The sequence below is a fragment of the Paraglaciecola polaris LMG 21857 genome (assembly GCF_000315055.1).
GTDB lineage: Bacteria > Pseudomonadota > Gammaproteobacteria > Enterobacterales > Alteromonadaceae > Paraglaciecola > Paraglaciecola polaris.
In genome coordinates this window covers 1-46303 of the sequence record NZ_BAER01000005.1, presented here as the reverse complement: position 1 = coordinate 46303, position 46303 = coordinate 1, and the positions used below count along the sequence as shown (strand labels likewise).

Annotated in this window: 34 protein-coding genes; 17 read left to right on the top strand and 17 right to left on the bottom strand. The window is 44.4% G+C overall.

Annotated features, from left to right (window positions below; all coding sequences use genetic code 11):
* From GPLA_RS00345 to GPLA_RS00325, 5 genes are all read left to right on the top strand, one after another.
* A partial coding sequence (locus GPLA_RS00345) for a TonB-dependent receptor domain-containing protein (protein WP_153810509.1) occupies nucleotides 1–622 on the top strand: 622 nt, incomplete at its 5' end.
* A gap of 34 nt (nucleotides 623–656) precedes the next feature.
* On the top strand, nucleotides 657–2042 hold the full coding sequence (locus GPLA_RS00340; protein WP_007102800.1) for a hypothetical protein: 1386 nt from the start codon (nucleotides 657–659) through the stop codon (nucleotides 2040–2042).
* 306 nt (nucleotides 2043–2348) lie between these two features.
* Nucleotides 2349–4028, top strand: coding sequence for an ABC transporter transmembrane domain-containing protein (locus GPLA_RS00335; RefSeq protein ID WP_007102799.1), 1680 nt, complete (start codon nucleotides 2349–2351; stop codon nucleotides 4026–4028).
* Nucleotides 4021–5049, top strand: a complete 1029-nt coding sequence (locus GPLA_RS00330) for an efflux RND transporter periplasmic adaptor subunit (RefSeq protein WP_007102798.1) — start codon at nucleotides 4021–4023, stop codon at nucleotides 5047–5049. The genes GPLA_RS00335 and GPLA_RS00330 overlap by 8 nt, the downstream gene beginning before the upstream one ends.
* Nucleotides 5049–6482, top strand: coding sequence for a TolC family protein (locus GPLA_RS00325; protein ID WP_007102797.1), 1434 nt, complete (start codon nucleotides 5049–5051; stop codon nucleotides 6480–6482). The genes GPLA_RS00330 and GPLA_RS00325 overlap by 1 nt, the downstream gene beginning before the upstream one ends.
* 92 nt (nucleotides 6483–6574) lie before the next feature.
* On the opposite strand, the gene selD is transcribed toward GPLA_RS00325, so the two are convergent.
* Nucleotides 6575–8719: a selenide, water dikinase SelD gene (gene selD, locus GPLA_RS00320; RefSeq protein WP_007102796.1), complete on the bottom strand. Its 2145-nt coding sequence runs from the start codon at nucleotides 8717–8719 to the stop codon at nucleotides 6575–6577.
* A 222-nt stretch (nucleotides 8720–8941) separates the two neighbouring features.
* A complete protein-coding gene (gene mnmH, locus GPLA_RS00315; protein ID WP_007102795.1) occupies nucleotides 8942–10033 on the bottom strand; it encodes a tRNA 2-selenouridine(34) synthase MnmH in 1092 nt (363 codons plus the stop codon).
* 246 nt (nucleotides 10034–10279) lie between these two features.
* Here mnmH and GPLA_RS00310 point away from each other — a divergent pair, with 246 nt between their 5' ends.
* The 5 genes from GPLA_RS00310 (at nucleotide 10280) to GPLA_RS00290 (ending at nucleotide 16553) form a co-directional block, all read left to right on the top strand.
* On the top strand, nucleotides 10280–10759 hold the full coding sequence (locus GPLA_RS00310; protein WP_007102794.1) for an FKBP-type peptidyl-prolyl cis-trans isomerase: 480 nt from the start codon (nucleotides 10280–10282) through the stop codon (nucleotides 10757–10759).
* A gap of 352 nt (nucleotides 10760–11111) precedes the next feature.
* Entirely contained in the window at nucleotides 11112–11324 is a 213-nt protein-coding gene (locus GPLA_RS00305; protein WP_007102793.1) for a hypothetical protein, read from the top strand.
* A complete protein-coding gene (locus tag GPLA_RS00300; protein WP_007102792.1) occupies nucleotides 11317–13095 on the top strand; it encodes an ABC transporter ATP-binding protein in 1779 nt (592 codons plus the stop codon). The genes GPLA_RS00305 and GPLA_RS00300 overlap by 8 nt, the downstream gene beginning before the upstream one ends.
* Nucleotides 13092–14885: an ABC transporter ATP-binding protein gene (locus tag GPLA_RS00295; RefSeq protein WP_007102791.1), complete on the top strand. Its 1794-nt coding sequence runs from the start codon at nucleotides 13092–13094 to the stop codon at nucleotides 14883–14885. Before GPLA_RS00300 ends, GPLA_RS00295 begins: the two co-directional genes overlap by 4 nt.
* Before the next feature lie 222 nt (nucleotides 14886–15107).
* The gene (locus tag GPLA_RS00290) at nucleotides 15108–16553 is read left to right on the top strand and encodes a bifunctional 2-methylcitrate dehydratase/aconitate hydratase (RefSeq protein ID WP_007102790.1); all 1446 of its coding nucleotides are present in this window, start codon (nucleotides 15108–15110) and stop codon (nucleotides 16551–16553) included.
* 86 nt (nucleotides 16554–16639) lie between these two features.
* Here GPLA_RS00290 and GPLA_RS00285 read toward each other — a convergent pair whose 3' ends face one another.
* Complete coding sequence (locus GPLA_RS00285) at nucleotides 16640–17377, bottom strand: hypothetical protein (protein ID WP_007102789.1); 738 nt, start codon at nucleotides 17375–17377, stop codon at nucleotides 16640–16642.
* 688 nt (nucleotides 17378–18065) lie between these two features.
* Between GPLA_RS00285 and GPLA_RS00280 the strand changes: the two genes are divergently transcribed.
* Together GPLA_RS00280 and GPLA_RS00275 are read left to right on the top strand one after the other, a co-directional pair.
* Nucleotides 18066–19448: an alkyl/aryl-sulfatase gene (locus GPLA_RS00280; RefSeq protein WP_007102788.1), complete on the top strand. Its 1383-nt coding sequence runs from the start codon at nucleotides 18066–18068 to the stop codon at nucleotides 19446–19448.
* A 140-nt stretch (nucleotides 19449–19588) separates the two neighbouring features.
* The gene (locus tag GPLA_RS00275) at nucleotides 19589–19918 is read left to right on the top strand and encodes a helix-turn-helix domain-containing protein (RefSeq protein WP_007102787.1); all 330 of its coding nucleotides are present in this window, start codon (nucleotides 19589–19591) and stop codon (nucleotides 19916–19918) included.
* A 95-nt stretch (nucleotides 19919–20013) separates the two neighbouring features.
* Here the strand turns inward: GPLA_RS00275 and GPLA_RS00270 are convergent, their stop codons facing one another.
* The 4 genes from GPLA_RS00270 to GPLA_RS00255 form a co-directional block, all read right to left on the bottom strand.
* Nucleotides 20014–20460, bottom strand: coding sequence for a DUF2798 domain-containing protein (locus GPLA_RS00270; RefSeq protein ID WP_007102786.1), 447 nt, complete (start codon nucleotides 20458–20460; stop codon nucleotides 20014–20016).
* Nucleotides 20461–20557: 97 nt separating this feature from the next.
* Complete coding sequence (gdhA, locus tag GPLA_RS00265) at nucleotides 20558–21910, bottom strand: NADP-specific glutamate dehydrogenase (protein ID WP_007102785.1); 1353 nt, start codon at nucleotides 21908–21910, stop codon at nucleotides 20558–20560.
* Nucleotides 21911–21949: 39 nt separating this feature from the next.
* Nucleotides 21950–22336: a nucleoside diphosphate kinase regulator gene (gene rnk, locus GPLA_RS00260; protein WP_007102784.1), complete on the bottom strand. Its 387-nt coding sequence runs from the start codon at nucleotides 22334–22336 to the stop codon at nucleotides 21950–21952.
* Between the two features lie 254 nt (nucleotides 22337–22590).
* Nucleotides 22591–22986: a GreA/GreB family elongation factor gene (locus tag GPLA_RS00255; RefSeq protein WP_226993015.1), complete on the bottom strand. Its 396-nt coding sequence runs from the start codon at nucleotides 22984–22986 to the stop codon at nucleotides 22591–22593.
* Between the two features lie 139 nt (nucleotides 22987–23125).
* Here GPLA_RS00255 and GPLA_RS00250 point away from each other — a divergent pair, with 139 nt between their 5' ends.
* Nucleotides 23126–23311, top strand: coding sequence for a hypothetical protein (locus GPLA_RS00250; protein ID WP_153810508.1), 186 nt, complete (start codon nucleotides 23126–23128; stop codon nucleotides 23309–23311).
* 152 nt (nucleotides 23312–23463) lie between these two features.
* Here GPLA_RS00250 and GPLA_RS00245 read toward each other — a convergent pair whose 3' ends face one another.
* From GPLA_RS00245 to manD, 4 genes are all read right to left on the bottom strand, one after another.
* Nucleotides 23464–24342, bottom strand: a complete 879-nt coding sequence (locus GPLA_RS00245) for a hypothetical protein (RefSeq protein ID WP_007102779.1) — start codon at nucleotides 24340–24342, stop codon at nucleotides 23464–23466.
* Nucleotides 24343–24446: 104 nt separating this feature from the next.
* A complete protein-coding gene (locus tag GPLA_RS00240; RefSeq protein ID WP_007102778.1) occupies nucleotides 24447–26216 on the bottom strand; it encodes a sodium:solute symporter family transporter in 1770 nt (589 codons plus the stop codon).
* Between the two features lie 11 nt (nucleotides 26217–26227).
* Entirely contained in the window at nucleotides 26228–27367 is a 1140-nt protein-coding gene (locus GPLA_RS00235) for a Gfo/Idh/MocA family protein (protein ID WP_040513557.1), read from the bottom strand.
* Between the two features lie 51 nt (nucleotides 27368–27418).
* Nucleotides 27419–28636 carry a D-mannonate dehydratase ManD gene (manD, locus tag GPLA_RS00230; protein WP_007102776.1) on the bottom strand — a complete coding sequence of 406 codons (1218 nt, stop codon included), beginning with the start codon at nucleotides 28634–28636 and terminating at the stop codon, nucleotides 27419–27421.
* A 122-nt stretch (nucleotides 28637–28758) separates the two neighbouring features.
* Here manD and GPLA_RS00225 point away from each other — a divergent pair, with 122 nt between their 5' ends.
* Nucleotides 28759–29772 carry a LacI family DNA-binding transcriptional regulator gene (locus GPLA_RS00225; RefSeq protein ID WP_007102775.1) on the top strand — a complete coding sequence of 338 codons (1014 nt, stop codon included), beginning with the start codon at nucleotides 28759–28761 and terminating at the stop codon, nucleotides 29770–29772.
* Between the two features lie 341 nt (nucleotides 29773–30113).
* Nucleotides 30114–31097 (top strand): hypothetical protein, encoded by a 984-nt coding sequence (locus GPLA_RS00220; protein WP_007102773.1) that lies wholly within the window; start codon nucleotides 30114–30116, stop codon nucleotides 31095–31097.
* Between the two features lie 348 nt (nucleotides 31098–31445).
* Here the strand turns inward: GPLA_RS00220 and glyA are convergent, their stop codons facing one another.
* Entirely contained in the window at nucleotides 31446–32699 is a 1254-nt protein-coding gene (gene glyA, locus GPLA_RS00215; protein WP_007102772.1) for a serine hydroxymethyltransferase, read from the bottom strand.
* Between the two features lie 124 nt (nucleotides 32700–32823).
* Here glyA and GPLA_RS00210 point away from each other — a divergent pair, with 124 nt between their 5' ends.
* Entirely contained in the window at nucleotides 32824–33678 is an 855-nt protein-coding gene (locus tag GPLA_RS00210) for a LysR family transcriptional regulator (protein ID WP_007102771.1), read from the top strand.
* A gap of 104 nt (nucleotides 33679–33782) precedes the next feature.
* Here GPLA_RS00210 and GPLA_RS00205 read toward each other — a convergent pair whose 3' ends face one another.
* The 5 genes from GPLA_RS00205 to GPLA_RS00185 all read right to left on the bottom strand — a co-directional run bounded on the left by GPLA_RS00205 (nucleotide 33783) and on the right by GPLA_RS00185 (nucleotide 45112).
* The gene (locus GPLA_RS00205) at nucleotides 33783–36257 is read right to left on the bottom strand and encodes a zinc-dependent metalloprotease (RefSeq protein ID WP_007102770.1); all 2475 of its coding nucleotides are present in this window, start codon (nucleotides 36255–36257) and stop codon (nucleotides 33783–33785) included.
* 6 nt (nucleotides 36258–36263) lie between these two features.
* Nucleotides 36264–37862, bottom strand: a complete 1599-nt coding sequence (locus GPLA_RS00200; RefSeq protein WP_007102769.1) for an amidohydrolase — start codon at nucleotides 37860–37862, stop codon at nucleotides 36264–36266.
* A gap of 74 nt (nucleotides 37863–37936) precedes the next feature.
* Nucleotides 37937–39535: an amidohydrolase gene (locus GPLA_RS00195; RefSeq protein WP_007102768.1), complete on the bottom strand. Its 1599-nt coding sequence runs from the start codon at nucleotides 39533–39535 to the stop codon at nucleotides 37937–37939.
* Nucleotides 39536–39570: 35 nt separating this feature from the next.
* Nucleotides 39571–42396 (bottom strand): TonB-dependent receptor plug domain-containing protein, encoded by a 2826-nt coding sequence (locus GPLA_RS00190; RefSeq protein ID WP_007102767.1) that lies wholly within the window; start codon nucleotides 42394–42396, stop codon nucleotides 39571–39573.
* A gap of 742 nt (nucleotides 42397–43138) precedes the next feature.
* Entirely contained in the window at nucleotides 43139–45112 is a 1974-nt protein-coding gene (locus GPLA_RS00185; RefSeq protein ID WP_007102766.1) for a BCCT family transporter, read from the bottom strand.
* Nucleotides 45113–45373: 261 nt separating this feature from the next.
* Here GPLA_RS00185 and GPLA_RS00180 point away from each other — a divergent pair, with 261 nt between their 5' ends.
* Nucleotides 45374–46177 (top strand): hypothetical protein, encoded by an 804-nt coding sequence (locus tag GPLA_RS00180; protein WP_007102765.1) that lies wholly within the window; start codon nucleotides 45374–45376, stop codon nucleotides 46175–46177.
* The last annotated feature ends 126 nt before the right edge of the window (nucleotides 46178–46303 follow it).

Sequence of the window (46303 nt, the reverse complement as noted above, 5' to 3'; positions counted from 1 at the left end):
TTTAACCTTGCGTAAAACCCAAGGCGACATTGGTTTTGTACTCAATGCATTCTACAACCAAGTCGATAATTACTACTACCAAACATCCACCGGATTATTCGCCGAAAGTAGTCACGACCATGAGCACGAACATGAAGAAAGCAGCGTAGAGGAAGATGAGCACACAGATGAGTTACCCGTTTATCTTTTTCAAACTGACGACGTCATATTACACGGCTTCGAAGCGCAAATTGCATGGCAAGCCAGCGACACGTTCAAAGCAACCTTATTCTCTGACTATGTTCGCGCACGCTTAAAAGACGGCGGCGATTTACCGCGCACTCCACCACTGCGTTTCGGCTCGCAGTTTAGCTATGAAGCCGCCCGCTTAAGCGCCCATCTCGATATCACTCGCTACCAAGAACAAGATCGTGTTTCTTCAGACGAAACAACGACCGGTGGCTACACCCTGGTTGATGCAAGTGTGTCTTATGACCTACCGGTAACTAATCAGGATATTGCTGTTTTCTTAAAAGGCAGCAATCTGACTGACACAGAAGCCAGAGTACACACCTCATTTCTAAAAGACATTGCACCACGCCCGGGACGCAGCATTTCAGTTGGCGTCAGAGGCAGTTTTTAGTTCAAAAATTCATCTAAATAAAAAGGAATATACAATGACTAACACACATAAATTTAACCTTCTCGCGGCGACTATTGGCGCAATATTGTTAACGGGTTGCGGTGACGCCGAAACCACTCTCATCGAAAAAGATCCTATCGAAGTGACAGAGGATGAACACGACCATGATGATGACAGTACTGACGATGAATATACGATTGATTCAATGGGCCGACTGGCTGTGTTATCCGCTGAAAGTAACGTGGCCACAATATTTGATTTAGACGATGGTGACCAACTAGACACCTTCATCTTAATTCACACATCTAACACCTTAACATCATCAGCAGATTATCGTTTTGCAGTTATCGCAAGCCGAGCACAAGACTATGTGGGCTTTATTGATGGCGGGATGTGGCGCGAAGATCACACTGCACATTTACATGATTACGAGCAAAGCCCTGCCATGAGTGACTTTGAAGTCACAGGCAGCAGCCCTACTCATATTTTAAGTCATGATGGTCAAATGGCCGTCTTCTTTGATGGCAATGCAGATGCAGGCACGCCAGCCTCAGTGAATGTCGTCACCGACACGCAAATCAGCAGCCAAGCCGACCCACTACCCACTTTAAATTACACCATTAATATGCACGGTGTAGCTGAGCCTCGTGGTGAATATTTACTCGCCACCGTTCGCCGGGATGACACTGAAAATACTTCTGTAGCAAAAGTTTTGCCCGACCAAGTCGGTGTATATCACTTACATGACGATGTTTACGAGCAAGAGCAAGTACTAGACGTGCTATGCCCTGACTTGCACGGGGCTGCACAAAACGAAGATTACGTGGTATTCGGCTGTACAGACGGTGTACTTGTGGCCCATGAGCATGACGACGAATACGAAGCAGCAAAAATAGCCAACATCGACGTATTAGACGGTTCACGTATTGGCACGCTATACGGCCACAAAGAAAGCGATTCATTGATCGGTATTGCGTCTGGTCACGGTGGTGGTGAAGCAATTCTAATCGACGTCAACCCAGCACTGGGCACAATGGAAGCATTGCCGTGGCAACCTGTAAGCGGAGCCAACCCGGTATCTTATGCGTTTTCCCACGAAGGCGACGCCTTTTTAGTCCTCGACAATCAAGGTTTTTTGAATGTGCTAGAAGCCCATGAAGAAGACGGCGGGTTGCACTGGGAACTGCACGATCGTTTGGATATCACCGAAGAGGATGTATCCACCATGCCAGAAGGCATGTCGTTTAGCATGACAGTGGCGCAAAATGGTCATGACGTTTACATATCTGACCCGATTGCACAGCATATCCTACAAATTGACCTTGAAACGTTAACCATTACTGGTGACATCGAACTCGACTTCGCCCCACAAAGCGTCACTTGGCTGGGCATTGCTGAATCTGATCATGATCACGAATAAAAGCTGAGTAGGAAGTAAACTACAAAAGCAAAAAATGAAGATCGCCTCTATGGCGATCTTTTTAAATAACAAATGAACGGAAAATCCACTTTTTACGTAAAAATTTCGTCACTAGCTAAATGATTTAGTTACGCAATGGCGATTCAAGCATTTAAATATCTGAAAGAAATCAGTAAGCTATCTGAGTTGAAGTTGGTGTGAACCAACTTCAACTCAGAGTTTTCCTGTGATAGCTCAGTTTTTATAAAGTTAACTACATTGAAATTGACCGTGTATTGACGCTAACTTAATCGAGACGAGCCCAAAATGTCCTCCAAAAATATTGACCTAGTTAACTTGCGCCAAACGTTGTTTGCTTTGTTAAAGCCTGAACGTTCGTTTTTCGCCGTAGTCATCGCTTATAGCGTTGTCATTGGGCTGCTTACCTTAGCAGTACCTATTGCCGTACAAACACTGATTAATACTATCGCAAACATCGCCTCAACCCGTGCAGTGGCGACTCTCGCCATTGTTTTGTTTAGTACCTTGCTGCTTTCTGGCTGCTTTGCGGCGCTGCGCATGCGGGTTATGGAATATTACGAACGGCGTATTTATGCGCGCCTCGTCGCTGATCTAAGCCTGCGCACTATACTGGCCCCACATAGTTACTTTGAGGGCAACCAAAACACGTCAATTACCCACCGTTACTTCGACATCATGACATTACAAAAGAATGTCCCTAGCTTGATGGTTGACGGTATTGCCTTAATATTACAGATGATTGTAGGTTTTACCCTCGTCTCGTTTTATCACCCATTTTTACTGGCATTTAACCTGTGCGTGATATTGATCATGTATATCATTTGGCGACTTTGGTCGACCCAAGCAAAGATTACAGCAGTGCGCCTGTCTGAGTCGAAGTACTCTACGGCGAAATGGTTGAGTAACTTAGCATCGGCTAACGATTTCTTAAAATCGTCTTCTCAATTCGATTACGCAGGCAAGAAAACCGAACGCTACGTTTCAGAATACAATGACATCCACGCCAAACATTTTTCATTCACCTTTAAACAAGTTGTTATGTTTCTGGTGCTTTACGCACTGGCAAGCTCTGCTTTGCTTGGTTTAGGTGGTTGGCTGGTCATCGACGGGCAGTTATCTATTGGCCAACTTGTTGCGGCTGAATTGATTATGGCCGCGGTATTTTTAGGGCTTTCTAACTTCAGCCATTACCTAAAATTGTATTACGAGTTGTATGGCACAGCAGATAAAATCGGTGGCGTTATTAGCATGCCCCAAGAAGCATATGAGCAAACATCTAAACCTGCTCCTGTCGGCGGTTCACTGAATTTCAATAATGTCATTATTAAGCGCAAGGATGAGTCGTGCCTTATCAACAAAAACATCGCTCAGGGCAATAAATACTTTGTCACGACTCAGTCTAATTGGACCCAGCGCACCATAGTCAATTTACTCAAGCGTTACGAAACGCCCGCATCTGGCTGGATTAACCTTGATAACAACGACCTGTCTGATTACGACACCTACGATCTGCGCCAAGCCGTGTTTGTACTAGACCGCTCATTAATCATCGAATGCACCATCGAAGAGTACATTAAAATGTGCGCGCCGGATGTTTCTACCAATGAAATAAACGACACCCTTGAAAAAGTCGGTCTGACGGTGGTAATTAACGCACTTCCGCATAAGCTGAAAACCTCTATATCCGCGGTCGGAACGCCGTTACAGCCCCTTGAATTTATTTTGCTTAAGTTAGTCGTAGTGATGCTGTCCAAACCCAAAGTATTGGTCATTAATCAGCATTTTGATGCTATCCCGACCTCCAGACGTGAAAGAATATTAAGAGTCATTGAAGCCACCGACCTGACTGTATTGTATTTTTCAAATGCGCCGTCTAACGATTTTTTAGATGGCACTATTGCGCTACAAAGCAAAAAAGAGCAGCCACTCAGTTCCGCTCCACTTCAGGAGAACAGTCATGAGTAACGCGCATAACGACTTCATGGGGGAAATGAAAACCTTACAACGTTTAAAAGTGCCCAAAACTCACAAAACGATTATCTGGCTTGTGGTGACCTTAGTCGTTGCAGCCGTGCTGCTTTTAACATTTACGCCTTGGGTACAAACCGCCTATGGTACTGGCTCGGTTAACTCCCCCGACCCTTTGTACCGTATTCAGCCTATCTCGGCTTTACTCAATGGCCAGATTGAAACTTGGCACGTCAGAGAAGGCGATAATGTCGTTAAAGGCCAGCCTATCGTCACTTTGGTTGACGTAGATTCCGACAGGTTAGAAAAACTGCGCTCGCAACAAGTCGCAGCCAATCAACGTTATGTATCAAACAAACTTTCAGTGCAAAACGCACTGAGTAATCTTTCACGCCAGCGAAAGCTACTTCAGGAAGGGCTCGTATCGCAAAAGGAAGTTGAAGCAGTCGAAATAGCACTTGAAAAGCTAAAAGCCGAAGCATCAAAAACCGAAGAAGATCTAGATACTCTAAAAATGACACTGGCCCGTCAAGAAACCCGTACTAAATATGCACCAATGGATGGCACAGTCGTTAGGCTTCAATCTGGTGGAAGCGCAACTTACGTCACCGCCGGAAGTGTATTAGGCTGGTTTGTACCCGCCAATGTTGAGCGCCAAATCAGTATTAAAATTAACGGTCTTGATGCAGCACTGGCCACCAAAGGCAAAAAAGTCAGAATACAGTTCGAAGGCTGGCCAACGTTCCAATTCAGTGGTTGGCCTGGCATGTCAGTGGGCACATTTGAGGGTGTGGTGTCTTTCGTGGAGCCCGTCGCGGATCAATTCGGCTTATTCACCGTTTGGGTCGCACCAGTCAACACCACTGTCCCTTGGCCCGATCATGAAAGTGCGCGCTTGGGGAGCCGCGTAAGAGCCTGGATACTGCTCGAAGAAGTGAGGTTGGGTTACGAATTGTGGCGACAATTGAACAACTTCCCGCCGGTGCGCGTGCAAGAGACCCAAGAGGGCTCTGCCTGATGTACAAATCTCTGGCTTTTTTTGCAGCACTATTGAGCGTTTCAAATCCATCTAAAGCATTCAACTTGCACGAATATTTGACGCTTGTAGCCAATAACCACCCTGAAATATTGGCCATCGACGCGACTACTGGTCAATACGGTGCAGATATCCAATACGCCGATGGAGCCTATGATGCCAAGCTGGATCACAACAGCTTCTCCCGGGTCACGGGGTATTACGATGGATTACAGGCTTCTCAAAAATTCTCGAAACCTCTTGAAGCCTATAACGCCGAGATATTCTCTGAGTACCGTATTTCCCATGGCGACTTTCCCGTTTATGAGCAAGAATACGCCACGTTATCCGGTGGCGAAGCATCTGTAGGCGTAAAACTATCGCTGTTACAAGGGCGAGACACAGACAAAAAGCGCACCGCTATGGCCAGTGCACGTCTCAAATATAAAATGTGGAATGAAGAAGCAAAACTTGCCCAAAGTGAGTTTTACTACGCGGCAATTTTAGCCTATCTCGACTGGATAGAGTCTGTTAGCTATTTCAACAAAATACAGCAACTGGTTGAAGTCGGTATCAATAGGCAGGAAGGCATGAAAAGGCGCGTAGCAGAGGGGGATATTGCTGAAATTGAGCTGCTCGAATTTGAAACTCGTTTACTCGAGCGCCAATCAACCTTTCTCTCAGCAGAGCGAAACGTGCAGGCTAACATACAGAAACTGCGTTACTACATGCATAGCAATGCCTCAGTTGATGATATCCAGAACGCCCCATCACACAATACAACAGACAGTACAACAGGCATGGTATGGCCAAATGCTTTCAAGAGTGTCATCCACGGAGGCGTATCAACAAGCCATCCAGCTTTAGCGGCTAAAGCCTATGAAATGCAGGAGTTAAAACAAAAAATGCGCCTAGCTAAAGTTGCGCTTTTACCCAAGCTAGATGTAGAAGCTAAACTCGCAAGGGACATAGGGTCAGGCCCCACGTCACTGCAAGACACTGAAGCTAAAATAGGGTTATATTTTTCAGTGCCTTTTGAACGCTCGCAAGCAAAAGCCAAAAAGAGCAGAACACAGTTCGAGATTAATGCTCTAGAGCAGAAAACCAATGCCTTACAAGGGTCTATTGATGCCAAATTAAAAGAGCGCCTCATTAATCTCACCTACGCCAAGCGATTGCATGACATGCAGAAAAAACAGGTAGTGCTATCTCGTAAGCTTTTTGAGCAAGAACAGCGGCAGTTCGAATTCGGTTCAAGCGACTTTTTTATGCTTAATACTCGGGAAGTAGACGCGTTCCAGGCCGAGCTAAAAGCGATGACCGCGCGTATCAATGTATTTCGAGAAGAGCTTGCTATCATGAAATTAAACGCCAAGCTCAATCATCAGTTTATTCAAAATACACTACTTTCTAAATTTACTTTTAGCGAAAAATGACACCCTACTCATAATATTACAAATAGTCACACAACATAGTAGGCAGGCCAAGTAAGAAGGAAAGTTACCTTACCTGTTTTTGCGCCTTTTAGTTAATGAATAGCGACTTCCTTTTCGCTGGCAAGCATACGGGCTGTCACCTCGCCAATCTTGACAACGCCGTCTATTTTCAACAGCTGTGTTGCCACCTCGGGTGATACCGATACCAGCAAGCCGCCGTTAGTTTGTGGGTCAAAGAGCAAATCAATAACTTGGCTGTATGCTTCTTTGCTTATATTACAGCGGCTTTTTAGTGGCAATAACTGAGGTAACAAACTTGAACCAATACCCGCATGCGACAGCTCTAGCGCACCAGCTAAAATAGGCACTTTGCGGCTATCGATGTTTATTTGTAAATCTGAGCCTTCAACCATTTCCAAGCAGTGGCCCACTAACCCAAAACCACTAACGTCGGTTGCACCGTCAACATGCAAAGCGCGCAGTGCCTTAAAAAAGGCACGGTTAGACGTCAATAGATGTGTCCAAAGTTGGTCAACTATTTCCGCATCTGCTTTGCCTTGCATGTCGGCTGCGAGAATAACACCTGAGCCCAGGGGCCGATTAAGTAACAAGCAATCACCGGGTTTAAGATTGTTCTTGGACCAAACGTTACTCTGCTCTCCATTTACCACTATGCCTATATGGGTTTCATTGCCTTGCGTGCTGTGGCCACCCACCAGCGTCGTTTCATGATGAATCAGAGACTCTGTTATACCGCTCATCAGCTGCTGAAAATCTCGTTTGCTCAAACGGGGATGAGCAAAGCAGATATTGGCCCAGACTTGGGCGCTAGTCGGCTGAATGCCCATGGCGTACAAATCATTAATCCCATGATGAGTCGTCACAATACCAAGACGGTAAAGATCGTCGGTAAATGCACGAAAGCCATCAATGCTCTGATATACACTATGTTCTTTGCGGTAAATAGCAACCGCTGCATCTTCAGTTTTAGCCAAATTAATGGCCAAGTTTGCTTGTTTATAAATGGGTAATGCTTGTAGCGAATCTTGCAACAATTGGGGACCCAGTTTGCTGCCACAGCCAGCGCAATGCATGGGTTCATTCATGTGGCTGTCCATTGTCGGTAAATGTTTTTGAAACAAATTCATAAAGGTTAAATCGATGTGGTTTTTCCAGCGCCATACCCATCCACCAGAAAAACTAATGCCCATTTTTTGCCCGGCCGCCGTGCGATTGCCAAGGGAAATGAGTGATAAAAAAGTTGTTTGCAATTTCGTGGGCGTGAAGTTGCTGAGACCAAAAGCCGCCCGTAAATTCTTGGTTAAAAAAGGGGCTGAGCGCACTGCATAAACGCCCGCTTTAGGGCGCGGCGAGAACGTCATGCTCGCCACATCGCCGGCAGCAAAAACATCAGTATGGGAGGTGCTTTGCAGATAGGCGTTTACTGCAATGAATCCCTGTTCATCCGTTGCCAGCCCGGCTTCTTTAGGCCATGTAGGTGCCGTCGCTGGGGTGCACCAAATCGACTTATCAATGGCAAGCGTTTGATTATCGTCCGCAACTAATTGATGTTGCTCTACTTTAACTACACGAAAATTATTCACCAAGGTCACGTTGAAGTACTTCAGCGCTTTACGGACACGATTTTGTACTCCCCTTTGATAACCTGCCAGCAAAGCTGAGCCTGACTGAACTAAAGACAATTGAATCGGTTTTTGTTGCTTTGCAAAACGATGCGCAATCGCCAACGCAATTTCAACACCCGCGGCACCAGCTCCCACAATCGCCCAGTGGGGCGTCTTACCTTGGTAGTCATGGGCCAGTAGATGCGCCCATGTGGCCGTCAGCTGACTTACCGGTTTCACCCCAACCGCAAATTCTTTGGCGCCGGGCAGAGTCAGGTTAGGCGTCGAACCAACATTAACTGAAACCTTGTCGTATTCAATATCAGGATGGTTATGTACTTGAATACGCTTACGTTCAACATCAAGGCCCGTAACACGGCCATGAATAAAACGGATATGCCCAGCTTGAGCGAGCTTATTCAGATCAATATGGGTTTGTGCTTGAGAATAATGCCCACTAATAAAACCCGGTAGCATGCCTGAGTATGGCGTAAGACGAGTGTCTGAAATGAGCGTGAGTCGTACGTTAGGAATGGGTTTCATGGCCAACATTCTGAGCACCAATGCATGGGTATGACCGCCGCCAATAAATACCAAATCTCGTTCGTTCAAGAAGCTTGCCTTATTAAAGTATGAAAACCGATTTTGTAACCGACCAAAAAATGCCAATAGGAATGAGCCTAATTTTCTATATAAAATGTTGTCAATCAAGGCATTAGACCGAACAAACCCACGTCCCTATTCAATAAAAATATGAGTACCCAAAGTGGTGACTCAACTGCCCGTAAAAGCGGCAAAGAAAGAGAATGACGACACAGGGCACACTTCATTGCTTTAAGCTGGTGTGCACTGCGTTAACCAATCAAGGATCTCTTGATGGCTACCTTCAAATACTTTGTGCTCGGCTTTTGCGGTCAATTGATACGCGTACATCGGGTCGTAATAATCACTCAGCAGCACGGCAATGATATCGTCAAACTTACTCCAACTGCCCTGATTTATCAGTTGTGTTACCGCGTGATCAAGTAACGTGGTGAGCTTTTTATAACGATCCCCCCCTAGGCGAGTTTTTATACGCGTCAAAGCGCCCCGGATAAAATCATCAAGGAACGCAATGGCCGCTTCGTCACCTTGACTAAGCCGTGATTGATAAGCATCTACGAAATAATCGTTACGAATTCGCTCGATACGCTCCTGTAACGGAGCTTTCAATAATACGAACTGTGCCTGCTTGCTCAGCGCTAAATACTCAGGCAACAACGCGATGCGGCCAATCATACGTGATTCATCTTCAAATAAGATCGGGGCATTGCCAAGGCTGGTGTGTTTTAGCCAGTTTATCGACCATGCATTTTCAAAATCAATTTGGCTTGGCTGTTTACTGCCAGTACTACCAAATGCGCTGCCACGATGATTGGCTAAGCCTTCAAAATCGATTGACTGGGGCCAATCATGAATAACGTCCGTTTTGCCTGTACCCGTGGCACCTGAAAGCAGCAGTATGTTTCCTTGAGCGATTCGTGCATGCAGTTGCGCCAGCAAAAACCGCCGCATCGCCTTGTAGCCCCCTTCGACAAACGACATATCTATGCCCGCTTCCGCTAGCCACCTTTGGGTCACTCGGGACCGAAGGCCACCACGAAAGCAATACAAAAGCCCATTGGGGTTTTGTGTATGAAATGACTGCCACGCGTGAATGCGCTGCTCTTTCACGGCGCCCTTTACCAAGCTGTGACCTAACGCCAAAGCCGCCTCATGGCCTTGTTTCTTGTAACAGGTGCCCACGGCTGCACGCTCACTATCGTTCATCAGCGGGTGATTTACAGCATACGGAAAAGCACCTTTGTTAAATTCAATCGGCGCTCTGACATCCATCATCGGAATGTCGTTTAAAAATAAGCTTCTATAGTCAGCATTGGATTGCAAGCTTAGGCCTTCATCGTGTGATCCGAAGGCCTAGCTTATCAGGATTGTACCCAGGTGCATGCTCCTAACTAGCGATCGCCAGCTAAAACCCATAGTCGGCAAGTTTTATTACGCACCCTTGATTTGAGTAAAAAGGCCTCCAAGTCTTATGCTAGAACATTAAGAATGTGATGGTGCTTGTGTAACCTGAGTTTTACTCCCCCACCTCACAACATGATTAAACGATGACAGATAGAAGGACAAAAAATGATTGCAGATCAAAAAGTGGTATCACTAAACTACACAGTGAAAGACGCTGAAGGCGAGCTTATAGACAGCTCAGAAAATGCTGCACCATTGGTGTATTTACACGGCCAAAAAAATATTATTCCCGGTTTGGAAAACGCCCTTGTGGGCAAAGCCCCTGGCGATGAATTTAAAGTCACCGTAGGACCGGAAGATGGTTACGGTGAATACAACGAAGAAATATTACAAGTTGTGCCTCGTGAAGCCTTTAAAGGTGTTGAGAGCATCGAAAAAGGTATGGTTTTTAGCGCGGAAGGCCAAAATGGCCCCGTTCAATTGCGAGTTGCAGGCATTGAAGGTGATGACATCACAGTCGATCCCAATCACCCACTGGCAGGAAAAACGCTTACTTTTTCAGGCTCGGTGATTGAGGTTAGAGAAGCCACTGAAGAAGAACTTGCCCATGGTCATGTTCATGGCGAAGGTGGGCATCAACACTAAAAAGCGCGCCATATACCAGTGAAGGGGCACAAGTGAACATCATTCTGATGCACTTTGCCCCTTTTTCATTCGCCATTCGCCATTCACCATTCACCCCAAAGTTAAGTAGAAACGCTTGCATCCATAGGGGAAGTGAGCTTGTTGTTGCGGCTTATCCTTTCGTTACTCCCCCACTTTAAATACGCTAAAACTAGCAACAATATAGCTAAGCCGAATCCCCAAAATGCGACATGGGACCCATTGTTGTTGTCCGTTATGAGATCGTTGTTACAAATAGTCGCTAGTAAAATTCACTTGAAAAGCGCACACTTATCAAGCTATTTACCTACTCCCCCTCTCAACGCGAGTCAAAATGCCCCATAAGCCCAAAAAAGAATGCTGTGATCACGGCGGTAAACGCAGTGGTTGTGGTCGTAAACCCGGCGTCAAAACCCAGCCCATTCGACTACCTGCATGGCTACTCGAACAACTGAGTGAAATAGGAGACCCAAGACAGCTAATTATTGACGCTTGTCTTGTTCAGCATCCATCTATTTGTAATAAAGGCTTTCAGCGCGATGACTAAATCGAAATTTATCATGCACTATTTACTGTTAAACAAATTTTCTTATTTGTTGGCGATTGTGTGTATTTTTATCGTGAATTACTTGCAAGTGGAAATTCCGCGCTACATCCAACTGGCGGTTGATTTACTGAATCAGTCAACGCTTGAGTCCAAAGCGGGATTGGTTGAAAACGTAGAGTGGGTAATTGCGTTATCCGTGGTCATGGTGGTTGTCCGTATACTTTCCCGCATGTACGCATTAAACCCCGGGCGAATTACGGAAGCGGCATTAAAGAATGATGTTTTTCATCGTTTGAACCGGCTGCCTTCAACTTTTCACGATAAATTTGCTTCCGGTAAACTGATATCCATTATTAATAACGACCTCAATGGTATTCGTCTGTTTTATGGAATTGGATTTTTACAGCTGTTTAATATTTTGTTTGCCCTGTCGCTTACACCGATTTGGATGTGGAAAATATCACCGGAATTAACTCTGTACTCAGTGATCCCCATTGCCATTGCCGCTATTATTTTCCGCATTGGTTTTAGAAAATTACGTGCCTTGCATGCTGAGCGTTTAAACCGTTTGCAAGATTTGTCCGAGCAATTGATGAACTACTTATCAGGCATCGATTTAATTAAAAATCAACAAATGGGTGACTGGGTCACAAATGAAGTGAATAAGGTCAATCGCCGACTCTACGATTGCACCATGCAAATAGCCAAAATTCAAACCATCTACATGCCGATTCTAGATTATGCCAACCATTTCATGAAGGTACTGATTTTGGGATTGGGTGGTTATTACCTTTTACAGGCCAAGCTGACAATTGGCGAAATTACCGCCTTTTTGTCTTACTCGGTTCTTTTGGCACTTCCATTGATGCACTTAGGACGAATTGTCACTGTGTATCAAATGGGCATGATAAGCATTGACAGTGTGCAGAATATTCTCAATAACGCCGTGCCAAGCACAGATATGTTGAGAATGGACGACAATGAAAAATCCGCTTTGCGCCGCTCAACGCTCTCGGTACAAAATCTCAGTTACGGCTATCCAAACGCCAAAGACAAGCAATCGCAGATGGTGCTCAAAGATCTCAGTTTCTCCATTGAACCAGGGGAAAAAGTTGGCGTTTTAGGCAGCATAGGTGCGGGTAAAAGTACCTTGGTGAATTGTTTGAATCATCATTTGTCTCTCGACCCTGGGCAGATTTTTTGGGGGGACAAAGATATTACTCAAGTATCGCGTCAGGATTGGCGCAGCTATGTTCGCACTATAACCCAAGACCCTTTTTTGTTTTCCGCTACAATTTCTGAAAATGTTAAGTTTGGCGCCAAACGAAAAAACCAAGACGTCGATGAACTCGACGTAGCCCAAGTCCTTGAACTTAGTCAGCTACAAGAAGATGTACAGCGTTTTGGCGCTCGGGATCAAACGCTGGTAGGTGAAAAAGGTATCATGTTATCCGGAGGTCAAAAACAACGACTGAGTATTGCCCGGGCGCTGTTGACACCCAGTGACCTCATTATTATGGACAACGTATTATCAGCGGTGGATTACGAAACCGAGCGAACCATTCTAAAAGGTGTATTCAATCGCATTCAGGAGCAAAGTTTATTGGTGGTATCTCACCGAGTCAGCGCGCTGGAATACATGGATAAAATTCTGGTATTAGAACAAGGGGAAATCATCGCCCGTGGCACCCACGCCGAACTGCTTGAATCGTCAAGCTATTACCGTCAAACCTGGGAATTACAGCAACATGAGTCAGAGGCCAGCGCATGATTAAATCTTTGGATCTCGCCTACCTCAAGCATTTTTATCACTTCGCTTCGCGTTACAAAAAGACCGCTGTGATTGGGTTGTTGATGATGCCCATATCAGTAGCCGCCAACTTGTTGTTTCCTTGGCTGGTTATTCAAGTGATTGACAAACACCTCACGCCGGGGAAATACACTGGCTTGATGACCCTGATTGCCGTCATGCTCGTGGTCTTAATTGTCAATTATATTGCCGATGCCGTTTACACTTATTGCTTGCGTAAGACCGGACAGAAAGCCGTTTTCGATATACGTATGGCCCTGTTTGCACGTATTTTGAAACTGCCCCGAACCTATTTTGACAAAACTCCCACTGGGGTCACCCTATCGCGCCTAACCAGTGACCTTGAAGCCATAGGTGAATCCTTCGTACTGGGCGTATTGAGTTTGCTCAAAGACTCTATTAACACCTTGGCAGTATTGATCTTTATGTTTTTCATTAACTGGCAATTAGCCTTGTTAGTCTTACTGGTGTTTCCTCCGGTGTTAATGCTGACCCAGTATGTGCGTAATCGCCTGCGTGAAATGTTTGCCATTACCCGCTCGTCTTTAGCTAAAGGCACCGGCTTTTTACAAGAATGTTTGCTCGGGGTGAAAACCGTGCAACTGTATGGTGCCGAAGAAGAAGTAGAAGCCAAGTATCACGGTTACACAGAAGATTTTCTGCGGGCACAATTAAAAACCAATAAATACGATGCCACTCTGTTTTCGGTCATCTCGGGCATCACAACCATCACCATTGGACTAATTATTTGGTATGGATCAGGTAAAGTTTTAGCGGGCGCAGTGAGCCTTGGGGTACTTATCGCCTTCATTAACACCTTGGAAAAAGTGTTTGTGCCACTACGCGATTTCACCTCACAGATCGCCGCCATTCAGCGTTCTTTTGCTGCCTTTGAGCACATAGAAGAGCTTTTTGTGCAAGAACTCGAAGAAGAAGGTAAAACGCTTTTACCCGCTGAATCCCTGAAAGACAAACTTGCTAACTTCGACTCGCTCGAATTCAAAAATGTACGTTTTCGTTACAACAACACAGGTCCCTATATTTTGCATGATGTGTCGTTTACGCTAAACAAGGGCGAGCAATTAGCGTTAGTTGGCACAACAGGCTCCGGCAAGTCGACAATCATACGCATCATGAATAAAGCCTACATGGATTACGAAGGCAGCATTTTGCTCAACGGCATTGAGCTGTCGAGTATTCCTAAAGCGTCAATGCTTCATTTATTCTCCCTGATGCAGCAGGACGTGTTTCTGTTTGAGGAAAACATCCATTTTAATATTTCCCTTGGCGCCGCACAAATCAGCGACGAAGCCGTGGTCGACGCCGCACAATATGTCTATGCCCATGACTTCATTTTAGGTTTACCGGGTCAGTATCAGTTCGAGCTGAAAAAGAGTGGCAGTAATATGTCAGCAGGCCAAGCTCAGCTTATCTCGTTTGCTCGGGCCGTGGCCCAAGGTGGCCAAGTTATGATGTTGGACGAGGCCACTAGCTCAGTGGATTCCATTACCGAAAATCTGATCCAAAAAGCCATTGCTCGCCTGTTTGCAGAAAAGACCGTTATCGCCATTGCGCACCGCCTGAGCACCATTCGTCATTCCGATCAAATATTGGTGCTAAACCAAGGTAAGATTGTGGAACAAGGCAGGCACGAAGACTTACTCGCCATGAACGGTGTGTATTCCAGCTTGCTTACAGATGATGACAATATTGAAGATGACGAGGGCGCATTATTGCCCGAACCTGCTTGATTTTTGACGAGTCTTTGCGAGGGCTTGTCCTCCTCGCTTTTGGTCGTGTTTGTTCAGGCAGAGATGGATAGCCCTAGGCGATAGCCATTATGCTCTGCTTCGCGCTGCAGAATACCACGACATCTAGGTTAAATATTGACACGTATAGGCACTTCACTTCATTGATGTTAGGTTAATGAAGAAGCTAATCCTTAAGTCATCAAGAATTATTTGGAGTCACGCATGAATGCCAATGTTGAATCAAATATAAAGCCCGACTACGACCGCCCTATCAAAGATATTGCCCTTTACGTAACAGATTACGTGATTGAAAATGACCACCTGTATGACACCGCCCGCTACTGCTTAATGGATACACTGGGGTGCGGTTTTTTGGCACTGAAATACCCGGAATGCGCTAAACATTTAGGGCCCATAGTGCCCGGAACCATAGTGCCTAATGGGGCTCGCGTTCCCGGCACGCAATTTGTGATGGATCCCATAAAAGCTGCGTTTGATATAGGTTGTATCATTCGATGGTTAGATTTTAATGATACTTGGTTAGCCGCCGAATGGGGCCATCCCTCTGACAATATGGGAGGCATTTTAGCGGTAGCGGATTATGTTTCCCGTCAACGAATAGCAAACGGTTATAATCCATTAAGCATGAAAGACGTGCTGACCGCTATGATCAAAGCCCATGAAATCCAAGGAGTACTGGCCCTAGACAACAGTTTCAACCGAGTAGGCTTGGATCACGTCATTTTAGTTAAAATTGCTTCGACCGCGGTAGTGACCCAAATGTTAGGCGGAACATATGAAGATATTATGGATGCGCTTTCCCAAGCTTTAGTCGATGGGCAAAGTTTGCGAACTTATCGGCATACGCCTAACGCGGGTTCGCGAAAGTCATGGGCAGCCGGCGATGCCACTAGTCGTGCGGTGCGATTAGCGATGATCACTATGTCTGGTGAAATGGGTTATCCAAGTGTATTAAGCGCAAAAACCTGGGGGTTTTATGAGGTATTGTTCACCAGCAAAGCATTTACGTTGCAACGGCCCTATGGCGAATATGTCATGGATAACGTGTTGTTTAAAATTTCCTTTCCGGCAGAGTTTCATGCTCAGACCGCAGTAGAGTGTGCCGTTAAACTGCATACACAAGCGATTAATCGCTTAGTCGACATTGAACGCATTGAATTAACAACACACGAATCCGCCATTCGTATTATCAGCAAACAAGGTGTGTTGCATAATCCCGCTGATCGCGATCACTGTTTGCAATATATGGTGGCCATAGGATTGCTGTTTGGCGAGTTAAATGCCGATCACTATGAAGATGACGTCGCTTCTGATAAACGTATTGATACCCTAAGAGAAAAAATGCGCGTTACTGAAGACAAACGATATTCGCAGGAATATCTCGATCCTAACAAGCGTAGCATTGCCAATGCAGTTCAAATCTTTTTTAACGACGGTAGCAGTACTGAAAAGGTCGAAGTGGAATATCCACTCGGGCATAAATTTCGTAGAGATGAAGGGATCCCATCACTGCAAGCCAAATTTGCGCGCAATGTTAAAACTCGTTTTCCTAATAAACATGCAATGACAATCGTAAGCCTCTGTAATAACAAAGCAAAATTAGAGAAGTTAGCGGTTAATGAGTTTATGGATTTATTGGTTATTTGATAACGCTGGTTATACCCGTGCGACATTCACCTTAGGGAGCAAGTGCTGGGTATCAGCCCCAGCACATACGATTATTAGGCCATAACCTATGATGCCAGCGCCTTACTGTGAATGTGTTGTTTATCACGAACCCTGAAGGCAAATACAATGAACAAGCTGGCAACTAAACTGCCCAACACATTAGGCTCCGCGACCTCTATCGCCATCGGCAGGGGCCCAGCTCCAAAACCAGAGTCTTGCGCATTAGCAATACCATAGGAACCACCAGTCCCCACGGGCGCTTGGGTTGTTTGCCAGAAAAAGGTGATTTTTTCGTTTGAGCCCCAGTTGCTAGAATCTGTTACCCAGCGCAATATACCCGTATCAGATATCTCTACATCAAAATTAACCTGTGCAGTAGCCGCCTCAGTGAAACTGTAGCCTGCAACACCGTTGAATCCACTGGCAGAAAAGCCCAAGCTAAAATCACTTATGTTGTCAAAGGGAATAACCTCATCAGGATTTGGAAAAGGCCCATCATTTAACAAATCGATACCAGGGATAACTTCATGAACATAGGTGTAAATCGTACCGAGAGCGTTATCTCCAGGCGAGCATACCGCAGCGCCAGGGGGGCAACTGACACTGCTGGCGAGATCACCTATCGCCTGGCCGGCAGAGTTGACTAACGATGTTTCGACTTCAGGACCCACAGGACCCGCTATTTTAGCCCCTAATGACAAGCCGTCGAAATCGCTTGAAACAATCGGTAGGGCATAAGTGTTGAAAGATAGTAGCAAAAGCACAATAGTGAGACGCATTCGTTGAATCGTTATGTCATTCATATTTTTACCTTCCGGAGGCTGAATAAGATAGGCAGAGACTATTTAGCTTAGCCAGTAATCAAGGATAATAAATCACACTTCCCCCTAACTAACCATAAGACATTTTTCACTGCCAGACGGGTGTTACCAAGCATTCACCATAATCCCCGCCGAGTATAAAAACAACCATAGCCTGTAATTGAAAGGTATAATTTGAACAGGGAACTACCAATAAAAGGCTTATTAAGCGTAACCCTTATTACGCCTGCAGAATTTGATAATGCCGCTTTGGGCATTTTTCAAATCGAATTTACGCAATAACCGACGCTCAATAAAATTGCTTACTTTAATCAGCCCAAGTTTCAGAGGTTTTTCTGTCCTGTAGAGTAAGGATGAATTGCAAAATGAGGGCATAGAGATCGCCGTTAGTAAACATGGCACCTTATAAAAATACACTTCCAACGCGCTAATATTCATTCATGATGGTCGCGACAATTGTTATTCATCCACAGTATATACTTTCCCATTTTGATTGGCCTTTCAAAGTAAGTAGAGTTAACGGAAGATAGTTATAAGTCTATGGCTTCTGGGCTTACGTCTGCATGCTTAGAACCCATATTTTGAGGCTTTTTTACTGTACTTAATACACAAATAACGGTGATGACAACTTGCCGTTTTTTTCTACAGTTTGATAGAGAGGGGTATTCACATGTCTACTTATACAAAAAATTCACTTTCCCAGATAAGTAAAGCGCTGGCCATTTCACTGTCATTGAGTTTAAGCCTGCCTGTGCTTGCCGAAACGCCAAGCCCTGCCAGTAAACAATTAGCAGCGCGAAGTGCTGAATTTAATCAGGAACTGATCAAAGTAAACGAGCAGGTTTATACCGCGGTAGGCTACGGCGTTTCGCCTATCAGCATGATCATCGGCGATGATGGAATTGTGATTATTGATACCGGTATTAGCCCTGAAGAAAGCAAAAAAGTACGGCAATTGTTCGCAACGATTACCCCTAAACCGGTGAAAGCCATTATATTTACCCATGGTCATGGCGATCACACTACGGGCGCCATTGCTTTTAAAGATAATGATGACGTACAAGTATGGGCACGTGAAGGATTTGGACACGAAGGAAATTTTGCCAACGACGCAGGGTTAACGATTCAACGTAAGCGCGGTGCAGCACAAGGGGGATTCTTATTATCACCCGACGAGCGCATCAACAACGGTATAGCCAAAGCATACTGGCCGTCAAAAGGTGGCGACGCCTTTGGTGCTGACACAAAAGTAAAGATAACCAATACGTTTAATACCCAGATCCACGTATTGAAGGTAGCCGGTCTGGAATTGTCACTTGTTGCTGCACCTGGAGAAACCGATGATGAGATGTTCATTTGGTATCCACAAACACAAACCTTGTTTGCTGGCGACAATTTTTACAAATCTTGGCCTAATCTTTACCCAATCCGTGGTGCTGCGTATCGAGATGTGCGTTTATGGGCGAAGTCGGTCCACAACATGGTGAAATATAAGCCGACTTATTTGGTCGGTGGGCATACTCGTCCTATTAGCGGTCAAGCCGAAGTCATCGATGTACTGACCAATTATCGGGATGCTATTCAATTTTTATTCGATAAAACTATTGAAGGCATGAATAAAGGCATGACCCCGAATCAACTTGTGGAATATGTAAAGTTACCCGAAAAATTCCAAAAATTAGATTACTTGCAGCCCTATTACGGCCACCCAGAATGGGCCATTCGCTCTATCTTTAATGGCTATTTAGGCTGGTATGACGGCAACCCATCCAATCTATTTCCGTTGAGTGATAAAGAAGAAGCACAAAAAATCGCGGCTTTAGCCGGTGGCGCAGACGAACTCATGAAACAAGCGCAAAGCGCTTTGAACGACAACCCCCAATGGACAGCGCAGTTATGTGACTACTTATTGGCAATGGATGATTCGAATAAAGCCGCCATGTTACTCAAAGCAAAATCGATGCGCTTACTGGCAAAGGATTTACTCAATGGCACCGGTAGAAATTACTATTTTACCGTTGCCAAATTATTGGAAAAGAAAGCAGGACTATAAGCTTAATAGGTTGACGCATATTTAACGGTTGATAAGTGTTATCAACCGTTACTATCAGGTGCGCAAAAGTAAATGCACTTCTGGTACATCTTGGAAGAGCCACTAGCGCTTTGGCGAGCGCGGATAGAAATCATAAACATATGAAGAAGAACGAAACATTTGAGCAGTTTCGTCAACTCATCGAACATCATTATATCGAACATTGGTCAGTGAGCGACTACGCTAGTCAAATCGGCATGACGGAAAGTAAGCTTTATGCACTTTGTAAGAAAATGACAGACCAGACGCCGTCCAAAATTATCCAACAACGGTTACTAATTGAAGCAAAACGTAACTTGGTTTACACCATCAAGCCGATCAATGTCATCGCGTACGAACTTGGCTTTCAGGATCCAGCCTATTTTTCACGTTTTTTCAATCAGCAAACAGGTATTTCAGCGCGGGATTTTCGCCGCCGTCATCAAGTCTAATGATCATTTACACTCAGGAATACAAATGACTTCGAACACAATAGGTATAAACATTCATTAGGGAGAATAAAAATTCGCTAACAACAATGTTGTTATCAGCTGGCCAGAAACGCATCTAATTTAGGTTTGACCAATAATGTCATCAAAGGCGAGAGGACCAAAGCAACGGGCAATACCATTAAATAGCTGGCTAAAAACGCGTTACCGAAGCGCTGCATATCCCCAATCCCTATATTACTGTAAGTGGTGCTTAGCGCCATAATGGCTTCCATTATGATTGCCATTCCCAGACCAAATATCAGATTTTTGTTTAATGTAGAAAAGCCAGTAAAAAATGCAGCCACTAACTTATTCATGACCCACATCACCCCTACGCCAAGGGGGAAAAGTACACACACAGCCTGCACAAACGACCAAGCCCATTGGCGAACGAACGTATCGCTTAAGCCAATGTTCGAATAGGTCAAAATCCCAGTAAATAAGCCACCCAATAGGGTGACCATAGTAATGACGAGCAAGACTTTTTTTACTGTGTTGTGCATAACGTTCACCAAACAAATTAATTTGAATATGTAAACGCTAAGACTATCAATTTAGTTGATAATGTCAACCAAATTGATATAGCCTATCCCAGAACGGTTACACCACGCCTTGCTCGATCATTGCATCGGCTACCCGGCGAAAGCCCGCGATATTAGCGCCTAAGACTAGATTACCATCTTGGCCAAACTCTTTAGCGGTATCACTAGCACTGATGAAGATGTTTTTCATGATCTGCTTAAGGCGCAGATCGACTTGCTCAAACGTCCAGGTTTGCATACTCGCATTTTGCGCCATTTCCAGTTGGCTGGTCGCCACGCCACCAGCATTGGCCGCCTTGCCCGGACCATAGGCAATACCTGCGGCCAAAAATGCATCAACGGCTTCATGGGTAGTGGGCATGTTTGCTCCTTCGCTGACCAATTGACACCCGTTAGCTAACAACGCCTGAGCATCACCCAGCGTCAGTTCGTTTTGAGTTGCACAAGGGAAAGCCGCATCTGCTACATAACGCCATACTGCATGGCCGTCTTTGGGATAATCTGCAACTGGGGTATGTATCGCATCAGGATAGATATCAAGATATTCATCTAAGCCACAGCGCTGCTCTTCTTTAAGACGTTTGATCAAACGAAGGTCAATGCCACCTTCATGATAAAGCGTACCTGCTGAGTCGCTGCAACTAATGGGTGTGGCGCCCAATTGATAGAGTTTTTCCATAGCGTATATCGCTACATTGCCCGCACCTGATACCAGACAACGTTTGCCTTGCAAGTTATCGCCTCTTTCATCAAGCATATATTCAGCAAAATAGACCGTGCCATAGCCAGTTGCTTCTTTACGTACTAACGAGCCGCCCCACAGTAAACTCTTACCCGTTAAAACCCCTTCGTAACGACCGGTTAGACGCTTGTATTGGCCAAACATATAACCAATTTCCCGGGCTCCGACACCGATATCGCCAGCGGGAACATCACAGTTTGGCCCTATATGTCGATACAACTCGCTCATAAATGATTGACAAAAACGCATTATTTCGCTGTCAGAGCGACCTTTAGGATTGAAGTTGGCCCCGCCCTTCCCACCGCCAATCGGTAGCCCGGTTAACGCATTTTTAAAGATTTGCTCAAAACCAAGAAATTTCACGATCCCCGCGTTTACTGAAGGGTGAAACCTCAAGCCGCCTTTGTACGGACCAAGAGCTGAGTTAAACTCAACCCGATAACCTTTATTGACTTGGATATTTCCATTATCGTCGACCCAAGGAACACGAAACATAATCTGCCGCTCGGGCTCAACAATACGCTGAATGATCGCTTGTTGTTGGTAGCGACTGTTCGTTTCTAATAGCGGCTCGAGTGAACTCAGTACTTCTTCAACGGCTTGATAAAACTCGGTCTGCGCCGGACTACTGCACTTTAAATCCGCTATTGTCTTTTGAATATATGTCATCAATTACTACCCTATTTTTTATCGCTTACGTCAGTGTGATTAGCGTTTATTACTGCTCACATCGATGATTTCTACAGACTGCTGACCGCGCTGAGTCTGCCATTTAATGCTCTGCCCCGTGCTCAAGCCAATTAACGCCGACCCAATGGGAGCAAACACCGAAATACTGTCTTCGAATTTGATGGTGTCGGCTGGCAAACATAAGGTTTTAGTAAACGTTCGCTGGGTATCCAATATTTTAAATGTTACCTGGCTACCAATCGCGACGACGTTTTCAGGTAAGTCCTTACAGGCAACAATTGTCGCTCGGTCTAGCTCATTCTCAATTGCGCGTATAACGTCATTAGGTAATTTGGAACGCTCAAGTTGAAACTCTAATTCGGCTAGATCAGCGGTTGAAATAATGATGTCTGGTTGTGTTTCCATAATCTCTTCCTCGCGTTTGTGTATAAAAAAAAGGGGCTCTATTGAGCCCCTCACATTAACTGGCTACTTTTGCTTATCTTTGCGCTTACGACGCTTTTCTTTTAACGTACTTTGCGGCTTTTTTTTGTCTTTATCTGTACTCATGAGCTTATTTTCCTCTAAAAAAATTCAATACGTTTACCTGCATTAATACCTTTTCAAAGATTGATTACTCCAAGGTCTGACCCTCCATTTATCACGTGAGTGTTATAAAACTATTGCGACAAATTCGTTGCGCTGTAATTAACTTTGAGCAGCTTAAATTTAAGCTCTCCCTGAGCAGTATTAACCCTAGCCACGTCCCCTCTACGCAGCCCAATTAAGGTCGAACCTATTATTGAAGTGAACGACACGATGCCCTGCTCAGGGCAAGCTTTTTGATCTTTTACGATATGTAATATCAAGCGCTCTTTGGTCGCCACGTTACGCAGCACCACAGTGCTACCAATGCGCACGCGATTCTGTAAACGTGATGACTGACGGTCTGAAAATTCCAATTGATTAAGTAACAAACACAATGCAATCGGATCCAACAGAATGCGGTGACCAGCGTCTTGAAGCATAGAGTTGGGTGGGCAAATTAAGGTTTTGCAAATCCTGAAAATACGCATAAGCACGGCTATATCTCCAACCGGACTGATTACTAAAATAAATGAAAAAGCAGGGGATATTCGCCGAGCGTAAGGACTACGCTCGGCTTAATTTGGTAAGGTGAGTAAGTTACTCTTTATGTCGTTGATGGTGCTATTTATGAACATGATTCCCTCAAAGTATGGTATCGATAATAGCGCGCAAAAAAATAAATACAAGATGAAAAGCAAAGTGTATTTTTATCCCCGAAAAACACGCGTTTTGCAGATAGACAACAAAACCTGCCCGCTCAATGACTGCCATGATTCAGGTAAAATTCGTGGCAATCCCCATCGACGCGAGTGAAACGTCCCTTAATGGAGAAACGAGGCAAATATCGATAATTAACATCGACTGCATTAACAATACATTCAAGGCCAATGGCCACACTAAGAATAAATTCCTACGTAAGCATAACGACTTAAGCTTGCTACTTTTTACCAGATGGGTCATGTTAATTAACGGATAATGTCTTTGACCACTTGCTCAACGACGTTGTACTGGGTGGATTCAGCGAAGCCAATGGAAAATGTTTGTACTGTGTTTAGGTATTTGTCTTTATTGCTACGACCAAAACCTAAAACGGTCATGTAGGGTCTGCTAGCGTAATCATCTGGGTGGTTGTCATCTTCATGATGTAATAAATAAAACATTCGCGGGGCTTTTTCATCACCAAAGGCATACCATTCCGGGCTAGGTAAATCGCCACTAAACCCTTCATTGATAGGATGGCGCTTGGTATCGGCTGAATTAAACCAAAAGTCACTTTCATCCATTTCGCCTCCGGGTACACCTTCATATTGCACCCAGTAATGGAAGCCCTCACTGACTTGCGACATAGTGAAGTCACATCGCTCAGGGTAGAAGTCCCATTGTCCCTGCCACTGACCATTGCCAGAGGTGAATATGATTTGCACATGCTGAGGCGTTTCAACTGTGATTTGGGACACAGACTGGTCTGTACCGGCGTTCATAGCGTGGAAATAGCTGCCGTCTTGTTTATGTATCGCATTGGGGAAACCACGGTACTCGCCCTTCCAACCTGAGCCTTTGCTATCGTTAAATCCTATCCAATCAATCCCGTCCGCATCCAGCATACTGGATAACCCACCCCCTTCTTTTTCAAGATAAAAAGTAGCGTTTGAAATACTGATCACGTAGGCGAAAGCGCCGCCAGCTGACACATCAATTCCATGACTTAACGACACTTGCTTAACCTCAGGTAGCGAATTGCAACCTGTGCTTAACAGGGCACAGCAAAATATCATAAGAGAAGCGGATATGTTCGAGCGGGAAATATATGGGACTATCTTTGAAGCGATGTTTTTTAAAAACATATGGTTTATTCACCTATTTTACGCACAAAAAAAGATGAGCCAGTATGCCACTGGTCCATCTTTCAAATTGACTTGATAACTAACAATTACGCTTACCTAAAAGACTAGGCATTGCTTGTTTGACACTTAGATTTGGGTTTAGCGCTGTTTTTCAGTAAAAAGCCCATGGCTAATATAGCCAGTGCGCATAATCCAAATACCAATCGTCCCCACATTGGGTTGGGTATCAACATCATGACAAATACCCCAGACCCCATAAATATCACCATAGAGCCTAACTTATCCCGCTGCTGCCGGTCGTACTCATCTTGTTCGAAGTCGGCAATAACAGGCGTTTCAAAATCAGTAAAGAAACGGTCGGTTTCCTGCTTATGTTCATCCCGCTCTTCTTGATAGAAAAAGGTAGTCGAACAGAAGAATCCTGCGGTAATGATTAGGTGCGCACCTATGGTGATCATTAAGTTCATGTCTATTGATTCACGGCGCGTCAGAACTTGCTCTAGACCAATCCAATTGGCGAACACCTCGGGCGTTAAAATATTTGCCGTACACCAAGAGACAAACATGCCAATAATCACAGTAACCCAAGGGGCCCATTGAGGCGTCTTTCTAATAAACAAACCAAAAATCAGCGGCACGAGTAACGGTACTTGAACCATAACCGATACACTCATCATCAATTCAAATAAGCTTAACTCCTTCAACGACTTAAAGAACAAGGCCACCACAATAACCAAGATGCCGCTAATAAAACTCACATAGCGGCTTACTGTTAACAAGTGTTCGTCAGTGACTTTTTTGTTCTTTTTAAGCAGTAGTGGTTGGTAAATGCTTCTGACAAAAATACCGGCATTTTTATTCAGCGCGGAGTCCATTGATGACATGGTCGCTGCGAACAGTCCCGCCAAAAGTAAGCCTACCGTACCAATGGGCATGGCATTTCGCGTGAAGACCAAGTACACAGCATCCGCCGCTTTGTTGCCTAATTCTGGATAAGCAGCGGCCGCGTCAGGATATAAAATGGCTGACGCCCACGGCGGAATAAACCACACTATACTGCCCACGCCCATCAGCACCATGGCCAGCAATGCTGCTTTACGCGCGTTGTCTGAATCTTTTGCGTTCAGAAAGCGAAATGCATCATGCATATTCATAATGGTGATCATTTGCTTAGCTAAAAAGAAGACAAACGTGCCCACTAAAATGAGCCCATAGTTCATGTCAGGACCCATAATGAAATCAGTTGGGAAGTTATTCACCAACTCAACGGGTCCGCCCACCATCACCAAAGCAACAATGGCACAGGCAATTGAAATAACCGCCACAACCAAGGTTTGCACAAAGTCTGACGCCACCACGCCCCATGCCCCAGATAGCACAGAAACGAAGACCACGGTTAGCCCAGTCACAATAATTGTTAAGGTAATGTCGGCTTCAAAAACAGCACTGGCAAACACACCCAGTGCGTTTAACCAAACGCCAGCGTTAATAAAACTAAAAACGATCAAGGCCCATGAGAAGAACTGTTCATTTTGGTGACCAAAACGCCGCTTGATACCTTCGGTTGGTGTATCCACTCGCATCTGTCTAAAACGAGCAGAGAAGTAGGCCCAGCCGCAGAAATAGGCGAAGGTATTGGCAAAAAAGACCAAACTAATGGCAAAACCGTCAGTAAATGCCTTACCCGCAGCGCCAGTGAATGTCCAAGCCGAGAACTGCGCCATAAACGCCGTTGATCCGACCATCCACCACAACATGCGACCACCGCCTCTGAAGTAGTCGCTGGTCGAGTTTTTTGCCATATCTTTGAAGGCGAAACCTATGCCCACAATGAGGATAAAATAACCAATTATGACCAGATATTCATAAAACATGGGCGTACCTTTTATTGCAGATGACTAACGTCAACCCAATTATCATTTTTACGAATAAGATCAATTAGTTGTTGATACTGGCTACCTTCTTTGAAGGTTTGATATGGGGCAACATTTTCGCCCTTAATATCATTTACTAATTCTCTAATGAGGTAGCGCCAATTACGCTCGGTATCCCCTTCTCCTGCAGGATTATTTTTTACGATGTCGTCCGGCACGGGCAGTCTTGTCCAATTGTTATTCGCATCGTAAAAATACAGTGGACCGCTCCCGTAATGCCCTTTTATGTATATCGCGCCTTTGCTGCCGTAGATCACTATGTGGTCTTCGTTGAAACGTGGATGTAAGCCGCCATGTTTAAACAACACTGACACCGGCTTTTGTGCTAATTTGCTTTCAAGCTGCGCCAGCACAGTGTACGACCATTCAACATTTGATTCGCCCCACTTCAGTGACGGATCGTTCAGATTATCAGGAATAAAATCACGGCGTTTTTTGAAGTTATGCACGCCTTCGACAATTGGAGCACGTCCCAGATCATCACGAACTTCACCCATGACTGACAATATTTTCTCACCAATAATAGACGTCACAATCGACAACTTATGCGTGAAGTTATTATTCAAACGCCCACCGCCATCTTCTTTACGGTGCGACCAACCAAAGGGAATATCCCGCTCTAAGTTAAAATGCGATATACACTCAACTTCTAAGGGCTCGCCAATAGCGCCTGCGGCAACCATACGCTTGGCGTGGATCACATCCGGCATATATCTAAAGCTAGCTGCAAACGCCGTTTTCACGTTTTTCTCAAGGGCTAAGTCGTACAGTTTTTTGGCAGACTCACCGGTTGCGGTCAGCGGTTTGTCACTAAACACATGGCAACCAAATTCTATGGCCTGAACAATCGCTTCTTCATGGGCGCCGCCAGGTGTGGCAATTGACACCACATCGGGTTTGCATTCAATCAATGCTTGCTGCCAATCGGTACCTGCAAATGGGATGGCCAAATCTTTGGCGACTTGTTCCACAACGCTTTTTGTTCGACCCACAATACCCACGATTTCTGCACCTACAGATCGGAATGCCTCTGCGTGCCCTTGACCGGCAAAACCGGTGCCTTGTATCAATACTTTTATACTTTTACTCATGTTATTTATCTCTACTTTTCAAAGACTAAATTCATAATTAAAAATGCTGAATTACCAATTCCATACCGTCCCGTCTTCCAATCTACTGACCGGCAAGTACGAACGTTTATAGGGATATTCTTTTGCTGCGCTTTCATCAAACTCTATGCCCAAACCTGGGGCATCACTCAAATAAGCAATGCCATCTTTAACCTCAATTCCATGTTTGAATATTCGGCTAGAGGGCTCATTCCCAAAGCCAACAAATTCTTGTATACCAAAGTTAGGTGCCCAGATATTCAAATGCATGTGCGCAGCAAAGCAAACGGGAGAAAGATCTGGCGCACCATGGGGAGCGGTTTTAACGTTGTACACACTGGCAAAGTCAGCGATACGGCGCAGCGCTGTGATGCCGCCGGCGTGCGTCGCTGCCACACGTATGTAATCGATAAGCTGATTTTGGATGAGATCTTTACAATCCCAAATGGTGTTGTACGTCTCGCCAATAGCTAATGGCGTAGTTGTGTGCTGACGGATTGTCTTGTAACTATCTTGGTTTTCAGCGATTGAGGCGTCTTCTAAAAAGAGGAGATTATAAGGCTCTAATAACTTGCCTAAGCGAGCAGACTCAATGGGTGTTAATCGACTGTGCACATCGTGAAGCAGGTGCACATTATCACCAAAGCGCTCTCTTGCTTGGTGAAAGAGCTTAACAATCATATTGAAATATTTTTGCGTGGACCACTCTTCTTCTGGTGGTAGCGGCCGACTGCCCTGCAATTCAAAATAGTCCGCTTTATCGCCTAACACACCGTATGTCACATTTAATCCGGGCACAGCGCATTGCAGGCGAATCGCTTTAAAACCATTGTTTATATGCTCATCGGCTTTATCTAGGGTGTCATCTATGGTTTCACCGCTGGCGTGGGCGTAAAGTGTTACACCTTTTCGGCTTTTGCCACCAAGCAATTGATAAACAGGCATTCCTGCTGCTTTGCCTTTGATATCCCACAGCGCCATATCAATGGCAGCAATGGCAGCCATATTAACCGCGCCTTTGCGCCAATAAACCCCTTTATACAGATACTGCCAGATATCTTCTATTTCGTGGGCGTTGCGTCCAATAAGGCACGGAGCAACATGCTCCTCCAAATAAGCGACAACCGCCATTTCACGGCCATTGAGTGTTGCATCGCCAAAACCGTAGATACCGGCATCCGTCACCACCTTAACGGTGACAAAATTTCTGCCCGGACTACAAACGAACACTTTAATATCGGTAATTTTCAACTGACGCCCTCTTTTATTGATATAGCCGCACGGACTTTACTAAACCGGTTTAGTTGAACAAATTAGCATAATCTTGCAGTATGTCAACATCACGCTATTTACTTCATTAGCAGAACAAAACCATGATTAAAGTAAAATTAATTGATGTTGCAAAGCTTGCGTCAGTATCAAAAAGTACGGTATCTCAATATCTTAACGGCCGATTTGACTACATGTCGAAAGAAACTCAGGTGCGTATTAGAGCCGCGATAAAAGAATTAGATTATGTGCCAAATCCTATCGCGAGAAATTTAAAGGCTGATAAGACTAAGACCATAGGGGTAATAGTCAGAGACATTACAGGTTTCGATACCAGTCATACTATTCGTGGAGTAGATGATTATTGCAAAACTAGCGACTATAACGCATTGATTTACAACACAGATTTTGACCCTGAGATCGAAGCGAAATCCTTAGAAGCCCTATATCAGCTGCGCGTAGACGGCATCATTATCGCCTCCTCAGGAAAGAACAATAAACTGATATCCGAATATATAAATAAGGGCATGCCCATTGTACATTTTCAGTTAGAGCATGATGGCAGTGAAAAAAATCTCATTCTGTCAGACTATCGGCAAGCCGCTTTTGACGCCACCGAGTACCTTATTCAACTAGGACATAAAAAAATATGTTTTGTCACCCAAGACTTTAAAAATGTGAAGTCCAGAAATGAGCGGTATTTGGGTTATGCAGCAGCCCTGGAACAGCATGCTATTCCCTTAGATCCCCAGTTAATTCAGTATTGGCAGCGGGAAACAGGTTTTGAACACTCCCCGAAAAACATCATTGAATCGAGCGCAGCGCCCACAGCATTCTTCAGCCAACACTTGGCTATCACTACCGAACTGTTGACCCATTTAAATCAAGAAAATATCACCATTCCAGATGATATTTCATTGATCGGTTTCGACGATATCCCTATGGCCGAGTTCTTCAAAGTGCCTATCACAGTGGTTAAGCAAGAACCCTATATCATTGGCAAAGAAGCTACCAAGCTACTGCTGGAAAACATAAATGATAAAAACCGCCACTCTCAAAAAATTATGATTTCATGCTCCATCACGCAAAGACAGTCATGCGCGCCACCCAAAGGTTAAATATTGAAATATTCATGCTATTTTTCAATAAAATCACAAAACAAACTAAACCGGTTTACCCGCGCTAAATAGGTGCCGGATAACAATTAAATTTAGACTGCTTGCAGTACTTAATCGCTATCAGTGATATGACAAAGTGAAAAACGAATAAGGTATGAAACAAAGCCAACTTAGTTAGAACAAAATCCGCTTTGCACCGACGAAATAACGCCTACTACTCCGCAAATAATACATACATATTTGCACCCCCTCTTATCATGACACCCATATTAAAAATGGTTAGTTTTCATCCCTTAAACTAAGCTAATTAAGTGTTTCATTATTAATTTGATGGGTGCGTTATGCCTCAGTCTCGTAAAAGCCAAATTAGTTTAATCGATACCGCTTACTATCATTGTGTTTCACGCTGCGTTCGTCGATCCTTTCTTTGCGGCGTTGATAAGTATTCAGGACAGAGTTACGACCACCGCCGGGGATGGGTAGAAAACCGCTTGGTATTTTTATCTACGGTCTTCGCAATTGATATTTGTGCTTATGCCGTGATGAGCAACCACACCCATGTCGTTTTATGTATTGATGAACCATTAGCTGAGCAGTGGTCCATTGATGAGGTATTGACTCGTTATCATAGATTGCACAAAGGCACCTTGCTGACTCAAAAATACACCAAGGGAGACAAACTCAGCCAAGGTGAGTTGATAAGCTTTGACGAAACAGTTGAGCTGTACCGGAAGCGTCTGTATGACATCAGTTGGTTTATGCGCGATTTAAACGAATATATAGCCAGAGAAGCCAACAAAGAAGATGACTGTACTGGACGCTTTTGGGAAGGTCGTTTTAAGTCCCAAGCCTTGCTGGATGAAAGTGCAGTATTGGCCTGTATGGCATATGTAGACTTAAATCCAATTCGAGCCAATATGGCATCAACTCCTGAAACATCAGCACACACCAGTATTGAAAAACGTGTAAAGGCTCTAAAAAACAATTGGTCGCAACCGAAGAATCTCATGCCGTTCGCAGGAAGCCCTAAACAAGGTAGACCAAAAGGAATTGCTTTCGACTTACAGGATTACTGCGCATTAGTTGATACTACAGGTCGCTCTATTCGCGATGATACAAGTGGGTTTGTCGAACAGAACCTTAACCCTATTTTAGAACGACTAGGATTAAACTCCGCTCAGTGGTTGGTTCTTACGACTGAATTCGAAATGCATTTTTACTATGCTGCTGGATCAGAGCAAATGATGCACGCCTTTAAGCGGCATACTCACCATCAAAGGCTACGCGGGATGGGTAAGGCAAAGGCATTGCTCAAAAAAGTATAACTGAAACAAAATTTTTCACATTAATACTATCCACATTAAGTATGGCTGAACTGCATGTGTTAAAAAAAATTTCAAAAAGTTAAAGTCATTAATGGAACAGCCAAAACACTACACTCTGCAATTCCGATGTAATTTTTCAACTTATCTCCCGTAAATAACTCAAACCCGTTCATGTCACATTACTAAATTCCAATTTTACATGCACCACGTTGCTTAATTATTCTGGATGTCATGATAAGGATAATGGCAGAAGGGCAAATTAAAGGCGAAATGACTTAACTCCTACGGAGGTTTAAAAAGGAGGTAAGCCAATACATTAACGATGGATGGATCGATACTTCCTTTCAACTATGGGTAAACAGGAAACTTTGCCGTTAACCTAGCAACATCTTGACGTACAACGCTGTAAAGCTGCTCCTCTTCTATATTATCTAACAAGTCACACATCCAATGAGCAAGCTTTGCCGCGTCCTCACTACCAATTCCCCTAGACGTTATCGCTGGCGTACCTACACGTATTCCACTGGTCACGAATGGCGACTGGATATCATTAGGTACGGTGTTTTTGTTCACCGTAATATTCACCGCTCCTAACACCTCATCAGCTTGTTTACCGGTTAATCCCTTAGCAGTCAGATCAACTAAAAACATGTGATTATCAGTCCCCCCAGATACCACACCGAACCCCCGCTGAATGAACGCCTCGGCCATCGCTTTTGCGTTATCAATAACCTGTCGCTGGTAGGCTATAAAAGAAGGTAAAGTCGCTTCTTTAAAGGCGACTGCTTTGGCCGCAATAACATGCATCAAAGGCCCACCTTGAATACCGGGAAAAATCAGTGAGTTAAACTTCTTCTCGAGGCTTGGGTTGGCTTTACATAAAATCATACCCCCCCGTGGGCCACGTAACGTTTTATGAGTGGTCGTGGTAACAACGTCGGCGATAGGAACAGGATTTGGATACAAACCTGCAGCAACTAGACCTGCAACATGCGCCATATCAACAAACAAATAAGCTCCAACGCTTTCCGCTATATCTTTAAATTTTTGCCAATCAGCAACACGAGAGTAAGCTGAAAAGCCAGCGACAATCATTTTTGGTTGATGCTCTTTGGCAAGAGCAGCCACTTGCTCATAATCGATTAATCCAGTAGCAGTATCTAACCCATATTGAATAGCATTGTATAATTTTCCAGAAAAATTTGGTTTTGCGCCATGAGTCAAATGACCGCCATGATCTAAGCTTAAACCTAAAATTGTATCCCCCGGATTCAACAATGCCATGTATACCGCTGCGTTAGCCTGTGACCCAGAGTGTGGTTGAACATTTGCATAATCCGATGAAAATAACGTTTTCGCTCTTTCAATTGCTAACGTTTCAACACCATCTGCAAATTCACACCCACCGTAATAGCGCTTTTTGGGGTAGCCCTCAGCGTATTTATTCGTCAGCTTACTGCCTTGTGCCTCCATCACTGCTTTGCTGGTGTAGTTCTCAGAAGCAATGAGTTCGATGTGATTTTCTTGACGCTTTCCTTCATCACTCAATAAGGTAAATAAATCAGAATCTGTTTCTTTTAATGACGTATTTAGGTCGTGCATAACGCTTCCCGTTGATTAATTAGGATGATTATGCTAATTCTTACTGCGCATAAAATAAAATCAATAATTACAATGATGTCATAAGCTTTTCAAATAATAGTTAAAAAACGATGGAAGGAATCTTATGAAAAACTTGTCAGTCGACTTTCTACGTTCGTTTGTGACAATTACGCAAACAGGTAGTTACACACTTTGTGCTGAGCGACTAAAACGCACGCAACCAGCCATTAGCCTGCAAATCAAGAAACTAGAAGATGTGGTAGGTGAGAAACTATTTATTCGGGAATCTAATCGACTCACATTGACGTTAGCCGGCAGCAAATTATTAGAGTTTGGCATGAAGATCATTTCGTTAAATGATCAAGCGATGAAGGAGTTTGGGCGTCCCCAAGTCAGTGGGAATATTAAACTAGGCATACCGAGTGAGTTTTCGACTACCTTGATGCCAAAAATTATTCGTCGTTTCATAAATACTTACCCAGAAATATCACTTGAAGTCCATTGTGCACTCAGCAAAGACCTTCTATGCGAACCACTTAAAAGTAAATTTGATTTAATTTTATCCCTACAAGAAGACGCTGACTCCAGCCAAGAAGGGCATATCATCACTGATCAATTAGTTTGGGTTGGTAGCCAAAGGTTCGTTAATACTATTCCTGAAAAATTGCCTATTATCGCAGCGCCATCGCCGTGTCTTTATCGCAAACGCGTCACTTCAGTGTTGAACGCACACAAGAAAAATTGGCAAATAATTTACACCATCGCTGACCTTAACGGCATTCAAACCGCTATTAATGAAGATTTAGGCATTACCGCCTTAGCCAGAAGCACTGTGCCTCCTGGGCTATTTATACTGCCCCCTAGTCCGTTATTGCCTGAATTAGGTCAAGTTGGTGTGTACCTGATGAATCCCCAGAAAGTGCGCTCAGAAGCCATTGAACTGCTAGCCAAGACCATTGAAACCCAACTCGCAATTTAACAACGCAGGGTTACTGTGTATAAAGTGAAAAGGCAACCTTTGAAGTGACCCCCAATAGTTGGACATTCCAATTACTGAGGGTCTTTTTAATTCCGCAATTATGCTTACAAAGGTGGCCCTGGGGGCGCAGGGTAACGAGACATTGGCTGTTCCCCCCATCTTAAAAACTCTCTAGAAGGCACATATTTAACTGGATCAGATAAATACAATCGAATGCTCCGATATGCTTGTTGGTAGTGTGCTTTCGTTAATGGGTCTTGATGTTTTTTACCTTCAAGCTCCTCGGCAAGATCTGATAACGTCATCATTATCATTGCGCTAACGTCAGGGCTAGATTTCAGGTCAGCACCGGCGGTCATTAAGCTATTCAACACCACGCTTTGTGTCACTCTCAGTAAAGCTGAGCGACTAGAGGATGAGCCGATCTTTTTACCCCACGTATTTCGCACCAAAGTCTGGATTAACTTGGGCAACGTCAGTGTCGACGGATCTCGCGCTTCAAATGCAACCATTCTGTTAAGTTTCTTGGGCGCTAACAATGGAGTCACAATTAAATCAGCCAAAATACGCGCAGCTTTAAGCTGATCAAATGCATAATCATCTGACATATCCTCGCGGTTAAGGCCCGGATGCACAGTTAATTGAACTAACAAGGTCTCAGGTAACGCCAACGCATCTGGCGATAAACTATGCATGAGTTTACTTAATAGTCGATCTTGGAGTGCCTTAGGCACTATTTGGGTTGGCGCTAGGCCGTCCCCCTTAACCGCCCACTCATGATACATACCACCAATAAAGCGCTGTGCTGCTTCAATCGCCCACCTATGATGCAAATACACCATCCACAGTTTCATGTCGCGTAAATGCCCCAATGGTTCCCCTTCCTGAAGCATATCGGGTCCGTACTGAGCTAACATAATCTCCCGCGCTTCAAAGCTTTCATCCATGTATTCAACGGGTGACGATAAGTCGTCATACCATGCCCAGCGTGGGTCTGTTGAAGGAACAAATAAAATACCGTCGTCATGCATTTCTTCAATAATGCTATTTAAGCCTTTTGACTCAACACTTTTTGCCATGGGCGTATAAGCATAACGCACCATGTATTTATCATACTCGCCAATACCAACGGCAAACGCTTCCGATAAATCCAGTTTTCCATTTTTAACCTTTACCCTCGGAGAAGGATATTCCATGACTGATGCACGTTCATTAATGCTCGATGCCCAATTGTGACCAAAGCCTAGTACATGGCCCAACTCATGTGCCACCAACACCCGTTGGCGTGCTAAAGCGAACTCTATTTCAGCGGCAGCTAGTGTCTTGCCTTCTTTTGTCTCTGCTTTCACGTAACTTTTATAATAACTAGCGACTGTTCGCATACGATGTGAGTCAAGACGACTTTTTGAGCCTAATATTTCTCCGGTGCGTGGATCTCGATACGTTCCTCCCATCGAAAACCCGCGACCGTCACGCTCAATCCATTGCACCCAAGCATAACGAATATCCATCGGGTCCATTTCTGGTTCAGGGTCTTTTACCTGCACTGCATTTTTAAAGCCCGCCGCTTCAAATGCTTCATTCCACCATAGCGTGCCTTCTTTCATAGCTTGTCGAATATCACCTGGAATAGCAGGATCAAGATAAAACACGATAGGTTTTATTGCTTCACTCAGAACAGCCTGTGGTTGCTTTTTCTCAAGGCGCCATCGTGTCACCCACGAGACTTCCGTGTCTTTGGTAATTGGATTAGCAAGGTTGCTGAATTTCAATTTACTCACCCCGATACGAGAATCAGCTTGGCGAGTTTGATAGCCCGTGGGAGCACGTAAAAGAGAATGATGGATGCGCATTGACAGCACACGAGAATCCGGCAAAACGTTTTTTACTACTACATTAGGTTTACTCACATTGAAAGAAGCAATGGTTTCAATTTCGGTATTGTCAGTGAAATTTTTCATCCTAGCCGGATAAAAACCACTTTTCTTATTGTCAAATTTGAACTGAGCATGCTTCGATGCCCTTCCGTTCTCCACATCAGCTGCATCACGAATAAATAGAGCCGTCGCATCAACCAAAGACGTTTTATCTCGCTTAGAAATAACAGGTAACGATGCTAAAACTGAAGTTGCAAATGAAAGGTCGACATTATTAATCCTTTCAGGTGTCCCTCCATGCGCTCTAAAATCTAAATTTTGTTGAATAACCAAAACATTGGGGCCACTTTTGTGAAAGTGAATCACCATGCTTTTTAAGATCCCTCTATCCAAAGGCAATTCAACTGAACCTGCACCAGTAGCGGCACTGACGTAATACAAAACATCGCTGTCGAAGTCTGTTAGCTCCATTAACACTTTGCCAGCGTCAGCATCCCAATAAAAAGGAATAAACCCTGGCTGCTTTGTTAAAGATTTAGTCGCTTGGGTAAAATCGCGACTCTGAGCCTGACTGCCCCCTGAAAACGTACTTAACACCAGCAAAATAAAGGCTGCGTAAATAACACGCAAAAGCAGCCTATAACGAAACGACGGTATGCCTACCCCAGTATTTTCTGCATACTTTGAAAATATAACAGTCATGAGCGGCTACTCAGACCTAATAGTAGGGTAATCAATGCCCAACTGTTGCAAGTAGGTATCGTATTTCTCAGCATCATAGTAAAACTCGCGCATTCTATCGCGATACTGCCCCATAATATCTTCATTCAAATGAATTTGAGGGGTATCTTTTTCACGCAATAACGATTCATATTTAAGATCTTTTGTCTGCGTATTGGTGAAGTAATCATCCATTTCTTCGAGTAACGAAGGGTCAGTAAATAGATCAATCATGGTCATCGCATGTGCTTTTGCACCGGCAATAATGCCCTTGTGCGCAATAGGCGTCGCCATAGAAACAGCGTTTGACCAATTGTGGCCCGGCAAATTCGGAATGTTTGACGGATATAACATGAAGATAGTAGGTACCACCCATGAGATATCACCCACGTCATCTGAACCGCCTCCTGTTAATTTCTCTAAAGGAGGTGGAGCCACCATTGGCATAATCTCTTCCGGTAAACCTATGACCTCAGCACCTATTTCTTTTTGCAGGGCTTTTGCAAGTGTTAAGTCATCCTCAGACCATTCAGGAAGGCCTATTGCTTTTATGTTTTCGAATGCTCTATACGCTAATGGTTTGTTTGAATGTAATGGCCAAGCAGACCCCATTACGACAGAATCCCACGTGGTATTCGTCATTAATGCGGCGCCCTCAGCGACCTTATCACCAACCTCCCACAGGGCTTTAATATGAGGATAATCGACTTCTCTGAAGAAATACCAAGAACTGGCTTTAGGCGGCACCACATTGGGCTGGTCACCACCATCAACGATAACAGAATGAATACGTTGCGATAGTCTCAAGTGCTCCCTGCGGTAGTTCAAACCAACACTCATTAATTCAACGGCATCAAGCGCACTACGTCCACGCCATGGCGAGCTTGCACTATGAGCTGACTCCCCGTAAAAGTTATATTTTACTGAGACCAATCCTGACAGCCCAGGATTACCGTAAAACGTGCCAAAACTGCTTCCTACATGAGAATAAAGCACGGCATCAACATCGTTAAAGTACCCAGCACGCACATAGTAGGCTTTCGTCGCTAATTGCTCTTCTGCTACACCAGGCCACAATACAATGGTGCCGGATATATCATTCTCTGCCATGTAGTCTTTGAGTGCTATGGCAGCAATAATATTTACTACCTGCCCCGAGTTGTGCCCCTCCCCGTGCCCAGGCGCCCCTTCAATAATCGGCTCATGATAAGCAACACCGGGTTTCTGCGACGCTTTGGGGATACCATCTAAATCAGTTCCTAGTGCGATAACTGGTTTACCTGAGCCCCACTTTGCAATCCAAGCAGTCGGGATCCCCGCAATGCCTTGTTCAATCTCAAAGCCTTCCTCGGTGAGCATTTTGGTTAAGTAGGCTGACGTCTCGAATTCTTGAAAACCAAGCTCTCCAAATGAAAAGATGGTGTCATTCATAACCTGCGCAAGCTTCTTTTGCTTGTCTACGGCAGCAACTACTTGCGCCTTTGCTGCAGCCCGTTGCTCTGGTGTAAAGGTGGTGGCAGAGGTTTCAAAAGCTATGCTCATTGACAAGAACATTGCACTAAATTGCACTAATTTACTCAAACTCATAACGTGTATCCTTTAAATGGCATCATCACACAGCACAAAAATACAGGCTGCAATGATGCAGCCTGTAAGCACATTTACTCTTTTACTGTTGGGTAGGTAATCCCTAACTGCTCTAGATATGTGTCGAATTTTGACGGGTCGTAGTAGAACTTCTTCATACGCTCTTTATACGTCGCCATAATTTGCTCGTTTAAATGGATCGCAGGCGTATCTTCTGCACTTAATAAAGGAATGTACTTTTCATCCTTGGTTTGCACGTCTTTATAGTAATCCCACGCAGCGTCAATCAGTGCGTCACTGGTTAACAAATCAAACAAATTCAAAGCTTGTACTTTTGCACCTGCCAGTACCCCCTTGTGTGCGATAGGGGTTGCCATAGCCACAGAATTTGACCAGTTATGGCCAGGTAAATTGGGAATATTGGCGGGGTAGCGTAAGGTGATCGTAGGCACCTGCCACGACACATCACCGATATCGTCTGAGCCACCGCCCATATTTTTCTTCGGATCAATTGGATCCGACAACACTTCTATCTCCGTTTTCAACCCTGTAGGTTCAACGCCGATCTCTTTTTGCAGCGCTTTGGCCAGCGTTATATCGTCATCTGACCAGTTCGGCATGCCAATCAGCTTGATATTCGAATAGGCATTTTCGGCAATAGCCTTGTTCATATGCTGTGGCCATGCAGAACCTAATACAGTGGACTCCCAAGTAGTATTGGTCATTAACGCTGCACCCTCAGCCATTTTGTCGCCAACTTCCCACAAGGCCTTAATATGTGGATAATCCGTTTCTCGGAAAAAGTACCAAATGCTCGCTTTTGGCGGCACAACGTTAGGTTGGTCTCCACCATCAACAACAATTGAATGCGTTCTTTGCGACAAACGTAAATGCTCACGGCGATAATTCATCCCAACACTCATTAATTCAGCAGCATCAAGCGCACTACGGCCACGCCATGGTGATCCTGCACTATGCGCCGACTCACCAAAGAAATCATACTGTACAGATACTAACCCGTTACCTCGGCCTGCTCCCCAACTGGTACTAAAGGCGTTAGACACATGGGAAAACAGTACAGCATCAACGTCTTTAAAATATCCATCTCTGACGTAATACGCCTTTGTGCCTAGTTGTTCTTCAGCCACACCTGGCCATATTTTAATGGTTCCTTTGAGGCCGTTTTTCTCCATGTATTCTTTGACGGCTATGGCCGCCACAATATTAACGACCTGACCTGAGTTATGGCCTTCACCATGACCTGGTGCACCTTCAATAACAGGATCATGATAAGCCACACCCGGTTTCTGCGATGCCTTAGGTATTCCATCGATATCAGAGCCCAGCGCAATTACCGGCTCGCCCTCTCCCCATGTGGCCATCCAACTTGTAGGAATACCTGATATCCCAGTTTCGATAGAGAAACCGTTATCGTTGAGTATTCTGGTCAAATAGGCCGAAGTCTCAAACTCTTGAAAACCAAGTTCACCGAAGCTGAAAATCATATCGTTCATGACTTGAACGTCTTTGGCTTTACTACCTACAGCTTCAATAAGCTCTGCTTTTGCGTCCATGCGCTCATTTAGCGTCATATCTGCGCTGGCCAATAAGGCAGTAGGCGCGACAACCAATGTCAATCCCAACAAACCTGTTACAAACTTTTGTTTTAACATACTGATTCCTTTTTAGAATTTAGCTGAACACCCAATTACATGTTTACACGCACACCAAGCTTGAACTCACGCCCAAGTACATCGTAAAGTCCGCGGTTAGTTTCTAGGTAACCAGGTCTATTTTCTGAACCTTGAAATGCAGGGTAAGCAACCATTGCTGGGTCGGCGTCAAAAACATTTCGAATAGAAAGGTAGAACTCCGCATCTGTTTCTGGGCCAAAACTAAAGGTTTTAGCCGCGTAGAAGTCGAAGAAGATTTTGCCATCAACGCTGTTGTCATTAATGGTGTAGTTTGGTGCAGAACTGACCGGGCAATTAGTAGCACATTCGATATATGAATTGTTGAGTACACCATCACTTACCCCGCGGGCAGTAACGTTGAATGTCATATCATCGATATCGTAACTAACCGATGCTCGGTATTTCCAATCCGGCGTACTACTGGTATTTGCTCCGGCAGAATCAATCGCGGTAACGCCATTATCAGTAATATTTTCTAGATAATTGGTTGCTAAGAAACGCAGCTTCACAGCACCAAGCGCACCATCAAAGGTATCGCCCATATCAAAGCTATAGGTCACGTCATAATCGACGCCTCTGGCAGTCATAGAGTTAAGATTGTCGTACAACAAGTTGATCGTCTGTAGTGCTCCGCCGGCGTCATAAATCATGTTGTCACAATATTTTTGAACGCCAAACTCCACACAGTATTCAGCCGTATCATCAGCGGTAACGAAAGATATAATGCCGCCAATTTCAACTTCATAGTAATCAATCGTAGCTGAGAAATTTTCAATAAAACTAGGTCTGAAAATCACACCAGCACCCCATGAATCAGCTTCCTCAGGAGCAACAGTTGGATTACCTTGAAGGTTTTGAATCATAGGTACAGAAGCACCATTTATTGTCACTGAGTTACTTCGCGCTGTGCCTGCAGCGTACAATTCACTCAAATTTGGAGCCCGAATATCTCGTGAACGCGTTAGGCGAAATGTTGCATCTTCAATGGGTCTATAGGTAAGGCCTGTTTTCCAGGTGGTCACCCCACCAGATGTGCTGTAATCCGTGTAACGTATTGCTCCATTGAAATCGAGTTCATCCATTAATGGGATCAACGTTTCAACGTAAGCTTCCTTTACATTGTACGAACCTTGCGTCACTTTATAGTTGCCGTATTTCCAACCACTTGAGTACTGAGAGTCCACTTCACCGTCCATTTCTTCATGTCGGTATTCAGCACCAAAGGCGATTGAAATAGGACCGGCCCAGCCGTCAAAGTCGCCCGAGCTGAAATTGACTGCGGCAACATCTTGCACAAACTCTTGTATACGACGCGGTTGCCCTAACACATAGCTCAGCGCCTCATCACTGGCAACACCCACACCAAGTCGGTTCAGTGGAAAACAACCATTCGTTGGGTCTGTTAACACAGAGCGACACACAATCTCGCCTGAATCGGGATCAACAACAGCGTCGGTGGCCAAATCTAAGCGTGACGTATTATAGGTACCCGTCATGTGCTCATCAGATTTGGTTTTGCCGTATTGGTAATAAGCATCCCAAGTGAAAAACTTATCGCTGATTTGGAACTCACCGTTACCACCAAACACAATGCGCGTAGTATCACGAACGTTGTTAGCACCAGAGGCCGGCATATCAACGTTACTGGTGTTTAAACTCAAGCTATCTAGCCCAAGTTCCGTCATTTGTGAAGACACCGAAGAGGGTAAATAGGCATTGTCAGCGAAAATCGTTACGCCTTTAGACGTAGGGTTAATGTAATAACTTAAGCCTTCGTATTCCGCATATGAACCTTGCATGTATAACTCTGCGCCGCCCACCATATAGCTGAATCTGGCAAATAAGTTTTTGCGTTCTTCATCAGCAGCCAATGAATTAGTGCCAAGCATGCCAGACGTTGTATATTCCCAGTCACCACCTTGCATCCATTGACCAGATACCGCACCGTATGCAAGTTGGTTTACCGCTCCATCAACACCGAAATAAGTCCCCTCTAAAGGACCCGAAGCAATTAAGCCACCAGGGGTATAATTGGAAATTCCAATACCAGTATCGACCAAGTAGAAAGGAGAACCTTCACTGGTATCTGGGTTAATCATGCCCGTAAAGCCTTGCTCGGCCCAATCACGTGTAGTGCCATGAATACCATTTGCCGAGTAATACTCACCACTGAGTAACAAATGCCCATCACCACCAGCAAACTCTGACCCATAGGTCAAAACCACCTTGCCGTTTTCACGGTCGCCGTAAGTCGTTTCGCCATATTCAACTTGCGACTTAAAACCAACATATTCTTTATCTAGAATGAAGTTCACCACACCACTAATGGCGTCAGAACCATACACAGAGGAAGCACCTCCCGTGACAATTTCCACGTTTTTAATCAGTGACTGGGGAAACGTATTTGTGTCCACTTCACCGGTTGAGGCTGACACAACATTTCGTTGTCCATCAAATAAAACGAGGGTTCTGCCGACGCCTAACGCCCGTAAATTTAATGCTGCAATACCTGACGCCCCACTACTTAGTGAGCCTGAGGAGGTAGATGCCGTTGCACTGCCTGTAACTGAAGGCATAGTATTAACGAATTCAGCTACGCTTCCTGGTGCATACGCATTAATGTCTTCTTGGGTCATCAGTGTAATCGGGGCAGGTGTGTCGTAGCCATCACGAGCCACTCTTGAACCGGTCACTTGAATCGATTCCATTTTTATTTCATCAATCTTCTTAGCTTCAGTAACTGCATCTTGTGCAAAAGCATGACTACCCATTAATGAAGAGGAAATCATCGCAGCTAAATAGGTCACTTTCATAGACTTGGTACTATTCTGGCTCTTCATATGTGTATCTCCTGTTCAAAGAACATGTGCGTTTTTTCGGCTTATATGAGCGGATTTGGATTAGCAAACACCCACTTGCAATCTTGTTGTTGCCCTTGAACAAAAGCACAAGCCATACCTAAAACTCGGATTTAAAAATTGTTAATGGGATAAAACATGGGTGACACAGGAGGCATGGAGTACGGATTTAAATATATCTATATTTTTCAGCTAGTTAAGATGATTAAAAAATCTGTTAACAAAGCATAAACGTATAAGATTTTCTTATCTTGATGGGCGCTATCATCAGCTAATCGAGCGTTCATTCTTTATGCTATTAAAAAATCTAATGACCAAATAATCGTTATTTATATGGAAAAATAATGCGCACTATTTAAATGCACTACGCCCCATTAAGAGTCATAACGCGTAAATGCCATGATATAAACGGCGGCTACTTTAATGGGTATAAGGATATGGCGATAAGCATGTGTTTACACAAAGGAGGCTGCAGTCGACATTCGCTGCACTGACTGTATTTTTGGTACTAATGCGATCTGCATTGCTACTTATATAAACTGTTTCAATAAACTGCAGCCAGTAGATACTCTTTTGAATGCGCAAGCTTGATACATTACATCTCAACCGAACACATATGTTAGGCAATAAAACATCGATAATGTTGATAGCGGTGCGTGACAATACCTAAGCTACAGCGTCGGTACTGTCACGTGAGCGCAATCACGCTACTTGAATTACGACGCTATCCCGCTAAATGTAAGAAGTGTAAATGGCGATGGTATTGGTCAATGATATCGTTGATCACCGCTAACTTTGACCAACCCATAATGTCGTAGTTTTGCCCGCCTTCGCTTAAATGCACATCTGCTCGATAATATGTATGTTCACCATCGGAGTCAGGCGCTGGGGTCTCTGTTGATTGGCCATATACAGGTAAATGGTGGATCGTTGGGTAGACCGCGTATACAAATTCAGCGTCTTCGCCATGTTTGACCGTCAATGTAATAGCTTCGGCGGATTGGTTAATATCAGCATCGATTTGTTTTAAGGTTAATTCCTTCGCCACAGAATCGAATGCTTGATTTACGGTTTGTTCAACGAAGCGTTCCACCGCAGACTTATTGGGAAAATCGACTATGGTATGCAATCGCTCTTTCCAGCTATCGCTACCCGCGTTGATTTGCCCTGACGGTGCATGCAGCGTCATGCTTTCACGTTTATATGCTTCAACCCTCAGCGCTTTAATCAGCCCGTACATAGCTATCAGTAATATCACTGCAAACGGCAAAGCGCTGGCTATGGTCATGGTTTGCAAAGCGCTTAGCCCACCAGCCATTAACAATATTCCGGCGACTAAACCAACTCCCCCGGCCCAGTAAATACGCTGCCAAACCGGCGTATCGTTTTGACCGTTAGAGCACAGCATATCAACCACCATAGCGCCTGAGTCACAGGAAGTGACAAAGAACACGACAATCATCAGCACCGCCACACCGGATATCACATTTGACCAAGGGAAGTGTTCGAGGAATAAAAATAATGCCACCGGGGTGTTATCTGTGGCCAACTTGGCCAGCTCGGTACTGCCCTGATTAAGCACTAACTCGATAGCGCTATTACCAAAAATAGTCATCCATGCCAGCGTGAACATAGACGGTATCAACAGTACGCCAATCAAAAACTCGCGTATGGTGCGGCCTTTTGAAATACGAGCGATAAATACACCAACAAAGGGGGCCCACGCTAACCACCACCCCCAATAAAATATGGTCCAACCGCCTAACCAGTCTTTCTTGTCATAAGCAAAAAGATTGAAGGTATTACGTACCAAATCAGACAAATACGCACCTGTGTTTTGCAGCATCGCTTGTAGTAAAAATACGGTTGGTCCGGCTAACAAAATAAACACAAGTAAGCCAATCGCCAGCAGCATATTGAATTCAGACAAGATGCGTATTCCCTTATCTAAACCACTGACCACAGAAACAATCGCCAAGCCGGTAATCGCCACTATCAACAGTAATTGGTAGGGCTCTGATATAGGGAAACCAAACAAATAGTTAAGGCCCGAGCTAATCTGTAATACCCCCAAACCTAGCGACGTGGCTACACCAAAAATAGTACTGATGACGGCAAAAATATCGACTACGTTACCTCGCCATCCGTAAATTTTGTCCCCAATAATGGGGTAAAGTGCTGAACGTAACGTAAGGGGTAAATTATGCCGATAACTAAAATACGCTAAGATAAGCGCCACAACAGCGTATATCGCCCATGCGTGCAATCCCCAATGAAAGAACGTCATCTTCATCGCTTCACGCGCCGCCTCAATGGTGCTCGGTGATGCCGTAGGCGGAGCGAGAAAATGCATTAAAGGCTCCGCTACCCCAAAAAACATCAAGCCAATGCCCATGCCTGCTGCGAATAACATGGAAAGCCAAGAAGAAAAGGAGTAGTCAGGCTCAGCGTGATCCGGCCCTAGCTTGATTTGACTGTGCCTAGATACCGCCAGGTACATAACAAATATCAAAATCGCAGCTACCGTCATCACGTAAAACCAACTACCGTTATCCACAATAATGGTCTGCAATTGAGAAAAAGTTTGATCAGCTAACTGGGGGGAGAGTAACGCAAAAAGGAGTAAGGCAATGATGGCGCCCGATGAGCCAAGGAAAACAATTTTATTAAGATGTTTAGAAGAAGATATGGGATTCAATAGGATTTTACCTTATTTCAACCGCTGCTCTTTTAACTGTAACTGCGGGCAGCTCTGTCTGACTCTCGGTATTTTATGGTAGCACAAGGCTTGTCTGCAATCTTAAAAACCAACAAAATTGAACCTATCATGAACAAAAACAATAATTTAACACCCCGACCTTCTATGTTTGAATGTGTGTGGTAAACACATAAAACCTGACAGCACTAAGAGTGAAATTATGAAAAAATTTGTTATTCGCACTACGTTTTTTTATCCGTTTTGTACTCTATTTTCAGTATCAGTGCCTTTTCTGAAATTAACCCGAAAATAACCCCCAAACTACCCTACACATTCAACATTGATAAAGATCTACTGCTACTCAATTTCGACCTAAAAACCGACGTGGATGATGTGCACACTGTGGCAGCGCTAGATCTTATTTTAAAATCGGGACCGTTCAAACACCTAAACTACTTTGCAATCAGTGGCACATATGGCGTACAAAGTGGTTTGTATGTACCCGCCAATCATCTGTTTGACTTAATATTTAAACAAAATTGGACTGACGCCCACATGCAGCGTCAACAAGCGATAAATGACACCAGCGATAGGATAGCAAGTAACTTAGCATCAGGCGGGCACGTATGGGTAATGGAGGCCGGTCAAAGTGATTTCACTCAGCAACTTATGCAGCACTTGGCTAACAGCGGTAACCCGGTACCTAAAAATAAAATGGTCGTGGTGCAACACAGTGATTGGAACGAGAAAGAAACCAGCCAAGGCGCCCTCGCCTTTGTAAAGCAACATATCACCTATGTGAAAGTACCAGACGGCAATGCTTCAGCCAATGGCACCCCTGATTTTAATAACGCACAATTTAAAGTGAAAAATCTGGAAAATAATCAGCTACCAAGTGCCGACGCTTGGCATGACGCTAATAAAGTCAGCCGCCAATACAAGGGTACGAATGGCCGTTACCGCAATGACGCAATTGATAACGGCAGGGCTGATTTCTCAGACTTAGTCGAAGTTGTATGGATTTTAGGAATAACGGATGTGGATACCGTCGAAGCGTTTTTTTGAAAAATTTAATACTAAGCCCTAACCCACTGTACCTTGTCGCTCTTCTTTCAAAAGCGCCAGCTCTTCATATCAAGACACCCATAATAGCGAAGCCTCACAAGTCACAGTTAATATGGGTAGTTAACA

Excerpts from the sequence above, each read along its gene's own strand:
- GPLA_RS00300 (WP_007102792.1), top strand. The coding sequence starts at position 11,317 with ATGACTAAATCGAAATTTATCATGCACTATTTACTGTTAAACAAATTT.
- GPLA_RS00250 (WP_153810508.1), top strand. The coding sequence starts at position 23,126 with ATGAACATGATTCCCTCAAAGTATGGTATCGATAATAGCGCGCAAAAA.
- GPLA_RS00325 (WP_007102797.1), top strand. The coding sequence starts at position 5,049 with ATGTACAAATCTCTGGCTTTTTTTGCAGCACTATTGAGCGTTTCAAAT.
- GPLA_RS00270 (WP_007102786.1), bottom strand. The coding sequence starts at position 20,460 with ATGCACAACACAGTAAAAAAAGTCTTGCTCGTCATTACTATGGTCACC.
- rnk (WP_007102784.1), bottom strand. The coding sequence starts at position 22,336 with ATGGAAACACAACCAGACATCATTATTTCAACCGCTGATCTAGCCGAA.
- GPLA_RS00225 (WP_007102775.1), top strand. The coding sequence starts at position 28,759 with ATGATTAAAGTAAAATTAATTGATGTTGCAAAGCTTGCGTCAGTATCA.
- GPLA_RS00310 (WP_007102794.1), top strand. The coding sequence starts at position 10,280 with ATGATTGCAGATCAAAAAGTGGTATCACTAAACTACACAGTGAAAGAC.
- GPLA_RS00330 (WP_007102798.1), top strand. The coding sequence starts at position 4,021 with ATGAGTAACGCGCATAACGACTTCATGGGGGAAATGAAAACCTTACAA.
- gdhA (WP_007102785.1), bottom strand. The coding sequence starts at position 21,910 with ATGACATATATTCAAAAGACAATAGCGGATTTAAAGTGCAGTAGTCCG.
- GPLA_RS00190 (WP_007102767.1), bottom strand. The coding sequence starts at position 42,396 with ATGAAGAGCCAGAATAGTACCAAGTCTATGAAAGTGACCTATTTAGCT.
- GPLA_RS00335 (WP_007102799.1), top strand. The coding sequence starts at position 2,349 with ATGTCCTCCAAAAATATTGACCTAGTTAACTTGCGCCAAACGTTGTTT.
- GPLA_RS00290 (WP_007102790.1), top strand. The coding sequence starts at position 15,108 with ATGAATGCCAATGTTGAATCAAATATAAAGCCCGACTACGACCGCCCT.
- GPLA_RS00205 (WP_007102770.1), bottom strand. The coding sequence starts at position 36,257 with ATGACTGTTATATTTTCAAAGTATGCAGAAAATACTGGGGTAGGCATA.
- GPLA_RS00195 (WP_007102768.1), bottom strand. The coding sequence starts at position 39,535 with ATGTTAAAACAAAAGTTTGTAACAGGTTTGTTGGGATTGACATTGGTT.
- GPLA_RS00255 (WP_226993015.1), bottom strand. The coding sequence starts at position 22,986 with ATGCGTATTTTCAGGATTTGCAAAACCTTAATTTGCCCACCCAACTCT.
- GPLA_RS00305 (WP_007102793.1), top strand. The coding sequence starts at position 11,112 with ATGCCCCATAAGCCCAAAAAAGAATGCTGTGATCACGGCGGTAAACGC.
- GPLA_RS00295 (WP_007102791.1), top strand. The coding sequence starts at position 13,092 with ATGATTAAATCTTTGGATCTCGCCTACCTCAAGCATTTTTATCACTTC.
- GPLA_RS00210 (WP_007102771.1), top strand. The coding sequence starts at position 32,824 with ATGAAAAACTTGTCAGTCGACTTTCTACGTTCGTTTGTGACAATTACG.
- GPLA_RS00220 (WP_007102773.1), top strand. The coding sequence starts at position 30,114 with ATGCCTCAGTCTCGTAAAAGCCAAATTAGTTTAATCGATACCGCTTAC.
- GPLA_RS00280 (WP_007102788.1), top strand. The coding sequence starts at position 18,066 with ATGTCTACTTATACAAAAAATTCACTTTCCCAGATAAGTAAAGCGCTG.
- GPLA_RS00285 (WP_007102789.1), bottom strand. The coding sequence starts at position 17,377 with ATGAATGACATAACGATTCAACGAATGCGTCTCACTATTGTGCTTTTG.
- glyA (WP_007102772.1), bottom strand. The coding sequence starts at position 32,699 with ATGCACGACCTAAATACGTCATTAAAAGAAACAGATTCTGATTTATTT.
- GPLA_RS00235 (WP_040513557.1), bottom strand. The coding sequence starts at position 27,367 with ATGAGTAAAAGTATAAAAGTATTGATACAAGGCACCGGTTTTGCCGGT.
- GPLA_RS00200 (WP_007102769.1), bottom strand. The coding sequence starts at position 37,862 with ATGAGTTTGAGTAAATTAGTGCAATTTAGTGCAATGTTCTTGTCAATG.
- GPLA_RS00275 (WP_007102787.1), top strand. The coding sequence starts at position 19,589 with ATGAAGAAGAACGAAACATTTGAGCAGTTTCGTCAACTCATCGAACAT.
- GPLA_RS00340 (WP_007102800.1), top strand. The coding sequence starts at position 657 with ATGACTAACACACATAAATTTAACCTTCTCGCGGCGACTATTGGCGCA.
- GPLA_RS00245 (WP_007102779.1), bottom strand. The coding sequence starts at position 24,342 with ATGTTTTTAAAAAACATCGCTTCAAAGATAGTCCCATATATTTCCCGC.
- GPLA_RS00240 (WP_007102778.1), bottom strand. The coding sequence starts at position 26,216 with ATGTTTTATGAATATCTGGTCATAATTGGTTATTTTATCCTCATTGTG.